Origin of the sequence: Priestia sp. Y58 (genome assembly GCF_029522095.1) — a bacterium.
GTDB lineage: Bacteria > Bacillota > Bacilli > Bacillales > Bacillaceae_H > Priestia > Priestia megaterium_E.
On the sequence record NZ_JAKWFL010000011.1, the window covers coordinates 1 to 57671 of the forward strand.

59 protein-coding genes, 1 tRNA gene, 1 rRNA gene and 2 riboswitches (1 of these 63 running past the window's edge) are annotated in these 57671 nt (G+C 37.1%); of the genes, 42 read left to right on the top strand and 19 right to left on the bottom strand.

Translation table 11 applies throughout. From position 1 onward, the window contains the following. Window positions 1-10 precede the first annotated feature (10 nt). The 8 genes from rrf to MMB68_RS23825 all read left to right on the top strand — a co-directional run bounded on the left by rrf (window position 11) and on the right by MMB68_RS23825 (window position 6885). Window positions 11-126: ribosomal RNA gene (gene rrf / locus MMB68_RS23790) — 5S ribosomal RNA — on the top strand. Between the two features lie 11 nt (window positions 127-137). After that, a tRNA-Met gene (locus MMB68_RS23795) sits at window positions 138-214 on the top strand. A gap of 138 nt (window positions 215-352) precedes the next feature. After that, on the top strand, window positions 353-958 hold the full coding sequence (locus MMB68_RS23800; RefSeq protein WP_033580913.1) for a hypothetical protein: 606 nt from the start codon (window positions 353-355) through the stop codon (window positions 956-958). 584 nt (window positions 959-1542) lie between these two features. Beyond that, entirely contained in the window at window positions 1543-2040 is a 498-nt protein-coding gene (locus MMB68_RS23805) for a GNAT family N-acetyltransferase (RefSeq protein WP_013055206.1), read from the top strand. Window positions 2041-2292: 252 nt separating this feature from the next. Next, window positions 2293-4065, top strand: a complete 1773-nt coding sequence (locus MMB68_RS23810; RefSeq protein ID WP_277549432.1) for an extracellular catalytic domain type 1 short-chain-length polyhydroxyalkanoate depolymerase — start codon at window positions 2293-2295, stop codon at window positions 4063-4065. A gap of 278 nt (window positions 4066-4343) precedes the next feature. Continuing rightward, window positions 4344-5561 carry a LysM peptidoglycan-binding and 3D domain-containing protein gene (locus MMB68_RS23815; protein WP_277549433.1) on the top strand — a complete coding sequence of 406 codons (1218 nt, stop codon included), beginning with the start codon at window positions 4344-4346 and terminating at the stop codon, window positions 5559-5561. 208 nt (window positions 5562-5769) lie between these two features. Further along, window positions 5770-6531 carry a M15 family metallopeptidase gene (locus MMB68_RS23820; protein ID WP_269871642.1) on the top strand — a complete coding sequence of 254 codons (762 nt, stop codon included), beginning with the start codon at window positions 5770-5772 and terminating at the stop codon, window positions 6529-6531. 225 nt (window positions 6532-6756) lie between these two features. Continuing rightward, window positions 6757-6885, top strand: a complete 129-nt coding sequence (locus MMB68_RS23825) for a YjcZ family sporulation protein (protein WP_013055210.1) — start codon at window positions 6757-6759, stop codon at window positions 6883-6885. Between the two features lie 53 nt (window positions 6886-6938). Here MMB68_RS23825 and MMB68_RS23830 read toward each other — a convergent pair whose 3' ends face one another. Then, window positions 6939-7475 carry an SH3 domain-containing protein gene (locus tag MMB68_RS23830; protein WP_264408844.1) on the bottom strand — a complete coding sequence of 179 codons (537 nt, stop codon included), beginning with the start codon at window positions 7473-7475 and terminating at the stop codon, window positions 6939-6941. Window positions 7476-7635: 160 nt separating this feature from the next. Next, window positions 7636-7809 (bottom strand): hypothetical protein, encoded by a 174-nt coding sequence (locus tag MMB68_RS23835; RefSeq protein WP_013081589.1) that lies wholly within the window; start codon window positions 7807-7809, stop codon window positions 7636-7638. Window positions 7810-7957: 148 nt separating this feature from the next. On the opposite strand from MMB68_RS23835, the gene MMB68_RS23840 reads away from it, so the two are divergent. The 4 genes from MMB68_RS23840 (at window position 7958) to MMB68_RS23855 (ending at window position 11687) form a co-directional block, all read left to right on the top strand. Next, a complete protein-coding gene (locus MMB68_RS23840) occupies window positions 7958-8788 on the top strand; it encodes a GNAT family N-acetyltransferase (protein ID WP_264408845.1) in 831 nt (276 codons plus the stop codon). 478 nt (window positions 8789-9266) lie between these two features. Next, window positions 9267-10718 (top strand): cardiolipin synthase, encoded by a 1452-nt coding sequence (cls, locus tag MMB68_RS23845; protein WP_277549434.1) that lies wholly within the window; start codon window positions 9267-9269, stop codon window positions 10716-10718. A gap of 174 nt (window positions 10719-10892) precedes the next feature. Beyond that, a complete protein-coding gene (locus MMB68_RS23850; RefSeq protein ID WP_277549435.1) occupies window positions 10893-11384 on the top strand; it encodes a YflT domain-containing protein in 492 nt (163 codons plus the stop codon). A 75-nt stretch (window positions 11385-11459) separates the two neighbouring features. Then, window positions 11460-11687, top strand: coding sequence for a hypothetical protein (locus MMB68_RS23855; RefSeq protein ID WP_221785201.1), 228 nt, complete (start codon window positions 11460-11462; stop codon window positions 11685-11687). Window positions 11688-11918: 231 nt separating this feature from the next. Here MMB68_RS23855 and MMB68_RS23860 read toward each other — a convergent pair whose 3' ends face one another. Next, window positions 11919-12128 carry an alpha/beta-type small acid-soluble spore protein gene (locus MMB68_RS23860; protein ID WP_025753598.1) on the bottom strand — a complete coding sequence of 70 codons (210 nt, stop codon included), beginning with the start codon at window positions 12126-12128 and terminating at the stop codon, window positions 11919-11921. Window positions 12129-12398: 270 nt separating this feature from the next. Between MMB68_RS23860 and MMB68_RS23865 the strand changes: the two genes are divergently transcribed. Both MMB68_RS23865 and MMB68_RS23870 read left to right on the top strand, forming a co-directional pair. Continuing rightward, window positions 12399-13730 (top strand): prolyl oligopeptidase family serine peptidase, encoded by a 1332-nt coding sequence (locus MMB68_RS23865; RefSeq protein ID WP_221785200.1) that lies wholly within the window; start codon window positions 12399-12401, stop codon window positions 13728-13730. Window positions 13731-13867: 137 nt separating this feature from the next. After that, on the top strand, window positions 13868-14866 hold the full coding sequence (locus MMB68_RS23870; protein ID WP_277448571.1) for a LacI family DNA-binding transcriptional regulator: 999 nt from the start codon (window positions 13868-13870) through the stop codon (window positions 14864-14866). 63 nt (window positions 14867-14929) lie between these two features. Here the strand turns inward: MMB68_RS23870 and MMB68_RS23875 are convergent, their stop codons facing one another. Beyond that, window positions 14930-16210 (bottom strand): MFS transporter, encoded by a 1281-nt coding sequence (locus MMB68_RS23875; RefSeq protein ID WP_277549437.1) that lies wholly within the window; start codon window positions 16208-16210, stop codon window positions 14930-14932. Between the two features lie 429 nt (window positions 16211-16639). Here MMB68_RS23875 and iolG point away from each other — a divergent pair, with 429 nt between their 5' ends. The 7 genes from iolG (at window position 16640) to MMB68_RS23910 (ending at window position 25326) form a co-directional block, all read left to right on the top strand. Next, the gene (iolG, locus tag MMB68_RS23880) at window positions 16640-17662 is read left to right on the top strand and encodes an inositol 2-dehydrogenase (protein ID WP_277549438.1); all 1023 of its coding nucleotides are present in this window, start codon (window positions 16640-16642) and stop codon (window positions 17660-17662) included. A gap of 76 nt (window positions 17663-17738) precedes the next feature. After that, window positions 17739-18746, top strand: coding sequence for a 5-dehydro-2-deoxygluconokinase (gene iolC / locus MMB68_RS23885; RefSeq protein ID WP_264408849.1), 1008 nt, complete (start codon window positions 17739-17741; stop codon window positions 18744-18746). Between the two features lie 85 nt (window positions 18747-18831). Continuing rightward, complete coding sequence (locus MMB68_RS23890; protein ID WP_221785196.1) at window positions 18832-20289, top strand: CoA-acylating methylmalonate-semialdehyde dehydrogenase; 1458 nt, start codon at window positions 18832-18834, stop codon at window positions 20287-20289. 112 nt (window positions 20290-20401) lie between these two features. Then, entirely contained in the window at window positions 20402-22336 is a 1935-nt protein-coding gene (gene iolD / locus MMB68_RS23895) for a 3D-(3,5/4)-trihydroxycyclohexane-1,2-dione acylhydrolase (decyclizing) (protein WP_221785195.1), read from the top strand. A gap of 84 nt (window positions 22337-22420) precedes the next feature. Next, on the top strand, window positions 22421-23317 hold the full coding sequence (gene iolE / locus MMB68_RS23900) for a myo-inosose-2 dehydratase (RefSeq protein WP_221785194.1): 897 nt from the start codon (window positions 22421-22423) through the stop codon (window positions 23315-23317). Window positions 23318-23377: 60 nt separating this feature from the next. Then, window positions 23378-24403 carry a LacI family DNA-binding transcriptional regulator gene (locus MMB68_RS23905; protein ID WP_277549439.1) on the top strand — a complete coding sequence of 342 codons (1026 nt, stop codon included), beginning with the start codon at window positions 23378-23380 and terminating at the stop codon, window positions 24401-24403. 134 nt (window positions 24404-24537) lie between these two features. Continuing rightward, window positions 24538-25326 carry a 5-deoxy-glucuronate isomerase gene (locus MMB68_RS23910; RefSeq protein WP_277549440.1) on the top strand — a complete coding sequence of 263 codons (789 nt, stop codon included), beginning with the start codon at window positions 24538-24540 and terminating at the stop codon, window positions 25324-25326. Window positions 25327-25580: 254 nt separating this feature from the next. Here MMB68_RS23910 and MMB68_RS23915 read toward each other — a convergent pair whose 3' ends face one another. The 3 genes from MMB68_RS23915 to MMB68_RS23925 form a co-directional block, all read right to left on the bottom strand. Then, on the bottom strand, window positions 25581-25799 hold the full coding sequence (locus MMB68_RS23915; protein WP_013055227.1) for a hypothetical protein: 219 nt from the start codon (window positions 25797-25799) through the stop codon (window positions 25581-25583). Window positions 25800-26148: 349 nt separating this feature from the next. After that, window positions 26149-27015, bottom strand: a complete 867-nt coding sequence (locus tag MMB68_RS23920) for a YitT family protein (protein WP_074682900.1) — start codon at window positions 27013-27015, stop codon at window positions 26149-26151. Window positions 27016-27395: 380 nt separating this feature from the next. After that, entirely contained in the window at window positions 27396-27806 is a 411-nt protein-coding gene (locus MMB68_RS23925) for an Lrp/AsnC family transcriptional regulator (protein ID WP_221785191.1), read from the bottom strand. Window positions 27807-28002: 196 nt separating this feature from the next. After that, window positions 28003-28047, top strand: a riboswitch (PreQ1 riboswitch). Between the two features lie 9 nt (window positions 28048-28056). On the opposite strand from MMB68_RS23925, the gene MMB68_RS23930 reads away from it, so the two are divergent. The 4 genes from MMB68_RS23930 (at window position 28057) to MMB68_RS23945 (ending at window position 30123) form a co-directional block, all read left to right on the top strand. Beyond that, a complete protein-coding gene (locus tag MMB68_RS23930) occupies window positions 28057-28545 on the top strand; it encodes a QueT transporter family protein (protein WP_221785190.1) in 489 nt (162 codons plus the stop codon). A gap of 436 nt (window positions 28546-28981) precedes the next feature. Beyond that, a complete protein-coding gene (locus MMB68_RS23935) occupies window positions 28982-29431 on the top strand; it encodes a hypothetical protein (RefSeq protein ID WP_264408851.1) in 450 nt (149 codons plus the stop codon). 71 nt (window positions 29432-29502) lie between these two features. After that, window positions 29503-29748, top strand: a complete 246-nt coding sequence (locus MMB68_RS23940; RefSeq protein ID WP_221785188.1) for a hypothetical protein — start codon at window positions 29503-29505, stop codon at window positions 29746-29748. A gap of 27 nt (window positions 29749-29775) precedes the next feature. Beyond that, the gene (locus tag MMB68_RS23945) at window positions 29776-30123 is read left to right on the top strand and encodes a hypothetical protein (protein ID WP_277549441.1); all 348 of its coding nucleotides are present in this window, start codon (window positions 29776-29778) and stop codon (window positions 30121-30123) included. A gap of 56 nt (window positions 30124-30179) precedes the next feature. Here the strand turns inward: MMB68_RS23945 and MMB68_RS23950 are convergent, their stop codons facing one another. Then, window positions 30180-31616, bottom strand: coding sequence for a DHA2 family efflux MFS transporter permease subunit (locus MMB68_RS23950; RefSeq protein ID WP_277549442.1), 1437 nt, complete (start codon window positions 31614-31616; stop codon window positions 30180-30182). A gap of 21 nt (window positions 31617-31637) precedes the next feature. Further along, window positions 31638-32213 (bottom strand): TetR/AcrR family transcriptional regulator, encoded by a 576-nt coding sequence (locus tag MMB68_RS23955; protein ID WP_221785186.1) that lies wholly within the window; start codon window positions 32211-32213, stop codon window positions 31638-31640. A 330-nt stretch (window positions 32214-32543) separates the two neighbouring features. Here MMB68_RS23955 and rluF point away from each other — a divergent pair, with 330 nt between their 5' ends. After that, window positions 32544-33260, top strand: coding sequence for a 23S rRNA pseudouridine(2604) synthase RluF (gene rluF, locus MMB68_RS23960; protein ID WP_221785185.1), 717 nt, complete (start codon window positions 32544-32546; stop codon window positions 33258-33260). Between the two features lie 37 nt (window positions 33261-33297). Here rluF and MMB68_RS23965 read toward each other — a convergent pair whose 3' ends face one another. Then, window positions 33298-34251: a TRM11 family SAM-dependent methyltransferase gene (locus MMB68_RS23965; RefSeq protein ID WP_277549443.1), complete on the bottom strand. Its 954-nt coding sequence runs from the start codon at window positions 34249-34251 to the stop codon at window positions 33298-33300. Window positions 34252-34511: 260 nt separating this feature from the next. Here MMB68_RS23965 and MMB68_RS23970 point away from each other — a divergent pair, with 260 nt between their 5' ends. The 5 genes from MMB68_RS23970 to MMB68_RS23990 all read left to right on the top strand — a co-directional run bounded on the left by MMB68_RS23970 (window position 34512) and on the right by MMB68_RS23990 (window position 39065). Beyond that, window positions 34512-34670, top strand: a complete 159-nt coding sequence (locus tag MMB68_RS23970) for a hypothetical protein (protein ID WP_013055238.1) — start codon at window positions 34512-34514, stop codon at window positions 34668-34670. Window positions 34671-34837: 167 nt separating this feature from the next. Further along, the gene (locus tag MMB68_RS23975; protein ID WP_013055239.1) at window positions 34838-35227 is read left to right on the top strand and encodes a tautomerase family protein; all 390 of its coding nucleotides are present in this window, start codon (window positions 34838-34840) and stop codon (window positions 35225-35227) included. 359 nt (window positions 35228-35586) lie between these two features. Continuing rightward, the gene (ftsZ, locus tag MMB68_RS23980) at window positions 35587-36591 is read left to right on the top strand and encodes a cell division protein FtsZ (protein ID WP_013055240.1); all 1005 of its coding nucleotides are present in this window, start codon (window positions 35587-35589) and stop codon (window positions 36589-36591) included. Window positions 36592-36593: 2 nt separating this feature from the next. Beyond that, a riboswitch (cobalamin riboswitch) is annotated at window positions 36594-36783 on the top strand. A 143-nt stretch (window positions 36784-36926) separates the two neighbouring features. Next, window positions 36927-38468 carry a nickel ABC transporter substrate-binding protein gene (gene nikA / locus MMB68_RS23985; protein WP_221785183.1) on the top strand — a complete coding sequence of 514 codons (1542 nt, stop codon included), beginning with the start codon at window positions 36927-36929 and terminating at the stop codon, window positions 38466-38468. Between the two features lie 69 nt (window positions 38469-38537). Continuing rightward, window positions 38538-39065, top strand: a complete 528-nt coding sequence (locus MMB68_RS23990; protein WP_221785182.1) for a GNAT family N-acetyltransferase — start codon at window positions 38538-38540, stop codon at window positions 39063-39065. 255 nt (window positions 39066-39320) lie between these two features. Here the strand turns inward: MMB68_RS23990 and MMB68_RS23995 are convergent, their stop codons facing one another. After that, window positions 39321-39494 carry a hypothetical protein gene (locus tag MMB68_RS23995; RefSeq protein WP_269871633.1) on the bottom strand — a complete coding sequence of 58 codons (174 nt, stop codon included), beginning with the start codon at window positions 39492-39494 and terminating at the stop codon, window positions 39321-39323. A 142-nt stretch (window positions 39495-39636) separates the two neighbouring features. Continuing rightward, window positions 39637-40080, bottom strand: coding sequence for a YfmQ family protein (locus MMB68_RS24000; protein ID WP_025753014.1), 444 nt, complete (start codon window positions 40078-40080; stop codon window positions 39637-39639). A 193-nt stretch (window positions 40081-40273) separates the two neighbouring features. Here MMB68_RS24000 and MMB68_RS24005 point away from each other — a divergent pair, with 193 nt between their 5' ends. Further along, window positions 40274-40411, top strand: a complete 138-nt coding sequence (locus MMB68_RS24005) for a lmo0937 family membrane protein (RefSeq protein ID WP_013055244.1) — start codon at window positions 40274-40276, stop codon at window positions 40409-40411. 32 nt (window positions 40412-40443) lie between these two features. Here MMB68_RS24005 and MMB68_RS24010 read toward each other — a convergent pair whose 3' ends face one another. Both MMB68_RS24010 and MMB68_RS24015 read right to left on the bottom strand, forming a co-directional pair. Then, entirely contained in the window at window positions 40444-41214 is a 771-nt protein-coding gene (locus tag MMB68_RS24010; RefSeq protein WP_221785181.1) for a TatD family hydrolase, read from the bottom strand. A gap of 66 nt (window positions 41215-41280) precedes the next feature. Continuing rightward, window positions 41281-41904, bottom strand: a complete 624-nt coding sequence (locus tag MMB68_RS24015) for an EamA family transporter (protein ID WP_269871632.1) — start codon at window positions 41902-41904, stop codon at window positions 41281-41283. Window positions 41905-42239: 335 nt separating this feature from the next. On the opposite strand from MMB68_RS24015, the gene MMB68_RS24020 reads away from it, so the two are divergent. Beyond that, the gene (locus MMB68_RS24020) at window positions 42240-42635 is read left to right on the top strand and encodes an SET domain-containing protein (protein ID WP_025753011.1); all 396 of its coding nucleotides are present in this window, start codon (window positions 42240-42242) and stop codon (window positions 42633-42635) included. 35 nt (window positions 42636-42670) lie between these two features. Here the strand turns inward: MMB68_RS24020 and MMB68_RS24025 are convergent, their stop codons facing one another. After that, the gene (locus MMB68_RS24025; RefSeq protein WP_013081622.1) at window positions 42671-43813 is read right to left on the bottom strand and encodes an AI-2E family transporter; all 1143 of its coding nucleotides are present in this window, start codon (window positions 43811-43813) and stop codon (window positions 42671-42673) included. 127 nt (window positions 43814-43940) lie between these two features. On the opposite strand from MMB68_RS24025, the gene MMB68_RS24030 reads away from it, so the two are divergent. Next, window positions 43941-44210, top strand: a complete 270-nt coding sequence (locus MMB68_RS24030; RefSeq protein WP_014461729.1) for a hypothetical protein — start codon at window positions 43941-43943, stop codon at window positions 44208-44210. Between the two features lie 248 nt (window positions 44211-44458). On the opposite strand, the gene MMB68_RS24035 is transcribed toward MMB68_RS24030, so the two are convergent. From MMB68_RS24035 to MMB68_RS24045, 3 genes are all read right to left on the bottom strand, one after another. Further along, window positions 44459-44989 carry an IseA DL-endopeptidase inhibitor family protein gene (locus tag MMB68_RS24035; RefSeq protein ID WP_013055250.1) on the bottom strand — a complete coding sequence of 177 codons (531 nt, stop codon included), beginning with the start codon at window positions 44987-44989 and terminating at the stop codon, window positions 44459-44461. Between the two features lie 609 nt (window positions 44990-45598). Then, complete coding sequence (locus tag MMB68_RS24040; RefSeq protein WP_221785179.1) at window positions 45599-47179, bottom strand: lactate permease LctP family transporter; 1581 nt, start codon at window positions 47177-47179, stop codon at window positions 45599-45601. Window positions 47180-47241: 62 nt separating this feature from the next. Continuing rightward, window positions 47242-48198 carry an L-lactate dehydrogenase gene (locus tag MMB68_RS24045; protein ID WP_013081626.1) on the bottom strand — a complete coding sequence of 319 codons (957 nt, stop codon included), beginning with the start codon at window positions 48196-48198 and terminating at the stop codon, window positions 47242-47244. 330 nt (window positions 48199-48528) lie between these two features. On the opposite strand from MMB68_RS24045, the gene MMB68_RS24050 reads away from it, so the two are divergent. The 3 genes from MMB68_RS24050 (at window position 48529) to MMB68_RS24060 (ending at window position 51884) form a co-directional block, all read left to right on the top strand. Then, window positions 48529-49404 (top strand): cation diffusion facilitator family transporter, encoded by an 876-nt coding sequence (locus tag MMB68_RS24050; RefSeq protein WP_277549444.1) that lies wholly within the window; start codon window positions 48529-48531, stop codon window positions 49402-49404. A gap of 140 nt (window positions 49405-49544) precedes the next feature. Then, complete coding sequence (locus MMB68_RS24055; RefSeq protein WP_277549445.1) at window positions 49545-51563, top strand: methyl-accepting chemotaxis protein; 2019 nt, start codon at window positions 49545-49547, stop codon at window positions 51561-51563. A gap of 141 nt (window positions 51564-51704) precedes the next feature. Then, a complete protein-coding gene (locus MMB68_RS24060; protein ID WP_277549446.1) occupies window positions 51705-51884 on the top strand; it encodes a hypothetical protein in 180 nt (59 codons plus the stop codon). Window positions 51885-51909: 25 nt separating this feature from the next. Here the strand turns inward: MMB68_RS24060 and MMB68_RS24065 are convergent, their stop codons facing one another. Beyond that, complete coding sequence (locus MMB68_RS24065) at window positions 51910-52821, bottom strand: RluA family pseudouridine synthase (RefSeq protein ID WP_221785175.1); 912 nt, start codon at window positions 52819-52821, stop codon at window positions 51910-51912. Window positions 52822-52976: 155 nt separating this feature from the next. Here MMB68_RS24065 and MMB68_RS24070 point away from each other — a divergent pair, with 155 nt between their 5' ends. From MMB68_RS24070 to MMB68_RS24090, 5 genes are all read left to right on the top strand, one after another. After that, complete coding sequence (locus tag MMB68_RS24070; RefSeq protein WP_221785174.1) at window positions 52977-53369, top strand: DUF5365 family protein; 393 nt, start codon at window positions 52977-52979, stop codon at window positions 53367-53369. Between the two features lie 402 nt (window positions 53370-53771). Next, on the top strand, window positions 53772-54566 hold the full coding sequence (locus MMB68_RS24075; protein ID WP_025752999.1) for a SurA N-terminal domain-containing protein: 795 nt from the start codon (window positions 53772-53774) through the stop codon (window positions 54564-54566). A gap of 190 nt (window positions 54567-54756) precedes the next feature. Beyond that, window positions 54757-55527 carry a L,D-transpeptidase gene (locus MMB68_RS24080; RefSeq protein WP_269871631.1) on the top strand — a complete coding sequence of 257 codons (771 nt, stop codon included), beginning with the start codon at window positions 54757-54759 and terminating at the stop codon, window positions 55525-55527. Window positions 55528-55885: 358 nt separating this feature from the next. Then, a complete protein-coding gene (locus tag MMB68_RS24085) occupies window positions 55886-57424 on the top strand; it encodes a carbon-nitrogen hydrolase family protein (RefSeq protein WP_013055260.1) in 1539 nt (512 codons plus the stop codon). Between the two features lie 112 nt (window positions 57425-57536). Further along, a protein-coding gene (locus MMB68_RS24090) for a glycerol-3-phosphate responsive antiterminator (protein WP_028412593.1) crosses the window boundary here: on the top strand, window positions 57537-57671 show its 5' end (the start). It continues 420 nt past the right edge of the window; 135 of the gene's 555 nt are visible here — the first part of the coding sequence; it begins with the start codon at window positions 57537-57539; its stop codon lies beyond the right edge, outside the window.

A 57671-nucleotide genomic window follows, 5' to 3' on the forward strand; every position in this document is an offset into this window, starting at 1 on the left:
CAATCTCTTGTCTGGTGGCGATAGCGAAGAGGTCACACCCGTTCCCATACCGAACACGGAAGTTAAGCTCTTTAGCGCCAATGGTAGTTGGGACTTTGTCCCTGTGAGAGTAGGACGTTGCCAGGCATTTTTATTATCGCGGGGTGGAGCAGTTCGGTAGCTCGTCGGGCTCATAACCCGAAGGTCGCAGGTTCAAATCCTGTCCCCGCAACCAAATTATCTTTTATACATACTTGAATATATTATTACTATCCTTAGGCATAGCCTAAGGATTTTTTGTTTGGCTATATTTATAAACACTTGTTTAGGTTATGATATAAGATAGTGATGCAGATTAATCAGGAGGTTTTTTATGTTACAAAGTAATATTCAAACTTATATTGAAAAAGAAATGAACGTTCAAGGTCAATCTTTATCTCTATATCAAGAAGAAAAGGAATATGCGTTGCAAAAAGAGTTGGTGCCGCAAAACCTGATGATAGAAGAAAAAGAGGCATCTTCACGTTTTAAAGATTCTTATATCGAAAGAGTAGATAAAGAAACGGACGAGCTGATCGCAGAAGAATCTCCTCTTTCGTTTTTAGATACTCCTCTTTCTTACTTAAAAGAACACAGAAGTGAATTTCTATATGTAGAATCAAAATGGTTTGAATTTATTAAGCTTGATGGATGTTCTTTTGAAGTGGATGATGTGTTTGGCACATATAAAGTATTAACGGGGTTACATATGCAAAAAAAATTCGGTTCTGTACTAAAACAATTTTTTGCTAAAGAGCTTAATGACGGCCCAACAAGCGTCCAGCTTTTATTTAATGATAAAGATGGATTATGGGATGTGAATATTGAGTTAGATGCTATAAAAGAGTTTGATGAAAAAATGTCAATAGGTGAAGCTCTTGTTCTTACATATCGCTTTTTCTTTCATCTAGTGGAGTATGTAGAGAACGAAAAAGCTTAAAAATGATGATTACTTTTACTATAAAGATGCTGGGACAAAAGCAGTTTAGTTAACGTTGAACACGAACTATCTATCAAAAATAGATAGTTCGTGTTTTTTAATGGTCATGGTGAACGTAGGTTTCAGTATGAGGTGCTTCTAGCTGTTGGTTGGAGGGCAAGGCTCCATCGCCCGCTCGCGGAAAGCGAAGCCTTGCACGTAAAGCAACAGCGGCGGAACAAGCATCCCAGGTTATTTATCCGGGTTGTTCGTCTTTAGATTGCATTCATTTCGTTATGGCCCAATTTCTTTTTTGATAGGTGATACATAATGAATGTTAAGTGAAGCTGGAAATATATTTACATCTCTATGTTTTTATGGAATGATAAAGAGTATCTTTACATATATGACTGATATGGGTGAAGAACAACTATCAGGAATCTTTCTAGTTTTTTGAGAAAGCAGCCTACATATTAGCTGTTAATAGTACTCCGAGCAAGAAAGCTTCCGTAGGATGAAGTATAATATATACATACAGGAACTATTTTTAACTCTATAAAAAATGTCTGCTGACGTATGGGATTATAAATAAAGAGGGGATGTTCATGTTATTAAGAAAAATAAAGTCTGAAGAATTGGCAGAAGTCTATCAAATGGGATATGCGGCATGGCCTAAAGGCAGGACGTACAAAGAGTATGTTAGAGATAATCAAAAAGAAGAAACATATGGAATTCGGTATGTATATGTAAATGAAGAGAATCAAATTATTGGTTCATTTATTTTGCTTCTTTTACAAACTCCTCGATTAAAGTTTGCTTTGCATGGTATTGGGTCCGTTGTTGTTCATCAGCTTTATCAACGAATGGGGTATGGCCGAGATATGCTTGAAGACTTTTTTAAAAAGATGAAGATAGAGAAGCGCAGCGCTATTTTTATGCTTTATAGCGATATTCTTCCTGAATATTATCATCAGTTTGGGTTTAAGGAGCTCCCTTCTCATTTACAGCGTTATCCTCAATCCATTGCTATGGTAAATTGCAGCGAGTCACAATATGAATACTTAAGTAAGCAGTCCATAGAAGACATACCGGCCTATTTTTAAAAGGTATGTCTTTTTTATAGTATTTATCGGCACAATCGTTTACAGTTTTATGTAAGCGTTTTCTTTATTTGGGAGATGAATGATTTTATTCGTCCTCATAACCGTACGCAAATCGTGCAGTTAATATAAATTTCATTACATAAAAACTTGCTATTATCTTACTAATAACTCTTATCCATTCCATACCATACCGATATGTACGTACGTTTGCTGCTAAGTATAACCATATCAATATAAGGGGGAAGCAGGAAGATGAAACGATTATTTATAGCAGGGATGATTTTTATACTTTTTTTATCTTTGGGTGCTGTATCTTCTTCAGCCGCAGGAAGTTTTACCTCTAAAACATATAACGGAAGGACATACAAACTGTACGTACCTAACGGTTATCAGGGAGATGCTGCTTTACCTCTAGTAGTTATGCTACATGGCTGTACTCAAGACCCTGATCAATTTGCAGCAGGAACCCAAATGAATGAACTGGCGGAGACAGAGAAGTTTCTTGTTCTTTATCCAGAACAACCCTCTTCTGCTAATTCAAATAAGTGTTGGAACTGGTTTGATACAGCTCATCAATCAACGGGAAGCGGTGAACCAGCGTTAATTGCTGGAATGGTCAATCAAATAAAAAGCAGTTATTCAATAGATGCCGACCAAGTCTTTGTTGGAGGGCTATCTGCTGGTGCAGCTATGAGTGTTATTATGGGAGCTACTTATCCAGACATATTTGCGGCTATCAGCGTTGGGGCTGGCTTAGAATATAAAGCAGCGACTAGTGTGACAGGTGCTTATACAGCAATGAGCAGTGGAGGTCCTAATCCTATCCAACAGGGAGATTTAGCTTATTCAGCCATGGGAGATCATAAACGAGTGGTTCCAATTATTTTGTTTCATGGAACAGCTGACTACACTGTTGCGCCTATAAATGCGCATCAAATATTATCGCAATGGGCTCAAACAAATGATAGAGCGTCTGATGGGCTGGATAATAACAATATTGATGATACGGCAGATCAAACTTCAACAGGTACAGTATCTGGTGGAAGAAGCTATACGCAATATATTTACAAAGATACAGCAGGAAAAACAGTAATGGAAAAGTACACGATAGAAGGAATGGGACATGCTTGGTCAGGAGGAAGTACATCTGGTTCTTATACAGATCCTAAAGGACCAAATGCAACTAAATTAAGCTGGAACTTTTTTAAAAGCCATTCGAAAAGTGGTGATGCTCCTAATCCAGGAGATATATCCCCACCGGTTACAACTGCTTCACCAGCGGGAGGAACGTATGGAAGTTCTGTTTCTGTCACATTATCAACCAATGAACCTGCCACCACTTACTATACATTAGATGGAAGCATACCAACTGTTAATTCTCTAAAGTACTCTGAGCCTATTACCATCAACTCTAGCAAAACAATAAAATTTTTTAGTGTAGACGCAGCGGGTAACCAAGAGGAAGTAAAGACGGAAGTTTATCAAATTTCTGGAACTTCAGAGAAATCTTCAGTATTTTCTTCGCTTGCTGCTGAAGATGGATTTATCGGAAACTTATCAGCTGACGGTATGAGTAGTTCTATTCATAAAATTGGGGATAAAGGAATGTACAATACCGACACATACCGAACCATTTTATCTTTTGATACAAGTTCTTTACCTGATGATGCAATCGTTACGGATGTATCTTTAAAAATTTATCGCAAATCTTCAACTGGTAATATTTCATCTTTGAAAGGCGATATTAAAAGCGGTGTATTTGGAACTAGCAGTACTTTAGAACAAATAGATTATCAGGCTTCACCATCTATTTCAGGGGGCTTCCAAATGTCAGTGCCTTCACTCAATAATGGATATACAACTATTCAACTTCCTTCCTCGCTTTGGGGATATATAGATAGGACCGGCAAAACTCAGTTTCGCTTGTCAAGCTCAGGTCCAGCGGACTTTTTAAGTGACGTAGTTGAAATTTATGGGGGCGACAATCCTGCATACGCTCCAACTTTAACTGTTTCATATCAGTAAAAAAACCTTCTAAAAGCTAACTGCTTTTAGAAGGTTTTTTTGCTGATAAGTTACTTTTATCACCGAATACAACTCCAACTTTTTATAGAGTTTTCTTCAAATTTTGACATGATTTTGATGAAATTTAATCATTATTCAAAAATGAATTGTCAGAAATATTACAAGAAAATGTTTAAAATTAATTAAATCCGTAATAAAAGTAAAATATTCCTGTAATGGAAGTGAAATGAACAGGTGGTATCATTCAGTCATTGAGTAAATAAGGAGGTATTCGGAAAATGAAGAAATTTGTATTTACTCTAGGGACAACGGCAATTCTTTCAGCAGGATTTGTAGGTGCAGCATCTGCCTCTACAAGCGGAACGTATGAAGTACAAAAAGGTGACACTTTATGGAAAATCGCTCAAAATCATAATGTGAGCGTAGACGAGCTAAAAGATGCTAATAACTTAACATCAACACTAATTTATCCAAATCAGACACTAAACTTATCTAGCATAAAAGAAATCGTACATACTGTAAAACGTGGTGACACTTTGTGGTCAATCGGTCAACATTATGGCGTAACAGTAGAAGAAATTAAAGAATGGAACGGTTTAACATCAGACTTAGTTTTCCCTGGAGAACAATTTAAAATTAAAACGGCACAAGCAGCTCAATCTCAAACAGCTAGTGCGCCAGTAGCAAAGGCAGCTCCACAAGCGCAGCAGTCTCAAACGGCACAAGCTCAGCAAGAACAAGCAGCACAAGAACAAACGCAAAAAGAACAAGAGCAAGCTCAAGTAGCAGCACAAGCACAGGCAACCCAAGAGCAAGCACAAAAAGAACAAGAGCAAGCTCAAGCAGCACAAGCACAGGCAGCCCAAGAGCAAGCACAAAAAGAACAAGAGCAAGCTCAAGCAGCACAAGCACAGGCAGCACAAGAACAAGCACAAAAAGAACAAGAGCAAGCTCAAGCAGCACAAGCACAGGCAGCCCAAGAGCAAGCGCAAAAAGAACAAGAGCAAGCTCAAGCAGCACAAGCACAGGCAGCACAAGAACAAGCACAAAAAGAACAAGAGCAAGCTCAAGCAGCAGCACAAGCACAGGCAGCCCAAGAGCAGGCACAAAAAGAACAAGAGCAAGCTCAAGCAGCAGCTCAAGAGCAAGCACAAAAAGAACAAGCAGCTCAACAGCAGCAACAGCAGTCTCAACAGCAAGCTAGCGGCAAGTCTATGACTGTTGAAGCAACAGCTTATACAGCTAACTGTGCTGGATGCAGTGGTACGACAGCTACTGGAGTAAATTTAAAATCAAATCCAAATCAACGAGTAATTGCGGTTGATCCTAGCGTTATTCCATTAGGTTCAAAAGTATACGTTGAAGGTTATGGTCAAGCTGTAGCGGCAGATACGGGTGGCGCAATTAAAGGAAATCGAATTGATGTATTCGTTTCTTCAGATAGTGCTGCACAAGACTGGGGCAGAAGATCAGTTAAAATTACAGTTATCGACTAATACTAGTCTTATAGAATAGAAATAAAAAGAGATGTCTTTTAGGAGACATCTCTTTTTTACGTTTAAAATGAACGTTTGAAAAAAATTAGGTCCGGGCATACTGAAATTTATAGTAGGAATTAGTTTGTTATATTAGTAATTATTTCTTGATTTATATACAATGTTTGAGTGGCCTAAAAAGCTGAAAATATGTCAGGAGTATAGAAATATGAAACTTTATAAAAAAATGGCTTTACTAATAGTGCTGGGTGTGATCGCAGGATTCTCGTATCTAGGCTATCAAGGATTATTTCAGCACGACGATCATTTGAACACGTCTGATCATAATCCTTTATCTTCTTCTAAACAGAAGCAAAATAGCATAGAAGTTGTTGGGAACCCCGAATCCATTGCCGTGCTAGTAAATAAACAAAATCTTCTTCCTGATCACTATGAACCCACTGACCTTGTATACCCAGACGTTCGGTTTATATTTAAAGAAAAAATTGAAAAGCGACAAATGCGTACAGAAGCAGCAAAAGCGTTAGAAAGAATGTTTTCAGCTGCTGAACGAGAAGGGATTTACCTAGCCGGTGTTTCCGCTTATCGTTCTCAAATTCGCCAGGAATCTCTTTATCAAGCGTACATAAAGCAAGATGGAGAAGCGGCAGCCAGTCATTATAGCGCCCATCCAGGCAGCAGTGAGCATCAGACTGGTTTAAGTATAGATGTATCAAGCAGCACAGGTAAGTGTGCGGCTCAAGATTGTTTTAAAGAGACTCCTGAAGCCAAATGGATTGAAAGAAATTCATATAAATACGGATACATTGTTCGCTATCCAGAGGGAAAGCAGCAGATTACGGGTTATAAATATGAGCCGTGGCATATACGATTTGTCGGAAAAGAACTCGCCTCTAAAGTGTATAAAAAAGGAATTACGTTAGAAGAATATTATAATGACTACATGCAAGTTGATAATCCAGTTCAATAAAAAAGAAGAGTTATATAAACTCTTCTTTTTTTGTATTGCTGGAATATACCCTTACTTTAAAAGTTGGAACGAGGGAAAGAGAGATGAACCACGGGATGCTATATCCTATGCCTTACTAGTAAAAGAGTTAACGCTTATAAATTATAATGAATTTTGTGATAAAGAATACTCATGTTCGTTTTCATTTCCCTTCACATATTCTACAAAAAAGGGAGGTGAAAGAAAATGAGTTTTTACGGAGGTTATGGTTATGGATACGGATACGGAGCAGGTCACGGAAGTAGCTTTGCGTTAATCGTTGTGCTATTTATTTTGCTAATTATCATCGGTGCTTCATGGGCAGGGCACTATTAATAAGGTGTCTATAAATAAACTCCCTTGAAATAATTCAAGGGAGTTATCTGTTTTTATCTATAATTAGGTAACTGTAAGTACGAAGTGCTTACATATCCTTTAAAGCCGTTGTATTCTACAAAAGCCCAATCAAATGAAAGCTTGTTATCTTTGGAGTAGCCCCAAGCTAAGAAGCTGACGCTTTTTCCTTTAGGAATAGTTGTTACAACTTTGTTGCTTGTGCTAGGCCCTGTACGTAAATTAAGGTTAGCAGCTGTACGAACAGTAGTAGGGACTTTCATTAAATAGGAAGTACTGATATATCCGGTGCCGCCAATTATTTTAATGGCAGCCCAGTCTGCATTTACAAACTTGACTACTTCGATTTGATCTTTTTTTCTTAATGTATCAAGAATCTTTCCCTGAGTGCTAGGCTTTGAACGTATATTAAGTACGTTTGCGGTCACTTCATATACGCTGAACGGTGCGTTTATTTTTTCTGCTGCACTTGCTGTTTGCTCGTGAGTGAATGGCAGTGTTCCAGATAGGGATGAAAAAGCAAAGCCCGCTGCTAATGCAAAAACCGATATAGATTTTGTAATTGTCTTCATACAAATATCCAACTCCTTAGTGAAATAGGTAATGACTTTTCTATAACACTAAGAATAAGGGTTACTTGTTTCTAAATTGTTACCAACATATATCCCAGTTGTAAATTTATAAAAGGTCTGTAAAAAGGTTTATTTCACAGACCTTTTAATAGCTTTATTGTTACTCCTCCTCGCGATCTTCCGTTGATTTGTAAAAAGAAAAATATACAAAAACAGATAGTACTGTTCCATAAATGCTCCACAAAGCTAAGGCAAAAATAAATTCTTTCTGCAGGCAATAAATAATCGTTAAAGCAACTAGTGCAATAAAACTTATTAAAATGGTCTTTTTCATAAGCACCCCGCCTATTTAGTTTGATTACTCTATATGCTTTTTGATCTTGCTTTTACCCTATAATTATTCGACTATTGCGCTAAAGATGAAAGGAAAAAGTTAAATAAAGCCGAACTTATAATAAAAAGAGAGATGAAGGAGGATACGTATGTTAGCACAACATGTACTAGAAGATATACAGAAACTACAGTCTATTTGCGAACAAGAAGAACATATAGAGCTGAAGCTGAATTTTGATATGTTACGAAGTCGAAAACAAAATGAAGTTAACGATTTTTTTCATTATGAAGATAATCAGCTTGTTGGATTTATTGGTCTTTATGGGTTTGGGAATACAGTAGAAATATGCGGAATGGTCGCTCCTAGCTATCGCCGAAAAAGGATTTTTTCAAAGCTGTTTTCTCAAGCTTTACATATATGTAAAAAGCGCGGGTATACAGAGATTTTATTGAATGCTCCTGGCGATTCGGTTTCAGGCAGGGAGTTCTTAAAGCAAATTCCATGTTCATTTACTTTTTCAGAATATCAAATGAAGTGGACAGAAAAAGAATTGGAAGATGATAATCCCTTTGTTACACTTCGCTCTTCCCAATCAGATACCGATATGAAAATGGAAATGCAAGTTGATGTGGAATGCTTTGGTATGTCTTTAACAGAAGCAGCTGCTTATTATGAACAAACGAAAACGGAAGAACAGCAAAATCATTTTATCGTAGAGTACAATAATCAAGCGGTTGGAAAGTTAAGGGTATCTTATGATAAAAGCGAAGCATGGATTTATGGATTTGGTATTTTACCTTCTTATCAAAAATTGGGAATAGGAAAAGCTGCTTTAAAACAAGTTGTTTTAAAGCAGCTTCGGCTAGGATATGATATATTTCTTGAGGTTGAAGCGAAAAACAAACGCGCTTTGCAACTCTACGAAACATGCGGTTTCAATTCATATCACGTGCAGGATTATTACGTATACAGCTTGTAGATAAAAAACACGGAAATCTTAGATTTTCGTGTTTTTTATTTATATATTAGATGATATGTGCTTTTTTGAGCAAATAATGAGAAAGTAGAGAAAAAGTGATATGCCCGTTGATAGAAACAGGGAAGACCATACAAACATGATAGGAGCGCTGCAAGTAAGGATACACGTAAGAATACCTCCAATAAATGCTTTTCTAAATAATTAATAAGCCGTATACCCCAGGCTAATACTGACAAATACATTGGTGAGGCTAAGAAAAATAAAAGAAAAAAAACAAATTATTTCCCCCTTATTTTTAATACACAATAAAAAGAAATATTTCACATTTTTAGCGTAGCAAAAAAGAAAGAAACAATAAAATTTGGATCCTAAAGGTGAAAAAGCAAGCCATCTGTGTTATGTATAGTAAGGTGAATGAGAACGTTAAAAAAGGGAATGAGTTAATAAAGCGATGTAGTAGAAAGAAAGGAGTAAAAGGATGGAATTTGCCCATATCTTTACACTAAGTGTATCTGTTGTAACAGCTATTAATATTTTATTAGCCGGTATTCTTATTTTCATCGAACGAAGGGATATAGGATCGACATGGGCGTGGCTTCTTATTTTATTTTTTATACCGATTGTCGGCTTTATTGTATATCTATTCTTTGGAAGACAGCTAAAACAGAAGAACTTTTATAAGTTATCATCTGATGAGCGGGAATATTTAAGATCTTCAGTAGATGAACAACTAAAAGAACTTAAAGCTACCCATGAATATCGAAATGATTTATTGATTCAACATAATAAACTGCTGTTCACTAATTTAAATTCTTCTAAGTCACTCGTGCGCACAGACAATGAAATTGATATCTTTAGTGATGGTAATCAGAAATTTGATGCATTGTTTGAGGACATTCGAAATGCTAAAAAAGAAATTAATATTCAATATTATATTATTCAACGAGATAATCTTGGGAAAAAATTAAGAGATGAGCTAACAAAAAAAGCAAAAGAAGGCATAAAGGTTCGCGTTCTTTATGATGAAGTAGGATCTAGAAAAATGACGCCATCATTTTTTAAGGAGCTTATTTCATATGGCGGCGAAGCACAGGCGTTTTTCCCTTCAATTCTTCGCTTAATCAATTTTCGGATTAACAATCGAAATCATCGAAAGCTTTGTATTATTGATGGTGAAGTAGCATACATAGGAGGATTTAACATAGGAGATGAATATTTAGGGCTAGATCCAAAAATGGGTTATTGGAGAGACACTCATTTTCGCATTAAAGGAGAGTCAGTGAACGATATTCAAGGGAGATTCATTTTAGATTGGCATCAAGCAACAAAACAGCCAATTGAACTGGAACAATTTTTGCATCGTACAGAAACTCATTCTGGAACGGTTCCTGTACAAATTGTAGCAAGCGGGCCAAACTCGACTACTCAGCATCTGAAAAACATGTATATCTCATTGATTATGTCGGCCAAAGAAAGTGTGTACCTTCAAACGCCTTACTTTATTCCAGACGCAAGCTTTATGGATGCTTGTAAAATTGCTTTATTATCTGGAGTAGAGATTCATATTATGATTCCAAACAAACCCGATCATCTTTTTGTTTATTGGGCTACGTGGTCTCATGTAGGCGAACTGCTGACGTATGGTGCAAATATTTATCTCTATGAAAAAGGCTTTTTGCATGCTAAAACGATTGTAGTAGATAATGAAGTGTCTTCTGTAGGAACGACGAATATTGATCCACGAAGTTTCAGCCTTAATTTTGAAGTGAATGCAGTTGTATATGACCAGCCTATTGCGGAAAAGTTGCAGAACCTGTTTCTTGAAGATGTGCAATGCAGTTCAAAATTAACGTTTGAACGATATAAAGAGCGCTCTCTTCTTATAAAATTTAAAGAAGCGGTATCTCGCTTACTGTCACCAATTTTATAATAAAAATCATTGATATCATGAAACAGGCTTGAATTTTTAGATTCAAGTCTGTTGTTTTATTGGTTTCTCCTTGTAAGGAGAGCGAGAGATAAAGTTAAAAAGTTTTACTAAAAAATCCAAGGGTATTAATACTATAACAAGCTAAAAAATGATAATACCTAGGAGGAATAGAAAATGACAAAAAATGTAGTAGGTACGTATGATTCAGAGGCAGCCGTTATTACAGCGATTCGAAATTTAAAAACACAGGGATATCCGGATAGTGCACTTTCTGTTTTGACAAACAGTGGCCTGAGTCATGAAAATACAGAAGCGATTGAGCATTCTGCAGGAATTGATGTGCAAACAGTTGATACAGATCAACACTCAAAACACCATCAATCCTTTATGGAGAAAATAAAAAATGCTTTTAATCCGTCTGAAGAAAAAATGGATCAAGATGTTAATCGAATCGAAAATCAATTAACCGAATATGGTGTACCTGCTGCAGAAGCTTCCTCATATGTATCTGATCTTAAAAAAGGAAAAGTTTTGCTGATGGTAGATGCAGTTGAGCATGATAAACACAATTCAGCTCTAGGGCAAACAGTGACACCTGCTGAAAAATCAGCTGATCCAATGAATGAAAAAACGTTATACGGCAATCACGAAAATAAAATAAGGTAATGTTGAAGTAATCAAATGCGATAGTAAAAGACTGCGTTCTTAAATAAAAGCTAGTTAACGAAAGGAAGGGGACCGATGAGAAATCTAGAAAAAACGGAATATGAACTTGACTATTTAAAACAGCAGCAAGAAGTTAATCAAGAGCTCATCAAAGTTTCACAGTCTCTTGTCGCTACGTTAAAACAGTATGAAGAAGAACCTAACAATACAGATGTGTTAGCTGTAATCGCTGATTTAGAAGGTCAGCAAGAACAGCTCAAAGCAAAGACCGAAAAGATATCTGAAGAGCTTGCACATTTATAAAGTGAGATAAAAGAAGTTCCTATAAAAGGAACTTCTTTTTATGTTGTATTATACACAATCTATTGTGAGAGAAAGAGAATTTTATATACCCGGATGTTAACGTTATGGGGATAGTGGTTTTGTTTTAGATACATATAGATGAGAAGGAAAGCGATAAGAGATTATATAAAAATGGGAAAAGGAAGGACGGTTATTCGCTCTTCCTCCAGCCGTATTGCTTATGATAGTGATTTAGAAACGTCCGCCGCCAAGTTGCTGTTCAGCCATTTGCACAAGACGTTTTGTGATTTCGCCGCCTACTGAGCCGTTTGCGCGTGCAGTTGCGTCAGGACCAAGAGTTACGCCAAATTCGCTAGCGATCTCATATTTCATTTGATCGATTGCTTGTTGAGCACCGTGTACTGCTAATTCGTTGCTGCTCTTATTTCTGCTGTTTGCCATCATAATCAACTCCTTTTATAAGGTTAAGATTATGATTTGATTAATAGATAGCTTTTATACATAAAATAAAAAAATTTTTTCAAGGATTTATAGAATATGCTTATTGGAATATAGTTACAAAATTTTCCGCTAGGCAACGGAAAATAATTATGTGTAGAAAGAGAGAGAGGTCACGTAAAATAGAACACAAGTAAGTAAGCGGTTACATATTATTCGGAATAGAAAGAGAATTTTAATATTCCTATTCTATTTAAAAGGAGGAGATTTTCTATGTATCAAAGGTTAAAAAAGTCTGTACTATTGGCTATTACATTGAGTTTAGCAATTGGCATTGTACTCTCTTATGAGAAAGCAGCGCTGGCGAAGCAGACGCACGAAAAAGCTACATCCTATCGTACAGTGACAGAGATTTATGATTGGGGAGCGGCGATCACAAAAATTATTATTGACTTAGGTGAACCTGTTCCAACTAATTCACTTACAAAAGAAACGTTTAAGGTGCATGTGGCTCGAAGTGATAGTCGATTAAAACCGTCTTTATTGGAACAAGGAGATCGTACAGTAAAAAAAGCCTATGTATCTGATAAAGATGGACAACCAGCCGTACATAATGGAAAATATGCAGTTTTAGAAATGGAAGTTGGACCAGCTGTTTCATTAGGAGCACCACTAAATTATGATGAATATGGTACAGGGTTAAATGCATGGATAGACAGTCAATATACCATTACTCAGCAAAAAGATATCGTAACAAAGAAAGGAAAGTTGTCAGGGCTTGTAGTGAAACAGTTTGCGGGAGAGAAAAGAGAGCTCGTAGATGATTTTACCATTCAAAAAGGTATATATCATAATATGGAATTGGCATACGCAAGTCATGCGCCGGCAAAGGATAAGAAAAAGAATCCATTAATTATTTGGCTACATGGTGGAGGAGAAGGAGGAACAGATGCAACAATTCCCTTATCTGCCAATAAAGCTGTTAGTTTTGTCACAAAAGAAACTCAGGCTTATTTTGAAGGTGCCTACGTTTTAGTACCGCAAGCGCCAACAAAATGGATGGATGGTTATACAGCTGAAGCGGATGGAACTTCTATTTATAAAGAATCACTGATGGCTTTAATTCAAGAATATGTTTCTAAAAACCCTGATATTGATCCAAATAGAATCTATATCGGAGGAGCATCTAACGGCGGATATATGACTATGCTCATGATTCGTGATTATCCCAACTACTTTGCAGCAGCATTTCCGGTATGTGAAGGACTAAATGATAGATTAATTACGGATCAAGATATTGAAAAGATGAAAGAAACGCCTATTTGGTTCGTAGCCGCTAAGAATGATACGGTTCTTCCGCCAAACATTAACACTCTTCCAACTTATGAACGTTTGGTGAAAAGACATACAAATAATGTTTATTTATCACTATTTGAAGATGTGCATGACACCACAGGTTTGTATAAAAATAATGATGGTTCGCCCTATCAGTATAATGGACATTCATCTTGGATATATCTGTATAATAATGAACCCAACGCTAAAATAAACGGCAGCACAACAAGCATAATGGAATGGATGAGTAAACAATCGTTGAAAAATTAATCATTTTAAAAAAAGCTGTTGAACGTTGAACAGCTTTTTTATTTCTCTTTTACAACGAAAGACTGTATCTAAAATAAACGATTGAATACTTTCGTGATAAAATAAAGGAAGAGATCACGAAGAAAGGAACAGTGAAAGTGAAACCAACCATTTACGATGTTGCGAAAAAAGCAGGGGTATCGATAGCCACTGTATCCAAAGTAATCAATCAAACAGGCCGTATTAGTGAAAAAACGATAAAAAAAGTGAATAAAGTAATGATGGAATTAGATTATCAGCCTAGCAGTGTTGCAGCGGCGTTAACAGGAAAAAAGACGTATACGATCGGTGTTCTAGTTCCTGATATCTCGAATCCTTTTTTTGCAGAGGTAGCAAGAGCTTTTGAAAATAGTGCTAGAGCAGCGGGATACACGCTTTTTTTATGCAGTACAGATCATCAAACTGCGCGCGAGCATGAATATATAGATCTTTTATTTAAAAAACAAGTAGATGGAATCATTATCGCAACCGAACTAAATGATACGAAGCTCGTAAAGAAGATTGTGAAGCATGATGTACCGCTTGTATTGTTTTCAGTTGACCATCCTTCTATCTCAACGCATGTAGTGACAATTGATAACGTTCGCGGAGGATATATCGCAGGTACGTATTTAATAGAAAAAGGTCATCAATCGGTAACGATTATGACTGAAAAAGATAGAAAAAGCAGTGAGGGGCGATTAGCAGGATTTAAACAAGCGCTCACAGAAGCAAATTTATCACTAGAAAACCAGTCCATTATCAGCTGTTATTCAACAGTAGAGGATAGCAGGAGAGCAAGTAAACAGCTGCTTTCCTTACCTAATAGGCCAACAGCAGTCTTTGCATGTACAGATCTAATTGGTGTATCGCTCATAAACGAGGCAAGAAAGCAGGGGCTTTCAATTCCGGGAGATCTGTCGGTAATTGGATTCGATAATACGATTTATGCCGATATTGCTGAGCCCGGTTTGACAACGATTGAACAACCCATTTCTCAGATGGCTACTAGTACGTTTGAACAGCTGTTAAAGTCTATGAAAAAAGAAGAGCATGCGAAACAGCGAGTAACGATTATTCCCGAACTAGTAGAACGTGCGTCGGTAAAAAAGTTATAAAATAGAGAAGGTAAAAAAGCTGCAGGTGTTGAGGCACCTGCAGCTTTTTCTGCTTAAGCATATTTATAGAGAGACCGGACTTTTGACTTCGTTTATTGTTTCGCCTTTAATAGTTGTCTCTGTTGGAATCGTAAGGAAACCAGTTAGAAAAGCACCAAAGAAGTATAAGCAAGCAAATATCCAAATTACGCCGCCCGTGCCCAAAAGACCAATAAAAACGGTCACAATTAAAGGACCTACAAAAGCAGAAAGTCCAGATCCTAAGTTCAACACAGACATTGCAGCTCCTTTATTCTCCGGAGCTAAAGAAGGCACTAACGCTGTAAGAGGGACATAACCTGCTAGTGTTGCACCGTAACAGCATGCGACAATCATCATTACCCAATAATTATGTCCGAAGAATTGCGGTACATAGTAAAGAGCAAGTGTTACAATTCCGCATCCAACTCCGCCAAACCATTTGATTGTATTTACCCAGCCAAACTTATCTCCAACAATACCAAAAATAATATTAAAAGCCATATTCACAAAAAACAATGTACCCCAGATTTGCAACCATTCACTCATCGTAAAATCATGTTTCATCATATATGTTGGTAAGAAAACAACAAATCCAAATTGAGCAGCAGAGTTAATAATCTTTACGATGCCGCCGATCCCTACTTTAGGGTTCTCAAATGCAATTGTAATCCCTTTCATTAATTCTTTTGTTTTATTATCGTTTACTTTTTGTACGGTAAACTTGTCTTTATTCATAATAATCGAAAAGATTCCACCAATCAAAACAAAAAGTAAACCACTCCACAAGGTAGCGATTTCTCCAATTTTTGGAACCATATAACTTGAGTAAAAGGCTCCGATTACGCTTAATCCAAGCTGGAAGACAAACCAAAACCAGCCTACTGCTTTTGAAAGCATTTCCTGGGGCGTTCGGTAAGACACCCAGACCAAGAATGAGTAAGCAAATAAAGGGTAACCAAATCCTCTAAGAGCATAACAAATTAGTATAATTGTGTAATTCATAATATGAAGTCCTAAACCTATAAATCCAATTGAACCAATAATAAAGGATATCAAGCCGAATGCCATGGCTTTTCTAGGACCCCACAGCTGAACCAGTACGCCGGAGAACCAGGAAGAAACAGAAACCGTAATGCCGTAAACAGTAAACAGTAAAGCAGCATGTTCAATGGTTAAACCTCGTTCTACAAGATAAGGAGATAACCATCCTTGTTCTAAACCATCGCCAATCATAAAAACAATAATACCTATGTATCCCCACGTTAAATGAGAAGGGATCCCAATCCTGTCTAAAGCCGTTTTTCTGGAAATAAATTCATTCATTTTCCACACCACCAGATCGATTATTTTGTGTAAAACATCAAACTAATTTGGTTAAGCGCTTAATCTATTTGATAAAAAGTATACGCTTACATTTTTTGAACGTCAATTAAAATTTTAAATATATATAATTTTCAATCAAATGATTTTAATCATAAAAATATTAGTATGCAAGGCAATAATCACTGAATTCATGATAAAAATACTTAAATATAGAGAATTTCTTTATATTTCATCGATAAATAGATAAAAAATAAAAATAGTTTTTTATAGTATGCGTTTAGAATGTTAAAAAACAAATATTCTAAATAATCTATAAAAAATGTTTGCATTTCAGAAAACGTTATGTATAATTGGAATCAGGAAAGCGCTTAACCTATGTAGAGGTTTGAGCGAATGTTTTCTTAACTTTTAATTAAAGGGGAAAATAAGATGGGGATTCTTACAATTGGAATAATTGGTGCTGGACGCATAGGGAAATTACACGTTGATAATTTAAAATTAATTCCGCAAATAAAAATTAAAGCGGTTTCAGATGTGGTAGTAGACCATTTACATGAATGGGCTGCAAGTAAAGAAATTTCGACGTTAACAACAAATTATCAAGATTTATTAGCTGATCCAGAAATTGATGCCGTTTTCATTTGTTCGCCAACAAATACGCACGCATCGATTATTAAAGAAGCAGCTCGAGCGAAAAAGCATATTTTCTGTGAAAAGCCCGTTAGTTTTTCAGTAGAAGAAACAATCCAAGCGTTAGAAGTAGTAAAAGAACATGGCGTGCAGCTTCAAGTTGGCTTTAACCGACGCTTTGATCCCAACTTTAAAAAAGTGCATGATCTTGTACAGCAAGGAGAAGTAGGACAGCCGCACATTTTAAAAATCACCTCCAGAGATCCTCAGCCTCCGAGTCCGGAATACGTTCGCGCTTCAGGAGGATTGTTCATGGATATGATGATTCATGATTTTGATATGGCTCGTTATGTAATGGACAGTGAAGTAATTGAAGTATCGGCTTACGGCACGACGCTCATCGATCCTGCTATTGAAGAAGCGGGAGATATAGATACGGCAATTGTATCATTAAAATTTGCAAATGGAGCTTTAGGTGTAATTGATAACAGTCGTCAAGCTGTCTACGGTTACGACCAGCGCCTTGAAGTTTTTGGTGAAAAAGGTGCCGCTGCTGCTGACAATTGCCGTCCTACTACAGTAGAAATATCAACAGGCGAAAGTGTAGTCAAAGAGAAGCCGCTGTATTTCTTTCTTGAGCGCTATACACAAGCGTACATAGCGGAAGTGACACAGTTTGCAAGAGCAATTATGGAAAAACAAAGCGTTATTTGTACAGGGAACGACGGATTACAAGCAGAACGAATTGCTAAAGCAGCAAAAGAATCTTTACTATCCGGGCAGCCAGTAAAGATTGAACATAAAAAATACGCAGTGAATTAATGACGGTAAACGTGGGGATGAAAGAAATTGGTCTTTCTACCCTTTTAGGAAAGCGCTTAACTAAGGAGGAGTAAAGATGAATCCGCTTGTTTTTAAAGAAAATCGTGATTTAGATTTTATCGCTATCGGCCGCTTATGTATTGATTTAAATGCAAATGAAACACAGCGTCCAATGGAAGAGACTAAAACATTTACTAAATATGTAGGAGGCTCTCCGGCTAATATTGCGATTGGAGCAGCAAGGCTAGGCTTAAAAACCGGCTTTATCGGAAAAGTATCAGATGATCAAATGGGACGCTTCATTACGGATTATCTGCAAAAAAATAAGATTAATACAGATAGCATTGTTATTGATAAAACTGGGGCCGTAACAGGGCTAGCTTTTACGGAAATCAAAAGTCCTACAGATTGCAGTATCTTAATGTATCGTGATAACGTAGCGGATTTAAAACTAGATCCTACAGAAGTATCAGAAGAATATATTAAGAAGTCAAAGGCTCTTTTAATATCTGGAACGGCTCTTGCGCAAAGTCCTTCTCGTGAAGCAGTGTTTTTAGCGCTAGAACACGCACGCAAGCATGAAGTTGTAGTGTTTTTTGATATCGATTATCGTCCATATACATGGGAATCCGAAGCTGAAACGGCAGTCTATTTTAATTTAGCCGCTGAAAAATCAGATGTAATTATTGGTACGCGAGAAGAGTTTGACATGATGGAAAACCTTTTAAATTATAAAGAATCTAATGATCAAGTAACAGCAGAGCGCTGGTTTTCTCACCATGCTCAAATCGTCGTGATTAAGCACGGTGGAGAAGGGTCTATTGCCTATACAAGAGATGGTAAGTCTCACCGCGGAGGAATATTTAAAACAAAAGTTCTGAAAACGTTTGGCGCTGGTGATTCCTATGCTTCAGCCTTTATTTACGGATTGATGCAAGGGCTGGAAATTCCACAGGCAATGCGATTGGGGGGTGCCTCCGCATCGATTGTCATTTCAAAACACAGCTGTTCAGATGCTATGCCGACAAGCATTGAGCTCTTCAACTTTATGGAGACAGCAACGGAAGTTTTGCAGGAAGCTTAATAAACAAAGGGAAAATCTTGAGAGATTGCTTGAGAGATTAAAGGAATAGCAGCTTATTAAAATTAGATAAAGGGAGAGATATTCTATGACACAGACAGCAGTAAAAACAGTAAAAAACTATATTGGTGGACAATGGATTGAATCAGCTACATTAAAAACGGAACCTGTGTATAACCCAGCGACAGGTGAACTAATCGCACAGGTACCTCTTTCTACAAAAGAAGACGTAGACCAAGCGGTGCAAGCAGCAAATGAAGCGTTCAAAGGGTGGGCAAAAACAGCCGTGCCTAAACGTGCACGAATTTTGTTCAAGTATCAGCAGCTATTAGTAGATAACTGGGATGAATTAGCAAAGTTAGTGACAGTCGAAAACGGAAAAAGCTTTAACGAAGCGCGAGGTGAAGTGCAGCGTGGAATTGAATGCGTAGAATTTGCGGCAGGTGCTCCTACGTTAATGATGGGTAAACAGCTTCCTGATATTGCAACAGATATTGAGTCTGGCATGTACCGCTATCCAATTGGCGTCATTGGAGGAATTACACCGTTCAATTTTCCAATGATGGTTCCTTGCTGGATGTTCCCGCTTGCGATCGCTTGCGGCAATACATTTGTGTTAAAGCCTTCTGAGCGTACGCCGCTGTTAGCTGCAAGATTAGCTGAGCTGTTTGAAGAAGCTGGTTTGCCAAAAGGTGTATTAAATATTGTAAACGGCGCGCATGATGTGGTAAACGGTCTTCTTGAACATAAATTAGTGAAAGCTATTTCGTTTGTAGGTTCCCAGCCTGTAGCTGAGTACGTGTACAAAAAAGGTACGGAAAACTTAAAGCGTGTTCAAGCTTTAGCCGGTGCTAAAAACCATTCAATTGTATTAAATGATGCAGATTTGAACGTAGCAACAAAACAAATTATCGGAGCCGCTTTTGGATCAGCAGGTGAACGTTGTATGGCAGCATCTGTTGTTACTGTACAAGAAGAAATTGCGGATCAGCTAATTGAAAGATTAGTAGAGGAAGCAAATGATATTGTAATTGGCGACGGCTTAGAAGAAAACGTCTTCTTAGGACCAGTCATTCGTGAAAATCATAAAGAGCGTACGCTCAGCTATATTGAATCAGGCGTGCAAGAAGGAGCAGAGCTTATTCGTGACGGTCGCACAGATGCAGCAGTAAATGGCAAGGGCTACTTTGTAGGACCAACGATTTTTGATCATGTTACGCAAGAAATGAAAATTTGGCAAGATGAAATTTTTGCACCTGTGCTGTCCATTGTACGTGTGAAAACATTAGAAGAAGCTATTGAAGTAGCTAATAACTCTCGATTTGCAAACGGTGCTTGTATTTATACAGATAGCGGCGCAAGCGTACGTGAGTTCCGTGAAAATATTGAATCTGGTATGTTAGGAGTAAATGTAGGGGTACCGGCACCTATGGCATTCTTCCCATTCTCTGGCTGGAAAGATTCTTTTTATGGTGATCTTCATGCAAATGGTACGGACGGCGTGGAGTTTTATACAAGAAAGAAAATGGTAACAACGCGCTGGTAAGTGATTCATTAAAAATCGCATTTCATTTTAAAAGGAGGTATCAGGAATTAAAGATATTCCTTATGCTTCCTTTTTTAAAATCGCAATCTAGTATTAGAAGGGAGAAAGAAGCATGGAAACAGTTAGAATGACGACGGCACAAGCATTAGTGAAGTTTTTAAATCAGCAGTATGTTGAATTTGATGGAAAGCAGCATCAGTTTATTAAAGGGATTTTTACAATTTTCGGGCACGGAAATGTGGTAGGTCTTGGGCAAGCTTTGGAAGAAGACCCAGGAAATCTAGATGTATATCAAGGACGTAATGAACAAGGAATGGCCAATGCAGCGATGGCTTTTGCAAAACAAAAACATCGAAAGCAGATTATGGCTTGCACATCTTCAGTGGGGCCAGGTTCAGCAAATATGGTTACAACGGCAGCCACTGCTTCAGCTAATAATATTCCGGTTTTGCTGCTTCCTGGTGATGTATTTGCAACTAGACAGCCGGATCCCGTCTTGCAGCAAATTGAACAGTCATATGATTTATCTATTTCTACAAACGATGCTTTCCGGCCAGTGAGTAAGTACTGGGATCGCGTAAGCCGCCCTGAACAATTGATGACAGCTATGATTAATGCGATACGTGTGTTAACGAATCCTGCAGATACGGGAGCTGTAACTATTTGTTTGCCTCAAGATGTGCAGGGAGAAGCATGGGATTTTCCAGCTTATTTCTTCCAAAAGCGCGTTCACCGCATTGAGCGCCGCCTTCCGACTAGGAACAGTCTAGCAGATGCAATTCAATTAATGAAAACAAAGAAAAAGCCAATCATCATTTGCGGAGGAGGCGTTCGGTATTCAGAAGCTGCAAAAGAGTTAAAACAATTTGCTAGTGAGTTCCATATTCCATTTGGAGAAACTCAAGCAGGGAAAAGTGCCGTTGAAAGTGACTATCGCTATAATCTAGGCGGAATAGGTGTAACAGGGAACTCAGCTGCTAATACAATCGCTAAAGAAGCAGATTTAGTAATTGGAGTAGGCACTCGATTTACTGATTTTACAACAGCATCTAAACAGCTTTTTCAACATCCCGACGTGCAATTTCTTACCATTAACACGTCTGAATTTCATGCAAATAAACTTGATGCCGTGAAACTTGTAGCTGATGCAAAAGAAGGTTTGTTTGCTCTTAGGAAAGAGCTCATGTCAATTGGCTATCAGTCTGGTTACACGACAGAAATTGCAAGTGCAAAAGACGCATGGGATACAGAGTTAGAGCGTCTGCATAGCATACGTTTTACTGGTGCAGATTTTGTTCCGGAAATACAAGGTCATTTAGATGAAAGCTTAGCTGAATATGCAGAATCACTTGGTACTCAATTAACGCAAACAGAAGTAATTGGAGAGGTGAATAAGCTCCTTGATGACAACTCCGTCATTGTTGGTGCAGCAGGAAGTCTTCCAGGCGACTTACAGAGAATGTGGAAGTCTACTAAACCTAATACCTATCATATGGAATATGGATATTCATGTATGGGATATGAAGTATCAGGCGCACTTGGAGTTAAGCTAGCAGAACCAGCTAAAGAAGTGTATGCGATGGTTGGAGATGGAAGCTATCAAATGCTTCATTCAGAGCTTATTACAAGCCTTCAAGAAAGAAAAAAGATAAACATTTTACTGTTTGATAACTCAGGCTTCGGGTGCATTAATAACCTTCAAATGTCAAACGGTATGGGTAGCTTTGGCACAGAGTTTCGCTATCGAAACGATGAAACAGGAAAACTAAACGGAAACGTGATGAAAATTGATTTTGCAGCCAGCGCCGCAGGCTACGGTGTAAAAACGTATCGGGTAAGCTCTCTTGAAGAATTAAAAACGGCGATAGAAGATGCACAAAAACAAGAGGTTTCTACGCTAATTGATATTAAAGTGCTGCCAAAAACTATGACGAACGGTTATGAATCATGGTGGCATGTAGGAGTAGCAGAGGTATCTAAAAATCAGCATGTACAGGAAGCTTATGAAGATAAGGTGAAAAACCTTGAAATGGCAAGAGTTTATTAAGGGGCAGGAGAAAATGAAGTTGGTGAAGAGAAACATTCGATAAATATAAAAGAGGTTTCAATTTCATATAAGGGAGAGGAAGAGATGTTCAAGGAAAATACGGTCAAACTGGGGATTGCTCCAATTGCTTGGACAAATGATGATATGCCTGAGCTAGGAGCTGAAAATACATTCGAACAGTGTATCAGTGAGATGGCTTTAACCGGTTTTAAAGGAAGTGAGGTAGGAAACAAATATCCGCGAAATGTTTCGATCTTAAGGAAGGCATTATCGCTTCGGAATTTGGAAATTGCAAGCGCATGGTTTAGTACATTTTTAACAACAAAGCCGCTGGAAGAAACGGTGACGCCATTTATTGAACATCGCGATTTTTTATACGAAATGGGAGCAAAAGTAATTGTTGTGTCTGAACAAGGGCACAGCATTCAAGGGCTGATGGATGTTCCTTTATTTAAAGAAAAGCCTGTGTTCACGCCAACAGAGTGGAGCAGACTTATAGAAGGCCTGCACCATCTTGGGAAACTGGCACGAGAAAAAGATATGCATATTGTCTATCATCACCATATGGGCACAGGTGTACAAACAACAGAAGAAATTGAGCAGCTAATGGAGCTTACCAATCCGGAGCTTGTTTCGCTCCTATTTGATACCGGTCATCTTGTCTTTTCAGGCGAAGAACCTCTTTATATCTTAAAAAAATATCTTCACCGTATTAAGCATGTTCATTTAAAAGATATTCGCCAAGAAGTAGTTGATCGAGTCAAACAACAAGACCTGAGCTTCTTGCAAGCGGTAAAAGAAGGAGCCTTTACTGTTCCAGGTGACGGAGCTATTGAATTTGATGAAGTATTTACTACGCTTGCCACTTCGGATTATAACGGATGGTTTGTCGTAGAAGCAGAACAGGATCCAGCCCTTGCTAATCCTTTTGAATATGCGTTAAAAGCAAGAAACTTTATTAAAGAAAAAAGCGGTCTTTAATTTCCATTGTAAAAGATTTTACGCCTTTTATGTGTTTATGAAAGGAAAGGAGGAGAGGAAATGAAGCCAACCATTTATAGTGTGGCTGAAGAAGCAGGTGTATCAATTTCTACCGTATCAAAAGTCATCAATCAAACCGGTCATATTAGTGAAAGAACAAGACAAAAAGTAATTGAGGTTATGGCGCAGTTGAATTACCATCCAAGCGTCGTAGCATCTGCTTTAACAGGAAAACCCACTAAAACGATTGGGCTTCTCGTACCTGACATCTCCAACCCTTTTTTTGCCGATTTGGCAAGAAGCATAGAAGACCGAAGTCATGAGCGAGGTTTCCATGTTGTAATGTGCAATACCGATAACGATGCGGAAAAAGAGAAAAAGTATCTATCGCTGTTAATACGTCAGAGAATCGACGGTTTAATTGTAGCTTCTGCTTTTCGCAATGCTAATCTTTTAAAAAATATGCTTAAGCAAGATATACCGATTAGCGTTATTGCTTCAGAAATTCCTCACATATCCGTTAATACAGTGACAGTGGATGACTACAAAGGGAGCTATTTAGCGACTGATTATTTGCTGTCTTTGCATCATGAAAAAATTGCGATTATTACAGAAAATGCAAAAAGCAATCACGCCCGTTTAGATGCTTTTCGAGACGCTATGCAAGAAAATGGAATCATCGTGCCGCCTCAGCACGTTATTACGACCGAAGCAAGTATTCAAAAAGGATATGAAAGTGCTAAGCAAATTTTTTTAATGAAGGAGAAAGTGACGGCTATTTTTGCTTGTAACGATTTACTGGCTATCGGCGTTATGCAAGCCGCAAAGGAACTCAAAATTGATGTGCCGCAAGACTTATCAGTGATTGGCTTTGATAATACGGTTCTTTCTACTACCATCACGCCCATGTTGACGACAGTAGCACAGCCGACAAAAGAAATGGCTGTAAACGTAGTGGATTTGCTGGTTAGAGAAATGAAATATCCAGCGATGCATAAAGAACATTTGCTTCTTGAGCCAAAATTGATTGTTCGGAAATCAACGGCTCCGTTACGAAGGGAAGCCACAGCATCTGCAAATAATTGAATACAATCAAGAGTATTGCTGTTAATAAAAACTCTTCACAGTCACATATTCAAAAGAATGTATAAAGTCTATGAAGAAAAAATGAGTGATTAGTAAATTCTGATTGCGCTACTACATAAAGGAGGAATTTAAGCATGTTAGGTAAATTAGGTGAGTTAAATAAAGGATACAACGTACTTACAGAAATGACCGGTCAGCACAAAGATATGCTGATGGATATTGGGATTTATAAAATGTCCCAAGGAAAAGAGGAAACTTTACTAGACAGTAGCAGTGAAACGGCTATTCTTTTACTAGAAGGAAAGGTAAAGCTAGAGTGGGAAGGCCATTCGAAAGAAATTCAGCGCCAGTCCCTATTTGAAGAAGAGCCTTGGTGTTTGCACATTTCAAAAAATGTGGAGGTTAAAATTACCGGGCTTGCCGATAGTGAAGTGCTAATTCAAAAAACGGATAATGAAAAAGAGTTTTCATCAAAATTATATACGCCTGAAGATTGTCAAAACACAGTGGCTGGTGAGGGAGTATGGGAAGGTACTGCTCAGCGTGTAATTCGAACAATTTTTGACTACAATAACGCTTCTTACTCTAACCTTGTTATTGGAGAAGTTATTTCTTATCCAGGAAGATGGTCGAGTTATCCGCCTCATCATCATGACCAGCCCGAAGTGTATTACTATCGTTTTGACAAGCCCCAAGGATTTGGCTGCGCAATGGTTGGAGAAGATGCGTACCGTGTAGTTGATAATAGTTTTATTACAATTCCTGGCGAATTGGATCATCCTCAAGCAACGGCTCCCGGCTATGCGATGTACTTCTGCTGGATGATTCGCCATCTCGACAATAATCCGTGGACAGACCGTATTATGGAAGAGGAGCATAAGTGGTTATTAGAGCCAGATGCAAAAATTTGGCCTGAAAAATAAATAAAGATCTTTATACGAAATGGTTTCAAATGTTGAAAAACATCGAATAAAAAATAATTATGCGTAAAATAATAGTTTATTTTTGTAAAAAATGTTTTTATATGTTAAAATATAACTTGTATTAATATTCAGGCGATGATATCGCTCTTTGCTGCAGATTCCTTTTTAGGAGTCTCTTTTTTTTGGAAACTGAAGCAAAAGATAAAGACGATTCGTATATAAATTAAAAGGAAAAGGAGATAAGCGTAAACCGCTTATCTCCTTTTCTTTTTAGCGTTATCTAACGCTAAGTTCTTTTTCACTACTTTTTCTAAAGCAACTTCCACGTGAACATTTTTTTCATCGATGTCATTCACAAGCACGACGGTTCCTTTTCGTCCTTTAATCTTTAAATCATCACCCGTAGAAGGAATGTTTTCCCTCAGCTGGCTTAATAGAAGCTTTCTGTTTTCAAAAAAGTGGACAGCCACCATTTTATCTCACCTAATTTCATATGATATGTGTGATACAAAGATGTGTATATGAAATCCTTCCTATACATTATGTCGTCAGGGGTGGTTTTAGAACACATTGAATAGACAATTGTTGCATAGATATATGAAATAAATAGGATGGCATAGTTATAAATCTCCTATCCTTGGACATACTTATACTACTAATCTAAAAAGGGATGTGGATGAAAATGAAGGTGGCTATCGGATTAAGTGTATTTACGGTCGTTACAGGAGCAGTTGCGTTAGGGTCTGTTTACTTTTTAGCAGGTATCTTTTCGTTTTTCTTAACGGTTTTTTCATAAAAAAATCCACCAAGAGGTGGATTTTTTTATTTAGCAGCGGCTTTTGTTTCATGAGGCGAATTGCCGATAAATCCAAATTTCCCGCCGACAACTTCTTTTACTTCGTGGATGACAATAAAAGAATTCGGGTCAATTTGCTGGATTTTCTTTTTAATTTTTAATAGCTCGTTCTTTTTAATAACAACGTAAATAATACGTTTATCTTTATTGGCGTAGTAGCCATATCCGTAAAAGATTGTGGCTGCATTTCCAAATTCACTGGTGATAACTTGCGCAATGTCTTTGTACTGATCAGACATAATCGTCATAGCTTTTTTGTTGTGGAAACCTTCGATAACGATGTCGACGATTTTGGCACAAAGATAGACGAATATAAAAGTATAGAGTGTGTTGTTGACGCCAATAGCAAAAACCGATGCTAAAATAATGACGCTGTCCATATAGAACATGCTTTTAGAAATATTATAACCTTTTGTATAGTTTAATAAATAAGCTAAAAGCGTTGTTCCACCGGTAGATCCATCTGCGATAAAAATGAGAGCAAGTCCTGTTCCCATTAGTAAAGCCCCGAATACAATTCCTAAAATCATGTCGTGAACGTGAAAAGGAATATAGCTGACTAGACCGAGGAAAACGGACGTCATGACGGCTCCTAGAATCGTATAAAGAATCGTTTTTTTGGTTAGAAATTTATAGGCTAAGGCAATAAATATAAGGTTTACAAGAAATGTGCTGATACTTGTAGGGATATGAAATAAATAATATAAAACAAGAGCAATACCAACTGTACTTCCGTCACCTAATTTATTTGGAATGACGAAAAAATCAATGGATGCAGCAACTAAAAGTGCTCCAACAATAATTAAGATGATGTCTTTATAGATTGTTTTCAATATGCAAACCTCCTTGATTATTAGGATATTTTCATGTGAAATCTTGTTTTTACTAGTGTTTCACAAATGATAAAATAAAAAACGTCTTAGAAATTGTCTAGTTATAAAACTGATCAACTTCTAAGACGAAGAATTACGATACGTGTATGGGTCTTGATCCGGCTTTTCCATGCTTCGATGTCACCGATTATATAAACCTCTGACCGCTATGTCAACGCTATGAGAGATGTTCAACTTTTCAAAAAATAGAAGGCGGTTTCCTACATAAAAAAGAATCCTTTGCGACGATGCAAAGGATTTTCAAATTTATTGGAATAGGGGGAATACGTTATTAGAATTGCCATTTTCATAAATTAATATACCTTTATTTTTTTAAAAAATTATTTGTTAATGACAATTGAAAGTTTGTAATTCACATGCTGATTTAGCTCTGTCAAAAAATCATTTAATTCTTCATTTGAATGAAATTTGCATTCTAGTAAGTAGCAGCCATCGCCGCTGATTTTAAAGTTGTTGATGACGTACTTCTGCTGACTTTCTAAAAATGTAAGGTAGGGGTGGTGATGAATGCTCTGCGTATAGATATTTAAAAATGCATGGACGGTGTAGCCAAGTTTTCGTTCATCAATGTTAATTGTATAGCCTTTGATAATGCCTTCATCTTCTAACTTTAATACTCTAGCAGAAGCGGCTTGTCCGGTTAAATGCACTTTTTCTCCTAATTCTTTCATCTTCATACGTCCATTTTTTGATAGCTCTTCTAGTATGCGCTTATCTGTATTATCTAACATCACTACAAATCCTTTCGTATTTCAAATCAAAAGGGTTAACTACTTTATGTCACCTATGTATACGGATACGTCTTCTATTTTATACTAAAGAAAAGTAAGAAAAAAGGGCAGTCAATGTTCAAGATATAGAAAGCGGCAGTAGTTTGCAAACAGCTAGATTGACGAAAGCTTAAGCTTGCTGTATGATTCTTTGAGTGTTTACGTGGTTCGTAACCATCCCACGTTAAAAAACTAAGGAGAGAATAGTAAGATGAATATAAGAACACTTTGCGTCAACGGTCTTTTAGCTGCTATGTATATTGCTGTCAGCATGTTAATTCAGCCGTTTGGCTTCACCAATATCCAATTTCGTATATCGGAAATGTTCAATCATTTGATTGTATTTAATAAAAAGTACGTGTACGGCATTGTACTAGGGGTATTTCTGACGAATTTGTTTTTTTCACCAATGGTCGCTTATGATCTGGTGTTTGGGGTAGGACAATCTGTACTATCATTACTCATTACCATTTTTTCTATGCGCTACATTAAAAATATGTGGGCTCGTATGCTTATTAATACACTTGTGTTTACGTTTACGATGTTTATTATTGCGTTTGAACTGCACCTAGCATTTGAGTTACCATTTTTCTTTACATGGCTAACAACGGCTGTTGGTGAGTTTGTTGTTATGCTTGTTGGAGCACCAATTATGGCAGCAATTAATAAACGTGTACAATTTAATAAGCTAGTTGGATAAAAAAGATGGGGGTGTGATAAATCTCACAGCCCCATCTTTTTTTCTTTGTTATTCTATAAGTGTAGTGATAAACCCCTTATTATTGAAGAGCTTTTCACGCATGGACAAATTACCCATATCTAGCATGTGAAAAGAGCAGGTCGCGTTTGCGTTCTGCTCTTTTTGCGTAAGGAAATAGCGAGTATTCGATTAGATTATTTTGAAAGAAGAAGTGACAAATCTCACAGCGCGTTCTTTTTTCTTTTGTTACGATATACATATAGTTGGCAAACTCCTTATCGAAAAGTTTTTCGCACAACAACACATTACCTATGCGTAGCAATTAAAAAAGCAGACCGAAAAGGTTTGCTTTTTTAATTGTGTATTTTTACCATTAAATTACTAATTTGAGTTATAATTGTAAGGTAATTTTTGTTACTAGAGAGGGGATTATTTTTTGAGCAGAAAGTTAGGAGTTCTTATTTTATTAGCGTTAGCCATCGTGTTTTCCGGATGTTCAAAAGAAGAAGGCAACGTTCCTTTAAAAGAGCTAGAAAAGATCCATATTAACGTCATCAAAGAACAAAAGATGAAGCAAGGGATTTCATATGAAATGGAATTAGTAAACAAGAGCGATTTGACCATCAAACAAAACAATGTCTTTTTATCCTATCCTTTAAAAATGAAAAACGGTTATTCTGAAAATAAATTTAAGGTATTAGCAGAAGGTAATAAATTAAATATTAAGCCAAAACAAAAAGTGCAGTTAACTGTATTTCTTCCTTATAAAGGAATTAATAAAGAAGCGTTAGCTATTGATGAGCCTGACGTAAAGTGCATAGGATATTGGAATAAGCTTGATGACTACCATCAATTTTCTTTTGGAGGATCCTTGAAGCAAGAGTAATAGAAAGTTTTTTGTTAAATAGTGGAACTTGAAAGGTGTGAAATCGTATATAAACCAAGGGGGAGATTTCATTGAAGAGATATGGACTATTTATCATTAGCTTCATTGTGTTGCTAGGTAGCTTTCAACTGCTATCAGGCATGATTCTTACGCTTTTGCATGTTCCAGAAAGCGCGGATATGTGGAGTTCAATTGAAGGTTTATCAAGTAAAGTAATGTTTGGCAGTCATTCACCTAGCTTTGCTTTTGTAATTCCCGTTTTAGCAGCTACAGCCGCTTTTTTTATTTCTAAAAAACGGGTTAGGAAAAGTGCATAAGGGATTGACAAAGGCGGTGAATGAACAGTGAGTGTAGACACGGATAGATTAATTAGCTTCTTTATTTTATGGGGAACACCCGCTGTTTTTAGTATAATAGAGTACTTTAAACTGAGTAAAATTGAAAAAAAAGAAGCGATACGAGACTTAATATCTTTAAAATCTATTGCAACAACAGGATTTATATTGATTGGAGGAGTGATGGCGAGTTTAGGTAGAGTATTATCTCTGCTGCCTCTGCACATTATAGGTACTTTTATTTTAGCTATTGGTGGTATCGTGGGCGCTATTGAAGCATGGAAAACAGAAAAAAAGAGAGGTGTTATTATCCTTGTTTTCATAGTATCTATGATTGCTTTTACATTTGTGATATAAATTCTGCATGTAACAAGAGCTGCTCAAATTATGAGCAGCTTTTATCAGTTTCTTATTTATTGCGTTTCGAGCTGCTGATCTTTTTTCTTTAACGTAAGAGCGAGAAGGAACGAAACGACGGCGAAAGCGATGGCTACATAATAGACGGTATGAACTCCGCTTGTCATACTTTTTATTTGTAACAGCGTTTTATTCGTTTCATTTGATTGTTGAATAAAGCGTTGAGAAGCCATGGTCATAATACTTGTATACAAAGCGGGTCCAATTGCGCCTGAAACTTGGTTAATCGTATTTGAAATGGCTGAACCGTGAGCGTGAAGAGGTTTAGGTACTTGATTTAAAGCAAGCGTCATCACGGGTCCTATGCTTAAACCTACGCCAATTGTAAAGGCAGCGTATAAAATAGCTGCGGTCATCGTAGTTGTTTCACTGGAAATGGTAGTGAACAAACTTAAAATAAATGTTAAAAGGATTAAGCCTGTTAAAAGCAGCGGTTTAAATCCAATTTTATCAAACAAATGTCCTCCGACCATAGCTGTTAGAGCCAGCGTTACTCCTCCTGGAAGCATAAGAAAACCTGTTTGCAAAGGAGACAGTCCGGCAGCCGTTTGGAAATAAAGCGGCAAAATTAACATCATTGAAAACTGAATCATCATAATAAGAAACATTAAGAAAATTGATCTTGAAAACACAGACGATCTAAAAGGCTTCATATTAATCATGGGAGAATTAAGCTTTGTTTGCTGTCTGACAAATAAAGCAAGAGCTACGACGCCAATGATGAGCGTGAGCCATACAATAGGATTACTCCATCCTGTCTCTTCACCAGCTGCGCTAAATCCATAAACAACTCCTCCAAATCCAATTGTAGAAAGAATCACAGATGGGATATGAATTGTTGGTCTAGATGTTTCAGAAACGTTCCCGAGTTTAAAGAGAGCAAATAGGAAAATAAGCGCCGCCGCAATCAAAAGACCTAGAAATATAATTCGCCACGAATAATATTGAATAATTAATCCTGAAAGAACCGGTCCTATCGCGGGTGCGAATAAAATAGCTACGCTAAAAATCCCCATTACGGTGCCGCGTTTGCTAACAGGTACGAGTGTTAACATTGTGCTCATTACAAGTGGTAAAACAATGCCTGTTCCTAATGCTTGAATCATACGTCCCACAAAAAGCAGAGAAAACCATGGAGTAATAAAGCCGATGAAGGACCCAATTAAGTAAAAGCTCATAGCCGTCACAAACAGCTGTCTTAACGTAAATCGTTGAATTAAAAAAGCAGACACCGGGACGGATATGCCAATCACAAGCATATACCCTGTAGTTAACCATTGAGCTGAGCTCGTTTTAACGTAAAAATCTGAAATGATACTTGGCAAGGCTACGTTCATTACCGTTTCACTAATTAAGCATAAGAAATTTCCTAGAATCAAAATGAAAAGGATAAGCTTACTTCGTGTACTCATTTTTTCTTTTGTTTGTGTCATAATCGACCTCCTTTTACTACATTAATTTTTGTTTGCAAACAGCTTGCCAATTTGGTCAGCAGCAATTTGCATAGGAACTGTACTATTTTTAGTTAATGAAAGAGTATAAGCCCCTTCAATCCAAGACTGTATAGCTGAACCTAGCTGTCTTGCTTCCTCTTGTTCATAACCTGAACAAACTACCTTATCTGCATAAACTTGCTCCCACTCGTTATACACGGCTTCACAGGCCATACGAAGCGTTTCGTTTGATGACCATACTTCACTTGACATAGCAGCGAGGGAGATATCTGCTTCATTTTCCACTTGTTCAAACATTCGATCGGCCATTAGTTTTATATGATATTGAATAGCTGACGCGGCATCTTCATGAGAAGCGAGGGATTTTTCGATATAAGCTTTGACTCTTTCCCCCGTTTTTTGAATAGCTTCTTTTGCTAATTGTTGTTTTCCATCCGGGAAATAATAATAAATAGATCCTCTCGGAGCGCTGCTTTCTTTTGTAATTTGACTTAGACTGGTGGCGTGATAGCCTTTTTTGCGAAAAAGTTTAGCAGCTGCGCTTAAAATCTTTTCTTTTGAATTGGTTGGTTCCATCAAAACAGCTCCCTAATATAATTACTAGTTGATCGGTCAGTATAATGGTAGCAACTCTATACTAATCAGTCAATCTAGACGTTGAGGTCTTGTATATAAGTGAAGATTGATGCAAGATTCACAGGTGTAAGCATTGATTGAAATGTTAAGAATAAGGTTACAAAGTATTTTGGACCTATACTTCTATTACTGTTAAAAAAATATGATTAAGTAATGAAATTAAAAGAAGACGAGAAGCGTATAGCATGTTACGATAGGGACGGTATAGAAATTGACACATATCGGTTTCTAATAGAAGATACAAATTTTAAAATTTTTAAATGTAAGGTTGTGATTCACCTGAGACTGAATAAATTTATTAGCGAATCTGGCAAAGCATCAAGACGCGGGGCAGATAAGTTAATTAGTGAAGGAAGAGTAACCGTTAATGGAAAGGTTGCAAAAATCGGAGATCAAGTTAAGCCTGGCGATGATATTCGAGTAAGCGGCCAACAGCTTCGGATTGCTCGAAATAATGTATATATTGCACTTAATAAACCAGTCGGCATTACAAGTACGAGTGAAAAAAAAGTAAAGGGAAACATCATTGACTTAGTCAATCACCCTTTGCGTATTCATCATGTCGGACGACTAGATAAGGATTCAGACGGCTTAATTTTACTTACAAATGACGGCGATATTATTAACGAAATTTTACGTGCAGAAAACAAGCATGAAAAAGAATATATTGTTGCAGTAGATAAGCCAATTACACCGGAGTTTATTAAAAACATGTCTGAGGGAGTGAAAATTTTAGGTACACAAACGCTTCCTTGTAAAGTGACACAGCTGTCTAAGTACGAGTTTCAAATTATTTTAACACAGGGCTTAAATCGTCAAATTCGCCGTATGTGTGAAGTGCTCGGGTATGAAGTATACCGCCTTCAGCGTACTCGTATTATGAATATCCATTTAAACAACTTACCGGTTGGACAGTGGAGAGATTTAACGAAAAAAGAGCGTACGCAGCTATTCAAAGAATTAGACTATGAACCTAAAGAGTGGTAAATCAAAAGACACCAGCCTGTTAGACTGGTGTCTTTTTTTATTCGCATACAACTACTTGTCTAGAAAATACGCTTTTGCGCGCTACGCAGCGATCTGAAATAGAAAAGCCAGCTTCATGAATCATATGGTCAATCGTATCTACTGTAATCACGACTACTTTATCCGCAAAGCGGCGAGCGTGTTTTAAAATAGAAAGCTGATCTTCAGGCGTCGCGTGGGTGTAGAGATTGTAAGGCATGTCGATGATCGCTACATCATAGTGAGTGGTAACATCCGAAATCGGTCCGGTTTTGACATCACCCTTTAAGCCGAAATGCGCAATATTTTCACGAGATCCGTCGGTCACAAGTGGGTTGATATCACGTCCTACAATATCAATGCCCATTGAAAGAGCTTCTACGAGGACTGTACCAATACCACAGCATGGATCAATCGCTTTGATTCCTTCAGGGTTTGGAACGGCAATGTTAGCTACAGCTCTTGCAAGGCGGGTACTGAGTGCTGTAGAGTATTCACGCGGTTTTTTCAAATGATGCAGCCATACAGCTTCGCTTTTTTGATATTTCCCAAAATACCAGCGTCCTTCAAATGGAACAATGCCAAACAAATGGTCAGGGTTATGCAAGTCTGCTTCTGCTACAAAATGCCAACCCACATCACGTTCAATAGCACGCTGACCTTTATAACTTACTTTTTGATCTTTTTCCAAGTCATTAATTTTCATGAAAATGAGTTTAAATGTTTTGTCTCCAAGGTCAATATCTTCTACTTGCTTACAAATATCTGCAAGGTCATCTGATTCATACATAATATCTAATCGCTCTTTGATAAAAGGGCTTCTGCTTGGATCAAGTTTAACGGCACTTTTTATGATAGGTTTCTCAGTTTCAATTTCAAAAAGAGAGCGTCTCTCTAATTGGCATAGTGAGAGTTCCTCTTCGCTGCATGCGTATGTGTAGATATACTGAGGCAGCTGCGTATGGTTATTCAATATCGTATCATCCTTTATCGTATCTAATTATCCTTCTTCTCAAACAATAGCGAGAAAAGAAGAGAAAAGCAACGAATTTAAATATATTTGGCCGTGAATACTAAATTGAAGCGCTACATAGTCCACTTATTTGACAAAACATGCTAAAATAACTGGTGATAACCTGCATGTGCTGCTGTTTATACAAAAGAACTGGATCAAGGTTTCTCAAAAATCATTTACACACTGCTGACATTTTGATGAATAGGAGAGGCTACGTGATGTCTAAAAGTGATCATGAAAAGCAACAGATGAGTCGGGCTGATATGAAAAAACAAGCCAAAACATCCTCGCAAAACCTTGTGATGAACGTACTCATTGCCATTGTATCTGTATGTATTTTAGCTCTTATTATAAATGTTTTTGTACTAATGAAATGAGCCGTTATGCTGCTCATTTCTTTTTATTAGGTTCAGCTTTTATTGAAGCGTTTGAGGTCTCTTTCACTAGAGAGCACATTGTGAATAGCATATCTTTTTTTAACAAATGATAGTTGTGATATGATGAAGCAATAATACATTAGACAAAAAGCTGGAGGTTACTTAGTATGCCATTACTTAGATTTGATGTAATAGAAGGAAGAGATGAAAAAGAGTTAAAAACATTACTAGACGCTGCTCACCGAGCGATGCTAGAAGCCTTTGGCGTGCCAGAACGCGATCGTTATCAAATTGTACATCAGCATCCTGCTCATGAAATGATTATTGAAGATACAGGTCTTGGCTTTGAGAGAAGCAAGGATTTGGTTATTATAAGCGTAACAAGCAAACAGCGAACAGAAGAGCAAAAGCAAGCTCTTTACAGATTAATTGTAAAAGAGCTTGGAGAGAGCTGCGGCATTCAGCCAAACGACATTATGATTTCGATTGTTGAAAATGGTAATGCTGACTGGAGCTTTGGCATGGGAGAAGCTCAATTCTTAACTGGGAAATTATAAAACGGTTTATTATCTAGAGAAGCCCTTATTTCTAAGGGCTTTTTCTCATTTTGTCTATAAAAATATTATTCTCTTAGTCACATCTTACTCAAAATTAAATACAGACATCTGTCAAATGAATGATACAATAAGCTTATATGCCATTTTGAGTGGAAAAACCATAAAAGAGTTCGGCGTACTAATTTTAGAACAACAATAAATTTACATAAAGATGTAAAGATTTAAAGGTTAAAAGAGAAGTGTATAAAATCTGTAAAACAAAAGAACAGTTACGCGTTAAACATAGGAGTAAAAGGTTCTTCACGTGTTTTTTCGGATAATAAGAGAAAGTAATTTTGATCATTGAGGAGGAACTTAGAATGTTTGGATTTGATGCAGATGTATCGCCACTGGTGCGAATTAAAGTAATTGGGGTCGGCGGTGGAGGAAATAACACCGTTAACCGTATGATTGAACACGGTGTACAAGGAGTAGAATTTATCGCCGTTAATACGGATGCTCAGGCGCTTAACTTATCTAAAGCAGATGTGAAAATGCAGATTGGTGCGGCCTTAACGCGAGGATTAGGTGCAGGAGCTAATCCAGAAGTGGGAAGAGAAGCAGCCGAAGAAAGCAGAGAACAAATTCAAGAAGTACTGCAAGGCGCAGATATGGTATTCGTAACAGCTGGCATGGGCGGAGGAACTGGTACTGGAGCAGCTCCGGTTATTGCCCAAATTGCCCGTGAACTAAATGCTTTAACAATTGGAGTAGTCACTCGCCCGTTCAAGTTTGAAGGAAATAAACGTACGAAGCAAGCAGTAGGCGGTATTACTGCGATGAATGAATCGGTAGATACCCTTATTGTGATTCCAAACGACCGCTTGCTTGAAATTGTCGATAAAAAGACGCCTATGCTTGAAGCATTCCGTGAAGCAGATAATGTTCTTCGCCAAGGTATTCAAGGTATTTCAGATTTAATCGCTGTGCCGGGGCTGATTAACCTTGACTTTGCTGATGTAAAAACAATCATGTCTAATCAAGGATTTGCGCTTATGGGTATCGGACGAGCTTCCGGATCAGACCGGGCAATTGAAGCAGCGAAAAAAGCGATTTCTAGTCCGCTGCTAGATGCATCGATTGATGGAGCACGAGGCGTGCTGTTGAACATTACGAGCGGCAGCAGCTTGAGTCTTTACGAAGTACAGGAAGCAGCAGATATTGTCACGTCCGCTTCTGATCAGGACTTAAATATGATTTTTGGATCTGTGATTAATGAAGATTTAAAGGACGAAATGATGGTAACCGTTATTGCCACTGGATTTGATGATGAAGATGTTTCACCATCAGCTTCTACTTCTAGAGTTTCAAGAGCACGCTACTAAATTAAATAACCAGCTTTTATGGTAGCAATTGTTTTTCAATTGCCTTAAAAGGGAATCCGGTGCAAATCCGGAGCGGTCCCGCCACTGTAACAAGGAGCCTTATGTCAAAAAGCCACTGTCTATTTAGAGACGGGAAGGCGGTATAAGGCAATGACTTGAAGCCAGGAGACCTGCCATAAATCTCAGCACACAATAACCTACGAGGATAGGGAGGTGTTTTGGCAGAATCAAAAATAAGATAAACAAGGGATACGTTTATCTGAATTTGTTGTGAAGACAAGCACTTCTTTTTAGAAGTGCTTTTTTGTGTATTAAAATAGAAGGTGGAAAAATCAATGATAAATAATAAAAAACTCGTATCTATGATATTTCTCGTGTTACTTTGCCTCACTGCTTGCGCTCCTAATGAAGAGAGCGTAAGTATAAAAGAAAGAAAGAAAACGGATAAAAGTGTGACGTTTTTATTTAATTTTACATCTGCAACGCTTGATCCTCATAGGGACGATAATTATACAGCAGTTCGTGCGGGAGTAGGGGAGACGCTTGTTAAAATCAGCGACGATTTAAAAATAAAGCCTTGGCTTGCTGAAAAGTGGGAAACGAAAGATAACGGCCTTACATGGACATTTATGATAAGAAAGAACATCACGTTTCAAAATGGAAAAGCGCTGGATGCAAATGCCGTTAAGTCTTCTCTTCAAAGAACGATAGATCAAAGCTATGCGATGAAAAACGCTTTAAATATTAAAGAAATGAAAGCGAACAGTCATGCGCTGACAATTACATTAAAAGAACCAATGCCTAAATTTCCTTCTGAGTTAGTGCATCCAAACACAGCTATTATAGATGTTGATGTTTCTAATATAGCTAAGAAGCCCATTGGTACAGGGCCATTTCACGTTTTGACTTTCGATCAAGGAAATCAAGTGAAGTTAGAAAGATATGAACATTATTGGAATGGAAAAGTGAAATTGAAAAATGCGATCTTTGCATTTAACGAAGATGCTAATGCGCGAGTTGCGGCTCTTCAGTCCGGGACAGCGGATATTATTTATCGGCCGCCTTTAGAAAGCTTGAGCACTTTACAAGCGAATTCGTCTTTCAAAGTAAGTGGAGTACCTAGTGTGCGTACTCATTTATTGCTTTATAATCAAACCAATGACTCATTAAAAGACGAAAATGTAAGAAAAGCTATCGATACTTTATTGAACCGAAAAGAAATTGTCAGTAGCATAATGAACAATCAAGCGGCAGCGGCTCGAGGTCCATTTTTACCTCAATTTCCTTTTGCTGATAATACTGCTAACGAGCAAAGAGGTATGACATCTGCTAGAAAATATTTAGAGAAAGCAGGCTATCAAATCAAAAATGACAAAGCAATCAAAAATGGAAAGTCACTATCGCTCTCTCTTGTCACATACAGCTCTCTGCCAGAACTGCCTTTAATTGCTCAGCTTATACAGTCTAATGCGAAAGAGTTAGGAATTACTATTAAGATTCACCTAGTTGAAGATAGCGATGAATATGTAATGGCAAAAGATGATTGGGATTTAGCATTGTACAGCCTTATCACAGCACCTAGAGGGGATGCCAGCTATTATTTAAGCACGAACTATTTGCCGGGCGGTGGTTTAAATGCCAGTCGGATTAATGACGATACGCTAACAAAAATGATAGAACAGTTAAATTCAACCGTAGATGACGCAAAACGAAATCAGCTAGCCAAGCAAGCAACCGCTTTGATTAATAGAAAAATGCTGACATCATCGATTGTACATCCAAACATTGTTGTTGCTTATAATCAACAAGTGAAAAATTGGACAACAAATCCAAGCGAGTATTATATGCTGACTCAGCATTTAGACGTAACGCCGTAGTCAATATTGTTGTTCCTATAGGAAAACGAGAAAGTATACAATGATAGATAAAAGGATGTGACAGTAAACGTGCAAGAAGTACAAATGTATCAAATTAAAGAAGTAACAGAAAAGGATGCGAAAGTGGTTCAGTTTGTCATGAATATGCGGAATGAGCTATTTCCTATGCTGGAAAAAAATCAGCTTCCTGTGGATTTGCTTCATTTTAATGAACATTACGTTCAAGCGAAAGACGCTGCTTTTTTTGCAGCTGTTACGGAAAATCAACAAGTAATTGGAACAATTGGTTTATACGCTTACGATGGAAGGTTTCATGCATTAAAAAAGCAATATGAACATAAAACTGCAGCTGAGATTGTAAAATGCTATGTCGATCCAGCGTACCGGCGTCTAGGCATTGGACAGCAGCTGTTAAAAGCAGTGGAACAATTTGCTCAAAATCATTTTTATGACACGTTGTATCTGCATACTCATCCTTTTTTACCGGGGGCTATCCCATTTTGGACTTCACAAGGTTTTATCGAAAGGCTTGCTGAACAGGAAGAGCCATGGAATACGCTGCACATGGACAGAAAAATACAACCAGTCGTAATGTAACGATATTATACAGTAATTACCATAGAATCTAGATAAGAGCTCATGCTATAATAAGCGTACTTACATTTATAGCCTGTAGGGCAAGTCCTTACAGAAAAGAACCACGTTTCGAATTGGCTGAAGCGTGGTTTTTTTCTATGAAAAACAAATAACAAAATATTTTTAAAAATATATATGAAATCGCTTTCAAAATAATGAAATATATTATATAATTACTAGTGTTGTGTTGTACTTTGTTAGTGTTAAATCAATATCCTACATGTGTGAGCCGACTGCCTTATGGTAGTCGGCTTCCTTTTTATGGTAGTATTCTAAAAGGAAATAGCATTCTTTGAAATGGCTGTAATCGTCATGACAATAGTTGTCCCAAAGGCCCATTTGAAAAGAAAGAAAAGTCGCAATCATTCCAAACCCTAACAAAGAAAGCATTATCCATCACCTCTTAAAAAGTTAGAAAATTCTATTAATTTATATTATAGCATTAGAATTAATGTTAAAGTTTGGTATTTTTAAATAAGGTAGCTTCAACCTAAAACTAAAAACTAAAAAAGCCGCCTTGTAGGCGACTGGTTTAAGCTAGGTCAGCTGTTATGGACTGCTTTTGAAGGTGATCAGACAGCAGGCTGTAAGCAATAATTTTCTTTTTATACTGTTTTACGACATCGACGTGATCATGATAACTGTATACGCATAATCGAACATCGTTTTTTCCTTTTTTCGTATCGATAACCAGTGGAGTTTCACTGTCTTCTAGGTGTTTATAATAGTCCTTATTTCCTTCATGGACATAATATTGTTTTAAAAATGTTGCTTTATTAAAATAATCAATCACTTGCATTTTATCTTTGCCTTCTAGATGTTTCCCATCAACTGTGACAGTAACGTTTTGATCATCAAGTGTTGGGTGTAATTGAAATTTAGTCATAAGCCATTTGACCACTGGAGTTGGAAGACACGTTATTAATATTTTGAGTGCACTTACAAGAATGATGGAAAGTAATACAATCCACGTCATAGTTAATCATCTCCGCTATAGTTTAAATGAAATAAGATTACATACCTATTTTATCACAGAGAACATGAGTGCTTTTTGTACATTATGTGAACCTTCCTCAGTGAAAAGATGTATATGAAATGCGTTTATTTATGCACATTTAGGGAAATATAAAATTATAACAAATACTACATATAAAAAAGGAGAAAAAATTATGTTGTGGACGATTATTGGACTTTTATTTATTTTTTGGTTATTAGGATTAGTTTTTCATATTGGCGGCGGCATCATTCACATTCTTCTTGTCATTGCAGTGATTGTGCTAATCGTAAAACTTGTGAAACGAATTTAGATATAAAAGGCCTTTCCTTAGGGAAAGGCCTTTTATATAGAGAGACTATAAAAACAAGACGTATTTTGATATAAAAAATCATATGTCTCCGTTACAGAAACTCCTTTGAGACGTGCTATTTCCTGAACGGACTGATGTATCATTGATGGAACCGTTGTGTGGTTTTGAAAAGGTCCTTCAAATGGCCACGGACCATCTGTTTCCACCATCAAGTAGTCAAGAGGGTATTCCATGACAAGCGCTTGGATTTTAGGCTTATATACAATATCGGGTGTAACTGAAATATAGTAGCCGTTGTTTTTCATTCGTTCAACGGTTTTTTTAGCTCCTTTGAACCAGTGGAAGTGAGCTTTAGACACAGAATGTTTTTCTAATAAGTCGCATACGATCTCAGCGTCTTCATATACAGCATGAAGAATTAACGGTTTACCCCATTTTTTTGAATGAACAATAAAAGCTTCAAGCAGCTCCAAATAGGGCTCTAGAGAAAGAGTGTATGTCTGACTTAAGTAATAAGGTAGACCAACCTCCCCAACAGCTATCATTTCTTCATTGTTTTGATCAATCCAGGCAAACAGTTCCGCTAATTCATTTGAAGAAGGCAGCATTTGTTCAGGATGAAATCCGTAGGCGGGTTTCACGCAGGAATACAATTGGCTAATTTTTTGATTAAGTTGGCAAGAGTGTAATGTGGAAGATACAGAAATAAGCGCTTTTAACGAAGGATCCTTCTCTATTATTTCTTTCCAGCTTTTCGGTTCATATTGATCGAGGTGAATATGAGAGTCAATGATTTGTTTCATAAATATCGCTCGCTCCTTTCAGCCCAATTTGTTTAGAAATAATACGTAAGAAAATGTATGCTTCTGTTAGGCTTCTATCTTATTTTTTATGTGTTTTTTGTTCTCCCATTTAGCAATAGATGAAAACGTATAAATAATAAGAGCTAACCAAATAAAATTAAAAGCAATAACATGAGCTTTTGTTAGCGATTCATGGTATAGAATTACTCCTGCTAGCAGAGATAAGGTTGGTGAAATATATTGAAGAATACCAAGCATTGATAATGATACTTTTTTAGCACTTTTTGTGAATAATAAGAGTGGTAGAGCTGTGACCATTCCACTTCCGATTAATAAAAGACTTGTTAGGGGATTAATATATTGTCCAAGGCTCGCTTCTACTATTTTTCCATCAATGACAGCCCACATAAAAATGCCCCAATTTGCACTAATAAGTACAGACGCAGTAAAAAGGGACCAGAATAAGGATGGTTTCTTCATTATTTCTTTTACAAACGTAATGTATGTACGCCAGTTCTTTGTTATCAATAAAAGAATAAGCATAAAAATAAAAGACCAAAAAACGCGCTGAGCTAAAATCTCTCCTGGTGCTACGTGGTGAACCAGCTTCCAATAAATTGGCGTGAACCCCCACATTAGATAAGAAAGGACTGCATACGTTACACCATCTTTGTCATGATTTAAGTTCATTTAAAACTTTCCTTCTAACATGAGATAAATTTGGTAATAAGAGTCATAGATTAACATAAAAAAGCAGCATAAACGATTATATCACAGAGAAAAACGATTTTTCACATGTTGAATGGCTCAAAAAAGCGCTATGCGCAAGGTCATTGCTTTTCCATGTCTAAAATAAAATCAAATTGCGTATTTCTAACAAGGTAAGTGCTTACACAAGTGTGCATGATAAGCGCTCTTTCAGCTTATATTCAAGTGGTTATGAAAAACAGTTGATTTCCCCATTAGAAACTGTCAAGCTTAAGGAAGAAAAAAATCTTAGAGGAAAGAATATATAGGTGACGAATATGATCGAAATAAAAGCGTCTGCGATAAGCGACGGAGAATTTAACAGAGGTGTATTTGCTAAGCAAGATATTAAAAAAGGAACGCTTATTCACGAAGCCCCTGTTATCGCTTATCCTAATAAAGAGCATGATTTTATTGAGAAAACAACACTAGCGGATTATGCTTTTGAATATGGAGTGAATCATACGGCTATTCTTTTGGGATACGGTATGCTGTTTAATCACTCGTATACACCCAATGCTACGTATGAAATTAATTTTGACAATCATACCTTTGATTTTTATGCATATACGGATATCCAAGCAGGAGAAGAAATTCTCATCAACTATAATGGAGATGAAGATGATCAAGAGCTCCTTTGGTTTGATCGTGAAGATGAAGAAGAGCAAAAGTAAAAAGTTAAGCCCATCGATTTTCGATGGGCTTTTTATTATGCTTTTTTATCTGGATACATAGTAGAATTCAAACGGATAAATTGGTAAATATGCGTAATAATAACTTTTAAAACGGCATATCCAGGGACGGCTAAAATGATACCGATGATTCCGAATAAGTTTCCGGCGGTTAGAATGACAAAAATGACTGTAATCGGGTGAATGTCTAGGCTTCTTCCCATAATTTGCGGAGATATTACTTTACCTTCAAGCAATTGAACAACTGCCCAGACAATGGCTAGTTTTACAAGCATGAAAGGAGAGGTAATAAACGCAATAATAATGGCTGGGATAATGGCGATAATAGGACCAAGGTAAGGCACAACGTTGGTTACCATGGCGATAATCGCTAGAAGTAATGCATAATCTAACCCAATAATCAGATAGCCAATGAAAAGCAGTACACCTATACAAATCGCAACAAAAATTTGCCCGCGAATATATGCGCTTAATGCGTGGTTCATGTCGGCTAAAATGAATTTAGCTTCAGAACGAGATCGGTTTGGAAGCAGTTTTACAATATAATTAGGTAAGTTTTTCCCATCTTTTAATAAGTAAAAAAGAATAAAGGGTAAAACGGCAACCGATAATATAATTTCTGTAATGGTGCCGACAAAGTTTACAATACCGCTTGAAAATCCAGAAACATATTTACTCAAGTGTTTTGATGCATCTTTGGAAATCTTATCTAGGTCCGTGTTAGCCGACTGAAGACCTTGTTCGACATATCGGTTATTCGAAAGGTTCGTCACCGCATGCTGAACGTCATGCGTCAGCTCTGGGATATTATCAATAAGACGGTCAACTTGATTTTTTAGAGGCGGAATAACCGATGAAATAATAATGGCTAATGCGCCGATAATCACTATGTATAAAACAAGAATGGAAATAATTCGTTTTACACCTTTTCGTTCTAAAAAGTCAACAAGCGGATTAAATAAATAAAAGCAAATTCCTGCTAGGATAATCGGCAGTGCGATTGTTTTAATAAAAATAGAGATAGGAATTAAAATAAATCCGATTTTTGATAATGAAAAAATAGTCATGCTGAGAATAAAAATAATAATTGTATATACAACAAATTTATTATTTAAGATTTTTTCTCGGAAAAAAGTTCCTTTCTGAGGTCTAGGTTCCAAGCTGTTCAACTCCTTTTAAAAATAAATGTATAGTTATCATACCCTGATTTAGACTAATTTAAGAGGGTTTTTTACAAAGAAGTGTGCATACTAGTAGAAAATCTTCTAGAAAGAAGGGGTGAAATCATTGAAAGAAGACAAACAACCATCGTATGATGATTTCTCTACAGTAGAAAAAAGCCATGAGTATATAACCGCTGAAGAATTTCCAGACGGTCCTTTCGGCTCTCCTGTTAATCAAAAACTGGGGAAATCTACTTCATGGGAAGAAGGGCAGCGAACGTATAGCGCATTTAATTATGAAAACAAAAATCTTCATGAAAAAGCGCAAAGATTATTTCCAGGCGCGCATCCTGTACATGATAACCCAGAGGAACATGAACAAAATCCAAGTTAATGTCTTTATTATGCTCTGAATATATTGCCCTATCTTTTTGCTGAATTATGTTGACAATAAGCAATTTAGCCTGTAATATAAAACGTAACTTATCACTGTTTCTACAGGATTCGACAAAATTTGATTTACTTAAACTTGTGATCTCAACTTCTATTTACAGCTATTAGAGCGCTGTAAGTAGAAGTTTTATTTATGTTATCGATCAAAAAGAAAAAAGCAGGTCTGCTCAAGCAGGCCTGCTTTTTTTATTATTGAACAGCGTCAAATTTATTTACTTTCCACTGAGAATTAGATTTATAGAATGTGACAGTTCGTTTTACGCTGCCGCCATCTACAGTTGGAACTGTGAATTCATAAGAGCGAACTGTTGCTGTTTGATACACAAGCTTTGTTTTTGCTTTTGACCACTCTAACATGCTGAATCCGTCGCCGATTGGATGTGCAAGTTTGCCATTATATGTGATATAGCCGTAATTTGTTAATCCTTTTTCTACTGCACTATTTGTAAATGTCTCAGATAAGTAGCTTGATAGCTCAGCTTTTGTATCAAATTCAGGGCAAAGATACACGTACTCAGTTCCTTTATATTCAAATGTACGTTCTGTACATGGTTTGTTTTTATAACCGTGCAGAGCACTCCAGAAATGATTGCTGGCACTAGCTGCAATTTTGACAGCATTTGCATCCGTTAGTGTTGTAGATGTTGTTTGTGCTGTAACTCCAGTGCTTAGTGTAAAGAAAATAGCGATTGATGATAAAACTAGTCCAATTTTTTTCATTTCTAACTCACTCCTAGTTAATTAACCTTATTTATGTAACAATTATGTGTTTTATATTTCTTTTGTTACATTTATATTACAATAAATCTGTAATAAAAGAAAGTGTTTTGTCTTTTTTTCTTAAATTTTTTTAGTTTTTTGCTAGTTTCTAAAATAGATATAGTAAGGGAATTACCAGTTAAATGCTGATTTATCAACGTTTTCAGGCGTTCCTTTCTGCTTTTTAATCTTTTTGTTACAAAAGGATTGTTTGTAACAAAACTGTAATAAAAGAAACTTAATACCTTTACGATACAGAAAAATAAAGATAAAACGGTGAAAAAGTGAATGTGAAAACTGTTTTTTTCTTTTTTAGGCATATTTCTTTTGTCATTTTCAGCTTTTTAGTAGGGTAGATTAAGCGGAGGCGAAATGATGAAAGGCATTACACATAGTGAAAAAAGTGGAATAGCAGGTATGAAGTACAGAGATCTTCAGGAGATGCCCCCTCAAAGAGGAGAAATTCAGAATAAAAAAAGTCCCAAGCGCTAACTGGGGACTTTTTTATATAATCAAACGTTTGTTTAAATGAAAGAAACAAGGTAATAACAGTTTTTTAGCGCTTTTTTATCATAACCACCAAGCCAATAAAAAGGTAACAAATCCTCCTAGTATCAAAAATCCCATGCTGTATTTGAGCGTGTATTTAAACAGTTCACTTTCTTTTCCAGCCAGTCCCACTGCTCCGGCAGCGACGGCAATTGATTGAGGAGAAAGCATTTTAGCCATCACGCCGCCGGCAGTATTGGCCGCTACGAGAATAACTGGCAAGACATTAATTTGCTGAGCTGTAGTTAGCTGCAAGTTGCCGAACAGCGCATTATTTGATACGACAGACCCAGTTAGAAATACGCCAATCCAGCCAAGAAATGGAGATAAAAATGGAAAATAAGCAGCTGATGTAGCGAGCGCCAATCCAAGTGTAGAAGACTGTCCTGAATAATTTGAAATAAAAGCAAAAGCAATGACCATCATAATAGTAATAATAGGTTTTGATAATTCTTTTACGGTTTCTAAAAGAGTGGTCCATGCCACTTTTGGTGATACGTTAAGCAAGAAAACTGAAAGGACACAAGCGATAAGAATTGCTGTACCTGTTGCTGCAAATACGTCTATTTTTAAGATAGCAGCGTAAGGCGTAGGATTTTTTACTAAAGGCGCTGCTTTAATTACGTGATTGTGTAAAAATGGGACGTTAATAAGCAGGTTCATATGTTCAAGCATCGTTTTGACAAAAGAAATGCTCCAAGCCGTAACGAGTATCGTTAAGAGAATAAAAGGAGACCAAGCCTTTAAAATCTGTTTTGGTGACAGGCTGAAGCCTTTAGCTGCTGCCGGGCTTATTCGTTTAATATAAAAAGCAAGAGCAAGCAAACTCACAATAGAAGATGTGATATTTGGAAGTTCAGGGCCGATGTATGTAACAGTTAAATACTGTGTCAGTGCATAGGAAACGGCTGTGATGCTCGTTGCTTTCCATACGTCTTTTAATCCTTTTATCCCATCCATAATAAAGACAAGTAAAAAAGGGATAAGAAAAGAAATAATCGGAAGCTGCGTGCCAAGAAAATGAGCAATTTCTTTTGGATCTATGCCAGATACTTGTCCTGCGACAATTACAGGAATCCCCATGGCGCCAAACGCTCCTGAAGCTGTATTAGCAATTAAACATAGCGCTGCTGCTTTTAACGGCTTGAACCCAAGTCCAACTAGAAGCGCTGCTGTAATGGCAATCGGAGCTCCAAATCCCGCTGCCCCTTCTAAAAAAGCATTAAAGGAAAAAGCAACAAGCAGCATTTGCAAGCGGGGGTCATCGGTTATTGAAATAATAGATTGTCTGATGGTAGTAAACTGTCCGCTTTTGACAGTTAGCTTGTATAAGAACACCGCTCCGATAATAATATAGCTGATGGGCCAAAGTGCATACAGAAACCCATAGCCTGTGGCTCCTAAAACCATTGAGGCAGGCATATCATAAAAATAAATAGCAATAATCATAGAAAGAAGCACCGTAATACCGGCAGCAATATGTCCTTTTAATTTCAAAAGAGTTAAAGCAATAAAGAAAAAGATAATGGGGATGAGTGCAATTAGTGCAGAAAGCCAAATATTATCTAACGGATTATATACCTGAGTCCACGTCATATTCATACACCTCTACTACATATTTAAAACAAGGGAGCGGGGGAGTCCCCCGCAAAAATCTTTAGATGTTATACAAAAGCTCTGTCGCGAGTTTGCTTAAGAATGCTAGCAGAGTGCTCTAGCTGCTGCTGTTCGTGAGGAGTTAAATTCAATTCAATAATTTGACGCACGCCGTTTTTATTAATGATAGCTGGCACGCCGATATACACATCAGAAATACCGTATTGCCCTTCTAATAAAGCAGATACCGTTAAAATAGAGTTCTCATCATCTAAAATAGCCTTGGTAATGCGTACAAGCCCCATTGCAATTCCGTAATAAGTCGCTCCTTTTCGATTAATAATATGGTAAGCCGCATCGCGGGTTTGTTCGAATAGATGCTGCATATCCGGTTCTTTTTCAATAGCGGCAGTATTGATAAAATGTTCAAGCTTCACACCGCCAATTTGCGCGTGGCTCCAAACAGGAAATTCCGTATCTCCATGTTCCCCCATAATATAAGCGTGGACGTTGCGAGAATCTACTTCGAAATAGTCGCTTAACAAGTAGCGGAAGCGAGCTGTGTCAAGAATCGTTCCTGAACCAATTACCCGTTCGTTTGGTAATCCTGATACTTTTTGTGTAACGTGTGCGAGAATATCAACTGGATTTGTTGCCACTAAAATGATGCCGTCAAATCCGCTGTTCATAATATCTTTTACAATGCATTCAAAAATTTTAACATTTTTTTCAACTAGATCTAAGCGTGTTTCCCCTGGAGCTTGATTAGCGCCCGCTGTAATAACTACTAAATCAGCGTCAGCACAGTCTTTATAATCTCCAGCCCAGATTTTCATCGGTGTGGCAAATGGCATTCCATGATTGATATCGCGTGCTTCGCCTTCTGCTTTTTCTTTGTTCATATCGATTAACACTAATTCATTGGCAATACCTTGATTCACCATTGAAAAAGCGTAGCTTGAGCCAACAAAACCAGTTCCGATAACGGCAACTTTTCGTGTTTTTGGTGTAAATTGTGTTTTCATTTGTATCATCCTTTGAATTTTATTTTGTGATGTTTTTCACAATATTAGTGTAACAAGAATAAATACCCTCGGCTGTGATAAAAATCACACCTTAAAAAATAGTAAACAATTTTACAGGGTGATTTAAAAAAAGGTTCTTCTACATGAAGTGCCACATTTAGAAAGATCTTAAACGTTTAAAGTGTTGAGTAAAGGCAACTTGTTTTGCAGAAAGCTAAAGAGTTTAACATTCTCTATTTGTATGTTAACAGCCAATAATGTTTCTATAGACCCACACGAAATCCATTTGTTACACTAAGTTTGCTTATTTTTAATAAAGGAGTTGAAGGGATGGAGAACTACTATGAGCAAGCCCAAAAAGGCGCTTGGGTTAGTATCTTATCATATATCTTTTTATCGGCATGTAAACTTATTATCGCGGGTATCACCGCTTCCTCTGCATTAAAAGCCGACGGTCTTAATAATGTTACAGATATTATTGCATCAATTGCCGTCTTAATCGGCTTAAAGATTTCTAAAAAACCTCGCGATAATGATCATCCCTATGGACATTCCAGAGCGGAACATATCTCTTCACTTATTGCTTCTTTTATCATGATGGTCATCGGACTAGAAGTATTGGTCGATGCGGGTCAGTCATTATTTATGGACAAATCTGAAGCGCCTAATTTACTGGCTGCTTGGGTAGGTCTTGGAGCGGCTGCTGTTATGGGGGGTGTCTACCGATATAATATTAAGCTTGCTAAAAAACTTGATAGCCAGTCTTTATATGCGGTTGCTAAAGATAATTTGTCTGATGCACTTGTGAGTATAGGGGCTGTTGTGGGAATTTTCGGCTCACAATTCGGCTTGCCCTGGCTGGACGTGGTAGCTGCTTTTGTTGTGGGAATTATTATTTGTAAAACAGCCATCGAGATTTTTAAAGAAGCGGCTCATTCCTTAACGGACGGATTTGATGAAGAAAAGTTAGGGCACTACAAAGAAAGCATCGAGCTTGTAGAAGGTGTAAAAGAAGTAGAAGATGTGAAAGCGCGCAAGCTTGGTAATCAAGTCGTAATTGATGTAACTGTTAAAGTAGATCCCCATTTAAATGTTATCAAAAGCCATGAAATTGCTGATCAAATTGAACATATGATGAACGATGAGCATCAAATTAAAGATACGCTTGTTCATATTGAACCTGATGCATACGAAAAGCAAAAATAAAACCAGCACGTTCTTTCGTTATGAAAGGATGCGCTGGTTTTATTTTGCGGGAATTTGAAATAAATCACAAAAACTTCTTCAAAAATGAAAATGAAAAGCCGTTATTAGTAATATAAAGATTTTTGTAGAAGGGTGAGGGAATGAAGAGGTTAAGTGCAAAGCTCGTAGTATTTTTTAGTATTTTTATAGCTATTTTATTATTAGTTGTTTCAGGGGCTGTTTATCAATTTACCAAAACGCAAATAGAAAAAGATGTAGAAGTTCAGTCTCAAAGTCAAGTGAAAGAGTTAAAAGAAACGATTCATACGTACTTAGACATGTATAGTCGTTCTTTGCTGACGTATAGTGAAAACGATGTAATTGTTAATTTTGTTAAGCAGGAAGGAGGTCAAACAAACCAAGAGAAAAATCCGTATTTTACATGGAACACAGTTCAAAAAGAGTTTACACAGTTTAAAGAAAAGTATCCAAACCTAGCACTTGAATACATAGGCACTAAAAATAAAGGAATGTATTCTGTTCCTCAACAAGAGTTTGGTTCAAACTATGATCCGACTTCAAGGGTGTGGTACAAACAAGCAGTAGAATCACCTAATGAGGTTATTTATACGGATCCATATGAAGATGCAGCAACGAAAAAGACGGTCGTGACAATTGCAAAGGCTATTTTAGATCCAGATACTAAAAATGTGCTGGGCGTTATAGCTACTGATTTAGACTTAGATGCATTAAAAAATATTGTAGGTAAAGCAGAAGTAAATCACGGGGGGTATGCATTTTTATTTGATCAAAATGGCACAGCGCTCGTTCATCCAACAGAAGCTGGGAAAAATTTAATGAATCAGCCATTTATGAAAAAAATGTACGAAGCAGACCGGAATAGAGATTTCATGAAGTATACCTTTCAAGGTGAAGAGAGAGTGATGGCATATGATACTCTCGAAGGGACGAATTGGAAGATAGGAAATGCCTTTATTTATAATGAAATGCTCTCAAGCGCTCATCATTTACTGACTGTTATTGTCTGGATTGCGTTAATTGGCATCTTATTATCAGTGGTGTTAACCATCTTTTTCTCAAGAATTATTACTAATCCGATTCGCCGTTTGAAAAATGAAGTAGCCAAAGTAACAGCTGGCGATTTAACGGTTCAGGTGAAGACGAAGTCAAAAGATGAAATTGGTGAGCTTACTCATTTATTTAATGATATGGTAGCCAAAATGAAAACATTGATTGGCACGGTTCAGACGTCTGTTGAGACAGTAAAAACGTCTGTTGAAGACTTGAGTGCCGTATCTGAAGAAGCAACTGCATCCAGTGAGGAAATCGGCCGGGCTATCCATGAGATTGCCAGCGGTGCCACGCAGCAAGCTTCTGACGCTGACTCTACTAATCATAAAACGATGAGTTTATCTTCGCAAATTGAAGAAGTCATTGAACAAAATGCACAGATTAATAAAATGACGATTGAAGCTGTAAGCATCAATGAAAAAGGTTTAAAACAGATGCAGCTCCTTCGCAACCAAACCACTGAATCGTCTCAAACGATTCACGCTGTTCAAGCTGTAATGGAAGAGTTAACAAATAAGATGAAAAAAATTGAATCTATTATTTTCACGATTAATAGTATTTCAGATCAGACAAATTTACTTGCATTAAATGCTAGTATTGAAGCAGCTCGTGCAGGAGAACATGGCAAAGGATTTGCGGTAGTAGCTGAAGAAGTGCGAAAACTTGCTGAACAGTCCTCTCAGGCCACTGAACAAGTTCGCCATACGATTGCAGCGATTCAAGGTGAAGTCGCTGCTGCGCGTGAAGAATGCAACCGTACAGAAGAGCTTTCAAAGTCTCAAGACTTTGTGGTAGGAGATACAGAACGCGCTTTTCATGAAATTGCAACTACGATTGAACAAGTGGCGGCGGCTGTCGAACATGTGACAAGAAGCATGGACAGTATCGATGAGCATAAGGAAGACGTGGTAGCGGCCATTCAAAGCATAGCGGCTATTGCACAGCAATCAGCAGCGGGAACTGAAGAAATTACCGCTTCTACAGAAGAACAAATTAGAGCTATTTCTACTGTTTCTCAATCAGCTGAACATCTGCAAGAGATTAGTGAAGAATTGGCGAACTTGATTCGTCAGTTTAAAATTCAATAGAAAAAAAGCTAGGACAAAAGTATTTTAGTTAAAAGAAAATCCGAATGATGAATTGAGATTCTTGATAAAGAATTTAACTCGTTCGGATTTTTTTATTGATATGGTGGACGCAAGTTTCATGTAGGTGGCTGCTTCTAGCTGGTGATGGGAGGGCAAGACGAAGACTCCTGCGGGAAAAGCGGAACAGGTGAGACCCCGCAGGAGCATAAGCGACGAGGAGGCTCACCGGCCGCTCGCGGAAAGCGAAGTTTTGCACGGAAATCAGCAGCGGTGTCTCAAGCGGTTCAGCGTATTTCTTCTATATTGTTTGCCTTTAGCTAGTTGTGTGTTAACCTCTCTTTTATGTTTAATAGGAAAGCAACTTGCTGTAAGGCACAAAGACTTGCTGAGTTGGAGGTGCAACAGCTGACACGCGCTGATGTGTAAACGGATGTATAAAAGAAAGCTTAATGGCATGTAAAGCTTGCTGCTGATCTTTTAATCTCTTTCCTCCATAAAGAGTATCACCAAGTAACGGGTGGCCAATGTGACTCATATGAACACGAATTTGGTGAGTGCGTCCAGTTTCGAGCGAAAGTTCAATAAGCGTTTCGTTTTTTGTCGTATTGCGTTTTAACACCTGATAACGTGTTTTCGCAGCTTGTCCCGTTCTAGATACTCTTCTTCTTGTAGCGTGATGACGATCACGTCCAATGGGTTCATTGATGATTCCGTCCTCTTTTTTTATGATTCCTTGGACGAGGGCAATATAAGTCCGATTAATTTTACGTTCAGCCAGCAGCTGATCAAACACAGAGCTTGCTACAAAATGCTTCGTGAATAAGATAGCACCTGATGTATCGCTGTCCAAACGGTGAACGTGTCTAGGCTTTGTTTTGAGGCCTATTTTTTGAAAATAAGCAGCTACAGCATTTAAAAGAGTTTTTTGGTCTTGCTCTGATGAAGGATGAGTATCTAGATTTATTGGTTTGTTTACGATTAGTACATGCTCATCTTCAAACAAAATCTCTATATCAACATTGTAAGGTGTTATTTCATTAGGCTCTGCTTCAAAAAAAGGGAGTGACATTTTATCATGTTCCTTAAGAGTGTTTCTCCATGGTAAAGGCTCACCGTTTACAAGCACATTTTTATTCATCCGAAACTGATGCAACGTTTTTTTAGGAATACGCCATTTCGTTTTTAAATAATCTTCAATTGTTTGCCCTGCATCATTTTTTGCGATTTTATCTTCTAGCCATTGGCCGTGTATACTCATATTTAATCCCTTCCTTACATACTAGTAAATATCCTTTAATCTTTTAAAAGAACTTGTAAATAATTAGGAGGAAATAACTACCTGAAGTTCTCGTTTTATGTTTATGTTATGCTAAATAAAGAGACATAAGTTAAGAGAAAAAAGGGGGGGTAACCATGAAAATTGCCCAAGCAGCTCCGCCAGAAATGGAGAATTACATAGAAGAGTTGACTGAACAGCTTCGCTATGACTTGTTACCTCGGTATGTATCTGTAGATAAGCTTAATCCTGATGAATTATTAAATCCAGATTATTGTACAGACCATTTATATAATGGCTTACTCGATGAAGCATTGCAAGTCATTAGTAGCCTTCAGACAATAATTGCCGTGATTGAAGCGATTCAACATCGGCCGATTGAAGAAAGCGACTGCGAGCAATTCGAAAAAAATATTGCAATTTTAAAAAAATACGGGTTCTTATTTCCTGTTTCCATTAAGTGTTTTGCAAAAGAAAACAATTTGATTACGTATTCGTATGAATCGTTTTATAATTCATACATAAATTGAAAAGAAAAAAGCATGATTATTCCATGCTTTTTTCTTTTTTTAATGAATTTTGGCTTTCAATTGGATAAAAAAAGAACTTGTGATATCGTTAAATTCGTATAAAGTTTTTATAGAAGCATGAAATCAAATACTATTGCTTTTCTTATAACAAATAAATTGAAAAAATACAGATGTATAACGTACTGTAAATTATGTAAATCATACTAAATAATGTTATGATTAGACAGGCCGTATAAAGAAGAGCATTTATCTTTTATAAGATTACAAAACGTTTCAATCTTATTACATATGTTTAAAATTAGCCTAAATGGTTTCTTTTTACGCCTATATCATATACAATGCCCCCTAGATGATTTTTTCGAATAGCTAATAATCGTTTGGGATTATGAAAGGAGATTAATCATGAAAAAACTGATGTATACATTGCTCATTGGGTTAATTGCTGCAGCTTTAACAGCATGCGGTTCAAACGATGATGCAAAGCAATCAAAAAGTGATGATCAGAAAACTGCACAAACTGAGAAGCAAAAAGAGGCTCAGGAAAAGCAGGAAAAGCAAGCAAAAGAAATGCAGAAGAAATTAGATAAACAAAAAGTAGATGAGAAGAAAACCGTAGCGGTTGTAAACGGTAAAAAAGTTTCTGGTGAAGAATATAATGCAGCCTTGGCTACATCACAAAATCAGTACCAACAAATGGGACAAGACCCAACATCTAAAGAAGCAGCTAAACAAGTAAAGCAGCAAACAATTGACAATTTAGTAGGTCAAACACTGCTATTGCAAGAAGCTGAAAACAAAGGCTATAAAGCAACTGATGAAGAAGTAAATAAAAAGTTAAAAGAAACGAAAAAGCAGTTCAAAACAGATAAACAGTTTAAAGCGGCTTTAAAAGATGCAGGACTAACTCAATCACAATTAAAGTCTGAGCTGGCTGACAGCATTAAATATCAGCAGTACGTAGATAAAGACATCCAAACACCAGAAGTAACAGATAAAGAAATTCAAGATTATTACGATCAATTTGCAAAACAAAGCCAAAGTCAAGCAAGCGGCGGTAAAGAACAATCTCAAATGCCAAAGCTTGAAGACGTAAAGCCACAAATTAAGCAGCAGCTTGAACAACAAAAGAAACAAGAAGCATTGGAGAAAAAAGTTGAAGAACTTAAGAAAAATGCAAAAGTTGAAGTGAAGCTTTAAATACAAATGAAACGGCCCTTTAAAGGGCCGTTTTTTTTGTTATGTACATTTATTGCTTCTTGTCAGTAAAAAGGGGTGCGTGAAAGATTTTATTGTATTTTGACTTATAAGGTAAAAAGTGTTCTGATGGTTTGCCTTTCATCCTATACTTTTCTTATATAGATATAAGAGAAATTGGGGGAGTCAATAAATGAAAAAGGTGGCTGTTTTTTTTGTTGGGCTTATTTTTTTACTCGCGGGGATGGGTCTGACAGGCAATGCGTCTGCGGCGTCAAATCAACTTATTATTATTAACAAATCTACTAACACCCTTGCTTTTTATGATGGAGGAAAATTAGTAAGGACGTTCAAAGTTGCGACAGGGAGGCAGATGAGTTATACACCAGAGGGTACCTTCAGCATTGTGAATAAAATTAAAAACCGGCCTTATTATAAAGACAACATTCGGGGAGGAGATCCTAGGAATCCGCTAGGTGATCGCTGGCTAGGATTAAATGCGCGCGGAACATATGGAACGACGTATGCTATTCATGGAAATAATAATCCAAGTTCTATCGGGACTTACGCAAGTTCAGGGTGCATTCGTATGTATGATGAAGAGGTACGCTGGCTGTTTGACCGCGTTCAAACCGGTACAAAAGTAGTTATTGGTCAATTTCATTCTCAAAGTTTTGATTCAATCGCTGTTAAAAACAAATACAAAGTAAGCAGTGCTCCAGTCGCCCAGAATCTTTGTAAAACGAAAAAGCTCTCAAAAGGCCAAATTGGTTTTGTAACGATTCAATCACCGATGGTTTTGTTAAAAGAAGAAAAAGGAAAATGGGTAAAGATTCGTACGTTAAATCGCGGTGAACGCTATAATGTATATGAAATAAATGGCATTAAAGTCTCTTTAGGACCAGGATTTATTGAAAATTATCCTAATAAAAAAACATCCATAAAATTAGATATTTGCAAATAGAAAATGAGGCTGGGACAAAAGTATTTTAGCTAAGTGAAAAACGAGCCATTGATCAACATGTTTGATTGGTGGTTCGTTTTTTTATTATGGTGAACGTAGGTTTAATCTGTTTTGTTTCTTCTAGCAGTTGATGGGAGAGCAAGGCGAAGACTCCCGTGGAAAGCGAAGTTTTGGACGAAAATCAACAGCGTTGTCACAAGCTATTCATACGAGCCAATGCATTCATTTGTTCGTCTTTAGATTGGATTTATTTTGTTATGTTTTAACCTCATTTTTTGAATTTTTAATAATGTTTATTATAATAAAAAACAGGGAAACTAATTGCCTAATGAAGAGAGAGAAAGGGTTGTTTTAGCGTATGTCTACAATAGATTTATCAAAATTCGAGAAAAAAATGATTATTCGTAACATCAAACCGGACGATATAGATGAAATTTTAGCACTTCAAAAGCTATCATTCCCGGGAATGGATCCGTGGAAAAAAGAACAGCTTGAAAGTCACCTGGCCATTTTTCCAGAAGGACAAATATGTGCAGAGTACGACGGGGAAATTATCGGATCTTGTTCAAGCTTGATTGTGAACTTTGATGAGTACGATGATCAGCATACGTGGGACGATATTACAGACGAAGGATACATTACAAATCATAATCCGGAAGGCTACAATCTGTATGGAATTGAAGTAATGGTTCATCCAAAGTATCGCGGCATGAAAATAGGACGCCGCTTGTATGAAGCGCGTAAAGATTTAGCACGTGAATTGAACCTGAAAAGTATCATCATCGGAGGAAGAATTCCTAATTACCATAAGCATTCAGCTGAAATGTCGCCTAGAGAATATGTAGAGCAAGTTATTCATCATAAAATTTATGATCCAGTCCTATCTTTTCAGCTAATGAACGGATTTACGCTTATGCGTATAAACCCTGGTTATCTTCCTGATGATCTAGCTTCTAATAAGTATGCAACGTTGATGGAATGGAACAATGTAGATTACGTTCGCCGTTCAAAACGCCATTTTAAAACGTCATTCCCAGTGCGTATTTGTGTTGTTCAGTATATGATGAAACAGATCAATTCATTTGAAGAGTTTGCAACGCAGGTAGAATATTATACAGATGTTGCTTATGACGCAAAAGCCGACTTCTGCGTATTCCCGGAAATTTTCACAACTCAGCTAATGTCTTTCTTGAATGAAAAGATTCCAAGCAAAGCGGTTCAGCGCGTAGCAGAATATACGGAAGAGTACATTGAACTATTCACTAACTTAGCGGTTAAATATAACGTAAATATTATTGGAGGATCCCACTTCGTCGAAGAAGATAATGGAGATATCTTTAATATTGCGTATTTATTCCGCCGAGATGGAACAATTGAAAAGCAGTATAAAGTGCATATTACACCTAATGAAAGAAAATGGTGGGGAATTAGCCCAGGAGATAAAGTTGAAGTATTTGATACAGATTGCGGTAAAATTGCCATCCAAATTTGCTATGACATCGAATTTCCGGAGCTTGCTCGCATTGCTACCGATAAAGGTGCAAATATTATCTTTACACCATTCTGTACGGAAGACCGTCAAGGCTATCTGCGCGTAAGATACTGTTCTCAGGCGCGCGCGATCGAAAACCAAATTTATACGGTTATCGCAGGTACAGTTGGAAACCTGCCTGAAACAGAAAACATGGATATTCAGTATGCTCAGTCTGCTATTTTTGCACCGTCTGACTTTGAATTTGCACGAGACGGTATTGTAGGAGAATGTAATCCTAATATTGAAATGGTGGTTATTGGAGATGTAGATTTAGAAATTCTTCGCCGCCAGCGTCAATCAGGAACGGTTCGTCAATTAAAAGACCGACGCCATGACGTTTACAATATCAAATATAAAAAATAACTCAGTTTCTAAAACATCATGCAAATGCATGGTGTTTTTTATTTCAACTTTTGCCATAATAAAAACTATTACAATGAATTTTGTGGACTAACCATGGAAAAGAGGGGAAAACATGAGTTTTCATGGACAATCGGTATTACCCGCTGTTCGAGATATGAAGCAATTGGAAAAGTTTTTAGCAAGTAATTATGAGTACGGAGTTCTTTTAGACAATCAAGTGGGCATGCTAAAAGGAATCATGAAAGAA

Coding starts and splice junctions, on each gene's coding strand:
- MMB68_RS23800 (WP_033580913.1), top strand. CDS start 353: ATGTTACAAAGTAATATTCAAACTTATATTGAAAAAGAAATGAACGTT.
- MMB68_RS23805 (WP_013055206.1), top strand. CDS start 1,543: ATGTTATTAAGAAAAATAAAGTCTGAAGAATTGGCAGAAGTCTATCAA.
- MMB68_RS23810 (WP_277549432.1), top strand. CDS start 2,293: ATGAAACGATTATTTATAGCAGGGATGATTTTTATACTTTTTTTATCT.
- MMB68_RS23815 (WP_277549433.1), top strand. CDS start 4,344: ATGAAGAAATTTGTATTTACTCTAGGGACAACGGCAATTCTTTCAGCA.
- MMB68_RS23820 (WP_269871642.1), top strand. CDS start 5,770: ATGAAACTTTATAAAAAAATGGCTTTACTAATAGTGCTGGGTGTGATC.
- MMB68_RS23825 (WP_013055210.1), top strand. CDS start 6,757: ATGAGTTTTTACGGAGGTTATGGTTATGGATACGGATACGGAGCAGGT.
- MMB68_RS23830 (WP_264408844.1), bottom strand. CDS start 7,475: ATGAAGACAATTACAAAATCTATATCGGTTTTTGCATTAGCAGCGGGC.
- MMB68_RS23835 (WP_013081589.1), bottom strand. CDS start 7,809: ATGAAAAAGACCATTTTAATAAGTTTTATTGCACTAGTTGCTTTAACG.
- MMB68_RS23840 (WP_264408845.1), top strand. CDS start 7,958: ATGTTAGCACAACATGTACTAGAAGATATACAGAAACTACAGTCTATT.
- cls (WP_277549434.1), top strand. CDS start 9,267: ATGGAATTTGCCCATATCTTTACACTAAGTGTATCTGTTGTAACAGCT.
- MMB68_RS23850 (WP_277549435.1), top strand. CDS start 10,893: ATGACAAAAAATGTAGTAGGTACGTATGATTCAGAGGCAGCCGTTATT.
- MMB68_RS23855 (WP_221785201.1), top strand. CDS start 11,460: ATGAGAAATCTAGAAAAAACGGAATATGAACTTGACTATTTAAAACAG.
- MMB68_RS23860 (WP_025753598.1), bottom strand. CDS start 12,128: ATGGCAAACAGCAGAAATAAGAGCAGCAACGAATTAGCAGTACACGGT.
- MMB68_RS23865 (WP_221785200.1), top strand. CDS start 12,399: ATGTATCAAAGGTTAAAAAAGTCTGTACTATTGGCTATTACATTGAGT.
- MMB68_RS23875 (WP_277549437.1), bottom strand. CDS start 16,210: ATGAATGAATTTATTTCCAGAAAAACGGCTTTAGACAGGATTGGGATC.
- iolG (WP_277549438.1), top strand. CDS start 16,640: ATGGGGATTCTTACAATTGGAATAATTGGTGCTGGACGCATAGGGAAA.
- iolC (WP_264408849.1), top strand. CDS start 17,739: ATGAATCCGCTTGTTTTTAAAGAAAATCGTGATTTAGATTTTATCGCT.
- MMB68_RS23890 (WP_221785196.1), top strand. CDS start 18,832: ATGACACAGACAGCAGTAAAAACAGTAAAAAACTATATTGGTGGACAA.
- iolD (WP_221785195.1), top strand. CDS start 20,402: ATGGAAACAGTTAGAATGACGACGGCACAAGCATTAGTGAAGTTTTTA.
- iolE (WP_221785194.1), top strand. CDS start 22,421: ATGTTCAAGGAAAATACGGTCAAACTGGGGATTGCTCCAATTGCTTGG.
- MMB68_RS23905 (WP_277549439.1), top strand. CDS start 23,378: ATGAAGCCAACCATTTATAGTGTGGCTGAAGAAGCAGGTGTATCAATT.
- MMB68_RS23910 (WP_277549440.1), top strand. CDS start 24,538: ATGTTAGGTAAATTAGGTGAGTTAAATAAAGGATACAACGTACTTACA.
- MMB68_RS23915 (WP_013055227.1), bottom strand. CDS start 25,799: ATGGTGGCTGTCCACTTTTTTGAAAACAGAAAGCTTCTATTAAGCCAG.
- MMB68_RS23925 (WP_221785191.1), bottom strand. CDS start 27,806: ATGTTAGATAATACAGATAAGCGCATACTAGAAGAGCTATCAAAAAAT.
- MMB68_RS23930 (WP_221785190.1), top strand. CDS start 28,057: ATGAATATAAGAACACTTTGCGTCAACGGTCTTTTAGCTGCTATGTAT.
- MMB68_RS23950 (WP_277549442.1), bottom strand. CDS start 31,616: ATGACACAAACAAAAGAAAAAATGAGTACACGAAGTAAGCTTATCCTT.
- MMB68_RS23955 (WP_221785186.1), bottom strand. CDS start 32,213: ATGGAACCAACCAATTCAAAAGAAAAGATTTTAAGCGCAGCTGCTAAA.
- MMB68_RS23970 (WP_013055238.1), top strand. CDS start 34,512: ATGTCTAAAAGTGATCATGAAAAGCAACAGATGAGTCGGGCTGATATG.
- MMB68_RS23975 (WP_013055239.1), top strand. CDS start 34,838: ATGCCATTACTTAGATTTGATGTAATAGAAGGAAGAGATGAAAAAGAG.
- ftsZ (WP_013055240.1), top strand. CDS start 35,587: ATGTTTGGATTTGATGCAGATGTATCGCCACTGGTGCGAATTAAAGTA.
- nikA (WP_221785183.1), top strand. CDS start 36,927: ATGATAAATAATAAAAAACTCGTATCTATGATATTTCTCGTGTTACTT.
- MMB68_RS23995 (WP_269871633.1), bottom strand. CDS start 39,494: ATGCTTTCTTTGTTAGGGTTTGGAATGATTGCGACTTTTCTTTCTTTT.
- MMB68_RS24000 (WP_025753014.1), bottom strand. CDS start 40,080: ATGACGTGGATTGTATTACTTTCCATCATTCTTGTAAGTGCACTCAAA.
- MMB68_RS24005 (WP_013055244.1), top strand. CDS start 40,274: ATGTTGTGGACGATTATTGGACTTTTATTTATTTTTTGGTTATTAGGA.
- MMB68_RS24010 (WP_221785181.1), bottom strand. CDS start 41,214: ATGAAACAAATCATTGACTCTCATATTCACCTCGATCAATATGAACCG.
- MMB68_RS24015 (WP_269871632.1), bottom strand. CDS start 41,904: ATGAACTTAAATCATGACAAAGATGGTGTAACGTATGCAGTCCTTTCT.
- MMB68_RS24020 (WP_025753011.1), top strand. CDS start 42,240: ATGATCGAAATAAAAGCGTCTGCGATAAGCGACGGAGAATTTAACAGA.
- MMB68_RS24035 (WP_013055250.1), bottom strand. CDS start 44,989: ATGAAAAAAATTGGACTAGTTTTATCATCAATCGCTATTTTCTTTACA.
- MMB68_RS24040 (WP_221785179.1), bottom strand. CDS start 47,179: ATGAATATGACGTGGACTCAGGTATATAATCCGTTAGATAATATTTGG.
- MMB68_RS24045 (WP_013081626.1), bottom strand. CDS start 48,198: ATGAAAACACAATTTACACCAAAAACACGAAAAGTTGCCGTTATCGGA.
- MMB68_RS24050 (WP_277549444.1), top strand. CDS start 48,529: ATGGAGAACTACTATGAGCAAGCCCAAAAAGGCGCTTGGGTTAGTATC.
- MMB68_RS24055 (WP_277549445.1), top strand. CDS start 49,545: ATGAAGAGGTTAAGTGCAAAGCTCGTAGTATTTTTTAGTATTTTTATA.
- MMB68_RS24065 (WP_221785175.1), bottom strand. CDS start 52,821: ATGAGTATACACGGCCAATGGCTAGAAGATAAAATCGCAAAAAATGAT.
- MMB68_RS24070 (WP_221785174.1), top strand. CDS start 52,977: ATGAAAATTGCCCAAGCAGCTCCGCCAGAAATGGAGAATTACATAGAA.
- MMB68_RS24075 (WP_025752999.1), top strand. CDS start 53,772: ATGAAAAAACTGATGTATACATTGCTCATTGGGTTAATTGCTGCAGCT.
- MMB68_RS24080 (WP_269871631.1), top strand. CDS start 54,757: ATGAAAAAGGTGGCTGTTTTTTTTGTTGGGCTTATTTTTTTACTCGCG.
- MMB68_RS24085 (WP_013055260.1), top strand. CDS start 55,886: ATGTCTACAATAGATTTATCAAAATTCGAGAAAAAAATGATTATTCGT.